Here is a 57,671-nt window from a genome sequence, read left to right as displayed (position 1 = left end):
GATCGGAGATCTGCTGACTGGCGATCACCGCCAGCAACTGGCCCTTTTTCACCGATTGCCCGAGGTTGACCGCCACCGACTCGACCACCCCTGGCACTCGCGGCACGACATGCGCCGTGCGATCCTCGTCGAAGCGCACTTCGCCGGGGAACGACAGGCCGAGACTGATGCTCTGCGCCCGCGCCTCGGCCAGTTGAATGCCTGCGGCAGTGATCTGCTCGGTGCTTAGTTCGATGTGCCCTTCTTCGTCATGTTCGCCATCGGCCGCAGCGCCTTCCTCGGCGTGATCCGCGTGTTCAGAAGCCTCGTCGGCGTGCGCTTCGATATTGCTCGAGGCCGGCCACATCGCGCCGATGCCGATGCCCAATGCCAACGTCGCCACCGCGACAACCATCAGTCTTTTGTCCATGGAAACTCCTCTGCGCCGTGCCATCGCGCAGTTGTCTGAAAGTGAAATTCAAGGGCGGACGCTGAGGTCGCCGAAGATCCGTTCGATGCGCACGCGAGCGTCGGTCGCCTCGCTGACGGCCTGGATGTATTGGCTGCGGGCGGCGATCAGCGTGCGCTGGGCGTCGAGCACGTCGAGGAAACCGAACTTGCCCATTTCGAAGCCGCGCGTGGCGCTGTCCACCGCACTTTGCGCGGCGGGCAGGATGGTCTGGTTGAACGCTTTGACTTCGCCGTTGGCGGTCTGCCATTGCTCGAGGCTGGTCTGGATTTCGGTGCGCAAGCGCAGCTCGGTGGCGTTGCGCAGATCGCGCGCCTGATCGGTTCTGCGTGCAGCCGCGAGGACGTTGCCCTGATTGCGGTTGAACAGCGGAATCGGCATCGACAGCCCGACCACGTTGACCCGCTCGCGCTCGGTCTCGCTGTACTGGCTGCCAATGCTCACGGTCAGGTCGGGAATGCGCTGGGACTTTTCCAGGCCCAGCGACGCTTCGCGCTGGTCGATCTGCAACTTCGCCAGACGCAGTTCGGCAGTCTCGTTCAAACGCTCGAGCAAACGGATCGGCGGCGGCACACTGGTGAGGTTTTGTGTGGCGGCCTGCACGTTGGTCGACGTTGGCAACGGTGCGCCCATGACCTGCGCCAGTTGCTGATAGGCGTTGGCCTGATCGCGCTCGGCGCGACTCAGTTCCAGGCGCACTTCAGAAAGCTGCACCTGTGCTCGCGTGCCTTCGACCGGCGACGATTTGCCGGCCTCGATGCGCCCTTGGGCCACACGCAAACCGTGTTCGGCCAGTTGCAATGACTGGCGCGACAGCTGCAGACGTTGCTGCGCAGTTTGCGCGCTGTTGAAGGCTTGAATCACATCGGCACGCAAGGCGTTGCGCTTGCGCTCCAGCTCGATGCCGGCAGCATCCTGCGCGCGGCTGGCGACGTCGATGCGGGCGCCGCGTTTGCCGCCCAGCTCAATCGGCTGGCTGAGCATCACTGTGGTGGTGCGCGAGTTGCGCCGGGTGTCTTCGGCTTCCCAGGAAACTTCGGGGTTGGGGATCAGGCCCGCCTGCTTGCGGTCGCCCTCGGCAATGCCGATTTCCCATTGCGCGGCGGCCAGATCCGGGTTGCCGGCGAAGGCGCTTTGCAGGGCTTGATCCAGGGTCAGGGTCGATGCGCTGGCCAGGCTGCTGCCGACCAGCAACAAGAGCCCGCTGGCGGTTTTTTTCAGGCGTGATCGCGCCGTCAGTTCTATTAAACCGGACAATGGAAGACTTCCTTTAGTTCAGGATTTTTCGATGCCGCCACGGTAGGGTTTTGAACTTATCGACAAGGTGACTGAAAGATTACAAATCCGTTATCCACGGTTTACGGAAGTTGTTTTGTTCTAGGATGCGAAGTGCAAAAGGCTTTGCCGCAACACATGGAAACAAATACACAGTAGTTATCTGCCGAACAGCACTTGCCTGAATGCAATACATGTTTTTAGCGCACTCAGGCTGCGACAGGCTGTCGCGGATGGCCGTTTTAAAGGCCTCCTGGGTTGACCCTGTAGCCGCTACAGCCTTTACCGTACATGCCATTCACTTATTGAAATCCGTCCGGAAGCCCTACAAAAACAATAACTTTCCCGACCACCTTAATTAAATATCCATTAAATAAAAGTGGTGATAGATCATGCGAATCCTTGTCGTCGAGGACGAGCTTAAAGCTGCCGAATACTTGCATCAGGGTTTGACCGAAAGTGGTTATGTCGTTGACCACGCCATCAATGGCGCCGACGGTTTGCATCTTGCGCAACAACAGGCGTATGACCTGATCATTCTCGACGTGAACTTGCCGGAACTCGACGGCTGGGGCGTGCTGGAACAACTGCGCCGCACGCACTCAACGCGGGTGATGATGCTCACCGCGCGCGGGCGCCTGGCCGACAAGATTCGTGGTCTGGATCTGGGTGCCGACGACTATCTGGTCAAGCCGTTCGAATTTCCCGAACTGCTGGCGCGGGTGCGTACATTGATGCGCCGCAGCGAAAACATTCCGGTGCCGCAGGTGCTGAAAGTCGCTGATCTGGAACTCGATCCGGGCCGACATCGGGCGTTTCGTGGCGAGCAGCGCATCGACCTGACCACCAAGGAATTCGCCCTGCTGCATCTGTTGATGCGCCAGTCTGGCGAGGTGCTGACACGTACGCAGATCATCTCGCTGGTGTGGGACATGAATTTCGACTGCGACACCAACGTGGTCGAAGTGTCGATCCGCCGCTTGCGGGCAAAGATCGACGACCCGTTCGACCACAAGCTGATCCACACCCTGCGCGGTGTCGGCTACGTGCTGGAGGCGCGGGAATGAAGCCCGCCAGCCTGTCGATGCGCCTTGGTCTGACGGTGAGTACGCTGGGCGCAATGTTGGTGGTGTTTCTGGCGATCCTGGCGTATTTCGCCCTGACCCATGAGCTAAATGCGCTGTCCCGCGACAGCCTGCAAAAGAAGATGGCGCAGGTTGAACACAGCCTGTCGCTGTACGTCGATGCCAATGAAGTCAGCGGCAAGCCGCACATTCTGCTTGATCAGGTGATGGGCCACGACAACCTGACACTGACGATTTATGACCGTTTGAACCTGCGCTCGCCGCTGCTCAAGTCTGGCTCGGGGCTGACCGATCCACGGGTGGAACTCAGAGCGGTTCGCGGGACCACCGATCAACTGGCCTACAGCGACAGTACCGATGCCGAAGGCGCCAGATTCCTCACTGCCTCGAAGCTGATTCGCCTCAAGGATGGCAGCAGCGTGCCGGTGCTGTTGTCGATGGACAATGCCCATGATCAGGCGCTGCTCAGTGCCTATTTGCGTTCGACGCTGGTTGCCTTGCCGTTGCTGCTGGTGTTCATCGGCCTGACCGCCTGGGGCGCAGTGCAACGCGGATTGGCACCGCTGCGCGAGTTCCGCAAGGTGGCGGCGATGGTCTCGACCCAGGATCTGGAGCATCGACTGTCGGTGGTGAACATGCCGCAGGAGTTGAGCGCACTGGCACAAGGCATCAATTTCATGCTGGATCGGCTGGACGCCGGCGTGCAGCAGTTGTCGCAGTTTTCCGATGATCTGGCCCACGAATTGCGCACGCCTATCAATAACCTGATGGGCAAGGCGCAGGTAACCTTGTCCCGCGAGCGCACGACCGAAGAGTACAAGGACGTGCTGGTGTCCTGCACCGAGGAGCTGGAGCGCGTCGCGCGGATTGTCTCGGACATGCTGTTTCTGGCGCAGGTCAGCCATCCGTCGGCGCTGGCGCCGTTTGAGCCGGTGGCGCTGGAGGATGAAGCAGCGAAGGTCGCGGAGATGTTTTCGCTGTCGGCGCAGGACAAGGACATTCACCTGAGCGTGGTGGGCTGCGCGACGGTGGCGGGCGATCGGCTGATGATTCAGCGGGCGATTTCAAATCTGCTGTCGAATGCGCTGCGACACTGCCCGAACGGTAAAACCGTGACATTGCTGATCGAGCAAGGTGCAACGCAAAGCTCGCTGCTGGTGAGCAATCCTGGACCCGGCATCGAGGCCCGGCATCTGTCGCACCTGTTCGACCGTTTCTACCGCGTCGACAGCGCCCGCTCGCGCTCGCAAGGCAGCACCGGGCTGGGCCTGGCCATCGTGCGCTCGATCATGAGCCTGCATCAGGGGGTGGCCGAGGTGAAAAGCCTGCCAGGGGTGATGACGGTGTTCAGGCTTGGTTTTCCTGCGGTGACAGGAACGCCCCCATCGCTTGCAGGCAAGCTCCCACAATGATCTGCGGTGAGCCCTGCAGTTGTGAACACCTCAAAACCTGTGGGAGCTTGCCTGCAAGCGAAGGCGTCGGGTCAGGCACCTTTTTGTTATCTGACACACCGCCTTCGCGAGCAAGCCCGCTCCCACTGTGATCGCGGTCATCCGCAAAATGTGTGGACGCCGCCGAAACCTGTGGGAGCGGGCTTGCTCGCGAAAGCGTTGGGTCAGGCGATATCCAGGTTGAATACCAGACTGAAAATCGGCAGTTCTGTACGATTTTTTACCGATGCGCTTTCGTCTCCGCGCACACTCCGAAAGCTCCCGCCATAACCTCCGCTTCGTCCTACAGTCAGCCTTGAGTGGATAGCACTAAGGTGAGTGTCTTGGCAGGTTGAATATCGAGGCGAGACAAATGATGAAACGAGATATCTTTTGTGAGTTGACTGAGGGCATCGATGCTTTGACAGCCCAGCAACACAGCAGTATCGCGCAGCAGTCCTATCAACGCAGGTGGACGGTTCGGCCTCTTGGTTGCTCAGAGCACTGGCGCGATTTTACAGCCTTGGGAAATTCTGGCTATATTTGTCCAGAATTTAGGGGTGAACTGATGATCATCGTTCCGCTGGCGGAAGCCAAAAACAATCTGTCCAAGCTTGTCGACGATGCTGCGGCCGGGCAAATCATCACGATCGCCAAACATGGTCGGGCGATGGCACGTCTCGTTCCTGTAGGAAAAACCAGCGCACAGCGCATTGGCGCCATGAAAGGCAAGCTGATCCTGCCCGACGATTTCGACTCACCAATGCCCGATGACATGCTGGACGCATTTGAGGGCACTCAGGCATGAGACTTCTGCTCGACACGCACATCCTGCTCTGGACACTTAGTGATGATGCGAGACTGTCCGGCAAAGCCAGAAAGCTGATTGAAAACGCTGCCGATATCTACATCAGTGCCGCCTCCTTCTGGGAAATGGCAATCAAGGTCGGGCTCGGAAAGCTAAACGTTGATCTGGATGAAATCCGCCAATATTGCCTCGACAGCGGTTTCATCGAACTGCCGGTGACCTCCGAACACGCCATTGCCGTGAAGGATCTTGAGCATCATCACCGAGATCCGTTTGACCGGCTTATAGTCGCCGCCGCAATGACCGAACCGATGAAACTGCTTACCGCAGACCCTTTGGTTGTTCAATACACTGATCTGGCTGTTCTGGTTTGACCCAAAGCGTGAATGACTCACCATTACGCCTTGCCAGTAGATCCCCATGTTGAATGTCAGACCGCCATCGCTTGCAGGCAAGCTCCCACAATGATCGGCGGTGAGCCCAGCAGTTGTGAACACCGCGAAACCTGTGGGAGCTTGCCTGCAAGCGAAGGCGTTGGGTCAGTCACCTCTTTGTTATCTGACACACCGCTTTCGCGAGCAAGCCCGCTCCCACAGTGATCGGCGGTGAGCCCTGCAGTTGTGAACACCGCGAAACCTGTGGGAGCTTGCCTGCAAGCGAAGGCGTCGGGTCAGGCACCTTTTTGTTATCTGACACACCGCCTTCGCGAGCAAGCCCGCTCCCACAGTGATCGCGGTCATCCGCAAAATGTGTGGACGCCGCCGAAACCTGTGGGAGCGGGCTTGCTCGCGAAGGCGGCCGATCAGGCACACATGAAAACGGCACCTTTCGGTGCCGTTCGCCTTTCACAGTGCCGCTATCACTTGCGCGCATCCGCCCACGATTTCAGCAGTTCGTTGTAGCTCACGGTCTCGCCTTTCGGCTTCTCGTTCGCCAGTTTCGGTTTTGGTGCGCCCGGCTGATCGAACCAATACTGCGCGTCGCGTTCCGGATTCATCTTCGGTGCGCAAACAGCCTGGGCCTTGGAGCGTTCCAAGCGCGTCATGATCGCGTCCTGATCCTTGGCCAGGCCATCCAGCGCCTGTTGCGGGGTCTTCTCGCCGCTGGCAGCTTCCGCGATGTGGCTCCACCACAGTTGCGCCAGACGTGGATAGTCCGGCACGTTGGTCCCGGTCGGGGTCCATTGCACGCGGGCCGGGCTGCGGTAGAACTCAACCAGGCCACCGAGTTTCGGCGCCAGATCGGTCATCGCCTGCGAGTTGATGTCCGACTCACGAATCGGCGTCAGGCCGACGATGGTTTTCTTCAGCGAGACAGTTTTCGACGTCACGAACTGCGCATACAGCCACGCAGCGAGCTTCTGTTTCTCAGGCGTGGACTTCATAAACGTCCACGACCCCACGTCCTGATACCCGAGCTTCATGCCCTCCTCCCAATACGGGCCACGCGGCGACGGCGCCATCCGCCATTTCGGCGTGCCATCGGCGTTGACCACCGGCAGGCCGGGTTTGGTCATGTCGGCGGTGAACGCGGTGTACCAGAAAATCTGTTGCGCGATGTTGCCCTGCGACGGCACCGGCCCCGACTCGGAGAAGGTCATGCCCGCCGCTTCCGGTGGTGCGTAGGCCTTGAGCCAGTCGACGTATTTCTGCGTGGCAAACACCGCGGCCGGGCCGTTGGTGTCGCCGCCGCGGGTCACGCTGGAACCGACCGGGTGGCAATCCTCGACGCGAATCCCCCACTCGTCCACGGGCAAGCCGTTGGGCAGGCCCTTGTCGCCGCCGCCGGCCATGGAAAACCAGGCATCGGTGAAGCGCCAGCCGAGCGACGGGTCTTTCTTGCCGTAGTCCATGTGCCCGTAGACGCGTTTGCCGTCGATTTCCTTGACGTCTTCGCTGAAGAATTTGGCGATGTCTTCATAGGCTGACCAGTTCACCGGCACGCCGAGTTCGTAGCCGTACTTTTCCTTGAACTTGGCTTTGAGATCGGCGCGTTCAAACCAGTCGGCGCGGAACCAGTAGAGGTTGGCGAATTGCTGGTCGGGCAGTTGATAGATCTTGCCGTCCGGCGCGGTGGTGAACGAGATGCCGATGAAGTCCTTGATGTCGAGGGTCGGCGAGGTGAAGTTCTTGCCTTCGTTGGCCATCAGGTCGGTGATCGATTCGGTCTTGCCGTAGCGAAAGTGCGTACCGATCAGGTCCGAGTCGTTGACCCAGCCGTCGTAGATGTTCTTGTCCGACTGCATCACCGTCTGCATTTTTTCCACCACGTCGCCTTCTTGCAGCAGGTCGTGGGTGAGCTTGATCCCGGTGATTTCGGTGAAGGCCTTGGCCAGTACCTTGGACTCGTATTCGTGGGTGGTCAGGGTCTCGGAAACCACCTTGATTTCCATGCCGCGAAACGGCTCGGCAGCCTTGATGAACCACTTCAATTCTTCGAGTTGCTGATCGGCCGTCAGGGTCGACGGTTTGAATTCGCTGCCGATCCATTTTTTCGCAGCGTCCTCGTAGGCATCGGCCCAGGCAGATGCGCTCAAACCGCTGAGTGCCAGCATGGCTGCCAATGAAATGCTATGTCGCAGCTTATTGTTTTTATCGAACATAGAGACCTCCAGTTAGAGTTTCGGAGCACGATTGCCGAGCGACTCGACTAGCCCCAGCGCATCACAACCAACAGCCACACCAGAGACAGCGCGGACGCTACCCAGATGCTCCAGTCGGTGGCGCCGATGACCAGCAAATGCAGGTAGGCGCTGCCGAGAAGACCGATGAACAAGCGATCGCCACGGGTGGTGGCAATCGGTAGAAAACCTCGTCGCAGGATGCTCGGCGAGCGCAATTCCCACGTGGTCATGCCCACCAGCAGCAGACCAATGGCGATGAAGAAGCCCGCTGTCGGGGTGGTCCAGCTCATCCATTCCATCATGCGTTCCTCAGACCCGACCCAAGGCAAAGCCCTTGGCCACGTGATTGCGAACAAACCAGATCACCAGCATGCCCGGCAGGATGGTCAGCACCCCCGCCGCTGCCAGCACGCCCCAGTCAATGCCTGACGCCGAGACCGTGCGCGTCATCACCGCAGCAATCGGCTTGGCGTTGACCGAGGTCAGCGTGCGCGCCAACAACAGTTCGACCCAGGAAAACATGAAGCAGAAAAACGCCGTGACGCCGATCCCGGAGCCGATCAGAGGGATGAAAATCTTCACGAAGAACTTGGGAAAGCTGTAGCCGTCAATGTAGGCGGTTTCGTCGATTTCCTTGGGCACGCCGGACATGAAGCCTTCAAGAATCCACACCGCCAACGGCACGTTGAACAGACAATGCGCCAGCGCCACGGCGATGTGCGTATCGAACAGCCCGATCGATGAGTACAACTGGAAGAACGGCAGCAAAAACACCGCCGGCGGCGCCATGCGATTGGTCAGCAGCCAGAAGAACAGATGCTTGTCGCCCAGGAAGCGATAGCGCGAAAACGCGTACGCCGCCGGTAATGCCACGCTCAGCGAGATCACCGTGTTCAGGCTGACGTAGTACAGCGAGTTGATGTAGCCGCTGTACCAGCTCGGGTCGGTGAAGATCACCTTGTAGTTGTGCCAGGTGAAGTCCTGCGGAAACAGGGTCAGGCCGCCGAGGATCTCGGTGTTGCTCTTGAACGACATGTTCAGCAGCCAGTAGATCGGCACCAGCAGAAACAGGATGTACACCAGCAGCGGGATAAGCTTTCTTTTGCTCATGGCCGGGCCTCAACGATTGGCGTCGGAATGGGTCATGGCGGTGTAGAACAGCCACGAGACCAACAGGATGATCAGGAAGTACACCAGCGAGAACGCCGCTGCCGGTCCCAGATCGAATTGGCCGACAGCCATCTGGGTCAACGTCTGGCTGAGGAAGGTCGTGGCATTGCCCGGCCCGCCGCCGGTGAGCACGAACGGCTCGGTGTAGATCATGAAGCTGTCCATGAAGCGCAGCATCACCGCGATCAGCAGCACGCTCTTGAGCTTCGGCAACTGAATGTGCCGGAACACTGCCCACGCTGAAGCACGATCGATGCGCGCGGCCTGGTAATACACGTCGGGAATCGCCCGCAGCCCGGAAAAACACAGCAGCGCCACCAGCGAAGTCCAGTGCCAGACGTCCATCACCAGCACCGTCACCCACGCGTCCATGGTGTTGGCCGCATAGTTGTAGCTGATGCCCAGCGCATTCAGGCTCGACCCGAGCAAACCGATATCGGCGCGACCAAAGATCTGCCAGATGGTGCCGACCACGTTCCACGGAATCAGCAGCGGAATCGCCAGAATGATCAGCACCACCGACGACCAGCGGCCCTTGGTCGGCATGGTCAGGGCGACGGCGATGCCCAGCGGGATTTCGATCAGCAGCACGCACGCCGAGTAGATGAACTGACGCAGCAACGAATCGTGCAGACGCGGATCAAGCAGCACCTGCTTGTACCAGTCGGCACCGACGAAGTAGCGGCTGGACTGGTCGAAGATGTCCTGCACCGAATAGTTGACCACGGTCATCATCGGGATCACCGCACTGAACGCCACCAGCAGGAACACCGGCAACACCAGCCACCAGGCCTTGTTGTTCTGTACCTTGTTCATGGCTGCACCTCGGCAGGGTCGGTGTCTTCCAGGAGGAACTCGTCGGCATAGACCATCAGCCACTGCGCCGGAAAACTGATGTACGCCGTGCCCTGCGGCACCGGTTTGTCTTCTGCCAGGCGCACCTTCAGCGGCGCACCATCGAGGTCGAGGGTGAGGATCTTGTAGGTGCCGAGGTCTTCGACGTGTACCACCCGGGCCTGCATCGCGTCGTCAAACGGCTCGTCCCAGACGTGAATGAATTCAGGACGGATGCCGACCTTCAGATTTTTCCACTGACCGTGTTCGATATGCCGCTGCAAGGCCTCGGACAGCGGCAGGTGCGTCGAAGCGAAACCGACCCCGCCCGGCTGCGGCTGCACTTCGATGAGATTCATCCCGGGGCTGCCGATGAAGTAGCCGACAAAAGTGTGGCTGGGCCGCTCGAACAATTCGCGGGGCGTACCGAACTGCACGATCTGGCCGCCGTACATCACCGCGATCTTGTCGGCGAAGGTCGAGGCCTCCAGTTGATCGTGGGTGACGTAGACCATGGTGATGTTGAACTGCTCGTGGATCTGCTTGAGCTTGCGCCGCAGCTTCCACTTCAGGTGCGGGTCGATCACCGTCAGCGGTTCATCGAAGAGGATCGCCGAAACGTCGTCGCGCACCAGGCCACGGCCCATAGAGACTTTCTGTTTTTCGTCGGCAGTGAGGTTACGCGCCTTCTTGCTCAACAGGTTTTGCAGGTCGAGGACTTCGGCGATTTCCTGCACCTTGCTGTGCACTTTCGCCTCGGCCATGCCCTGATTGCGCAGGGGAAAAGCCAGGTTATCGAACACGGTCATGGTGTCGTAGACCACCGGAAACTGGAACACCTGGGCGATGTTGCGCTTCTCCGGCGTCAGGTCGTTGACCGCTTTGCCGTCGAACAACACATGGCCCTGCGAGGGGCTGAGCAGGCCGGAAATGATGTTGAGCAACGTCGACTTGCCGCAGCCCGAAGGGCCGAGCAAGGCATAGGCACCGCCCTGTTCCCAGACGTGATCCATCTCGCGGATCGCATAATCATCAGGCCCGCTCGGGGTTTTGCTGTAGCTGTGGGCGAGGTGCTGCAAACGGATTTCGGCCATCAGGCAACCCTCGCGACACGCAGGCCCGGTGCCTGCACCAGACGGCCCTGCGCATCGAACACGAACAGCTTGTGGGTCGGGATGTAAATGCGGATCGGCGCATCGACGTCGTACTCGTGAACCCCGGGCAGGTGCAGCACCAGCAGGAAATGCTCGTTGCGCACATGCAGGAAAGTTTCCGAACCGCTGATCTCCGCCACTTCGACAGTGACCGCCAGTTCCAGGTCGTCATCGTTGCTCGGCACCAGCGAGATATGGCTTGGGCGCACGCCAAAGCGGAACTCGCCCTCACCCACCGGGCGCAGATCGACGTTCAACGGGAAGTGCACGAAGTTGGCGAAGCTGACTTCATTGCCGACAATGCGCCCGGGCATCAGGTTGATCGGCGGCTCGGAGAACAACTCCGCCGCCAGCACCGATTGCGGCTGGTGATACACCGAGGTCGACGGGCCGCTCTGAATCACCCGGCCCTCGTGAAGAATGGTGGTGGTGCCGCCCAGTGCCAGCGCTTCGTTGGGCTCGGTGGTGGCGTAGATCGCGATGGTGTGGCGCAGCTTGAACAACTCGCGCATTTCCTGGCGCAGTTCTTCGCGCAGCTTGTAGTCGAGGTTGACCAGCGGCTCGTCGAACAGGATCAGCTCGGCGTCCTTGACCAGCGCCCGGGCCATCGCCGTGCGCTGCTGCTGACCGCCGGAAAGCTCCAGCGGATAGCGTTGCAGGAACTTCTCGATGCGCAGCATCTTCGCGGTTTCCAGCACTTTGCCGTGAATGATGTCTTTCGAGACCCCAGCCTGACGCAGCGGCGAGGCGATGTTCTCGAACACGGTCATGGTCGGGTAATTGATGAACTGCTGATAGACCATCGACACATTGCGCAACCGCACCGGGCGCTGGGTGACGTCGACGCCGTTCATCAGGATGCGGCCGCTGTCGGGCTTGTCCAGACCTGCCATCAGGCGCATCAGGCTGGTCTTGCCGGACAGTGTGCGGCCGAGCAGAACGTTGAAGGATCCGGGTTCGAATTTCAGGCAGGCATCGTCGATCCAGATCTGGCCCTCGACGGTACGGCTGACGTGCTCCAGGGTGAGTGACATGGCTCGGCCTTTTTTATTATTGGAGTCAAGCGACCTGTGCAGCAGAGCGACATTCGTGCCAGAAATGGCAAGTGGTTGATTTGTCTTGAAAAGTGCCGAAAACGTGGGAAATGGGTATTCATCGCTGAACACATTTGAACAGTTGGGCGATTGACAATGAACAATCGTGAACAACACTCTATGAACGCTTTTTGCCCGAATTTCGTGAACAATGAACATCCAGTGTGGGAGCGGGCTTGCTCGCGAAAGCGGTGTGTCAGCCAATCTGAATCTGTCTGATATACCGCTTTCGCGAGCAACCCCGCTCCCACCGTTTTGGTCTGTGCAGCTTTTGAAAGTAGTGCCATAACAACAATAAAAATGCCCTTTAGAGGCTGACCACCATGGCCACACCTGTCCCGCCGCTGTCCCACGACGCCCTCGTCCAGACCTCCTGGCAACGTTGCCGCGCCTTCGGTCTCAGCCATCAAAGCGCTCCGGCCTTCGATCAATTGCCTGCCGCCGGCATCGCGCAGTTGCTCGACCGTCATCACTCATTGGTGCAAACCACCCATCAGGAAGTGCTGCCGTACTACGAGAACATCCTGAGCAACTCCAATTGCCTGATCATGCTCGCCGACAATCAGGGCCAGGTGCTGACGTCGTGGGGTACCCAGCGTTTTATCGAACCGAACCTGGCCCGAGGATTCAGCGCCGGGGCGAGCTGGATGGAACGCGCCAGCGGCACCAACGCGATCGGCACCGCACTGGCCTGCGAACAAGCGGTGCACATCGAGCACGATGAGCATTTCCTCAAGGCCAACCGGTTCATGACCGGTTCCGCCGCACCGATTTTCGACGCCGAGCGCAAGGTCATCGCGGTGCTCGACGTGTCCAGCGACAGCTACCTGCCGCCCTCGCACACGTTGGGCATGGTCAAGATGATGAGCCAGACCGTGGAAAACCGGCTGATCCTCAACCTGTTCCACGGTCAGCACTTTCAACTGACCTTCAATACAGGGTTGAACAACCTCGACAGTCAATGGGCCGGGTTGTTGATTTTCGATGAGAGCGGTCAGGTGCTCTCGGCCAATCGCCGGGCGGACAATCTGCTCGGTGTGCGCCTGTCGCGGGTCAGTGTCGAAAGCCTGTTCAATGTGTCGCTGCTGGAACTGATGAACCAGCCCGACGGCTTGCCCTTCGCTCTACAGACCGCTGGACGCAACCGCTTCCAGTGCTTGTTGAAGCGACCGAAACAGGCGCCGGTTCAGCCTCGAATCTTTGCCGAACCGAAATCCGCGCCAACGCCTGCCACGGTGCCGGGGGCGATCAGCCTCAACGCCCTGCACTTCGGCGACAGCCGCGTGGAAAAAGCCGTGCGCCAGGCCGAAAGGCTGCTGGAAAAAGACATCCCGTTGCTGATCCACGGCGAAACCGGGGTCGGCAAGGAAGTCTTCGTCAAAGCCCTGCATCAAGCCAGCTCGCGCAGCAAACAGGCATTCATTGCCGTCAACTGCGCGGCGATCCCCGCCGAACTGGTGGAGTCGGAGCTGTTCGGTTATGAGAAAGGCGCATTCACCGGCGCCAACCAGAAAGGCAGCATCGGCCTGATCCGCAAGGCTGATAAAGGCACGCTGTTTCTTGACGAAATCGGTGACATGCCGCTGCCGACTCAGGCACGGCTGCTGCGGGTGTTGCAGGAGCGCTGCGTGCAGCCGGTGGGCAGCAGCGACTTGTTCCCGGTAGACCTGCGGATCATTTCGGCGACCAACCGTTCGCTGCGCGAGCAAGTGCAATTGGGGCGGTTTCGCGAGGACCTGTATTACCGCATTGGCGGCCTGACCCTGGAATTGCCACCGTTACGCGAACGCAGTGACAAGCAAGCGTTGTTCAAACGCCTGTGGGAGCAGCATCGCGAACCGACGCAATGGGCCGGCCTGAGCCGCGAGGTGCTGGAGCTGTTCAGCCGGCATCCGTGGCCGGGCAATCTGCGTCAGGTCAGCAGCGTGATGCAGGTGGCACTGGCGATGGCCGAGGAACAACCGGTGCGACCGGAGCATTTGCCGGATGATTTTTTTGTCGATCTGGAGATGGAACCGGTGGAGGTGGCGCAGCCGCTGGGGGTTGATCTGAATGATGGCGAGGCGTTGAACCGTGAGTTGTTGGCGGCTGGGGGGAATATTTCGCATTTGGCGCGGCGGCTGGGGGTGAGTCGCAATACCCTCTACAAGCGCTTGCGTCAGGCTGAGTGACAGGGTGGCTGAACCGGCCTCTTCGCGAGCAAGCCCGCACCCACAGGGGAGGAGTGTCGTACACAAAAGTCAGACATGCCCAAAATCCAGTGTGGGAGCGGGCTTGCTCGCGAAGTCGCCAGCCCCGTCACCACACAACTATCAATCCGCCCCCATTGACCGAACCGACTAGACTGTGACGAAATGTTTCAGCTTTTCGCCATGCCTTTGATCCAGACACCTCCCTCCTCCTGATTCTCACAGGATAAGTGCTTTGACCAACATCTGTTCTACCGGCCTTGATATCGGCTTTGCCTCTCTGGACTACCTGCAGATCGGCATCCTCGGCATCATTCAAGGCATCACTGAGCTGCTGCCTGTTTCCTCCACCGCGCACATGCGCATCGTCCCGGCCCTGCTCGGCTGGCCGGATCCGGGCTCGGCGTTTTCCGCTGCCATGCAGCTCGCAGCGCTGGCCGCAGTGGTCAGTTATTTCTGGCGTGACGTCAGGCAGGTGGTGGGCGGCAGCGTCGAGGCAGTGCGTCAACGTGACTTCAACAATCAGTGGTTCATCCTCGCGGTGGCCATCGTGCTGGCAACCATTCCCATCGGTATCGCCGGCATAGCGTTGTCTTCGACGCTCAATGCCTGCAACTCGCCCCTGCGCGGACTGATGGTGATCGGGATCTCCTGCGTGGTCATGGCGATTCTGCTGGCTGCGGCCGAGCTCACCTGCCGGCATCGCCGCACGGTGAGCGAAATGCGCCTGCGTGATGCGCTGATCGTCGGCATTGCGCAGATCGGCGCGCTGATTCCCGGGGTGTCGCGCTCCGGGTCGACGCTGACGGCGGCACTGTTCCTCAACTTCAAACGTGAAGAAGCGGCGCGCTTCTCGTTCCTGCTGGGTTTGCCGGCGATTGCGCTCGCGGGCCTGAAAGAGCTGTGGGTGCTGTTCCATGCCGACCTTCCCGCCTCAGTCTGGGGGCATCTGATATTCGGTCTGGTGATCGCCAGCATCTCCGCGTTCTTTGCGATCTGGGGCCTGATGCGCTTTCTGGAGAAGTTCTCCACCTGGCCATTTGTCATCTACCGCGCAGTGCTGGGGATTTTCCTGATCGTTGCGGTCAGTACCGGGCTGTTGAGTTGATTTGAGCGAGAAAAACAAAACCCGCACTTGGCGGGTTTTGTTTTTAATGCCTGTGCACACAGCACATTACGGGTAAGCCGACTCAACACTCCTGGTTGAAACGGCACTCAATGTACGCAGCCCGATCAGCACTACCGACACCATCACCAATCCCGCAAAAATCGATACGCCAAACCCTGCCCGAGCGCCGCAGGCATCGATGATCAACCCCGCCAGCATGCCGCCAAGCGCCACCCCGATGCTGATGCCGGTGGTCATCCATGTCAGCCCTTCGGTGATCCTTGACGGTGGGATGATGATCGTCCCCAGCTTCATGACCACGACCATTGTGGGTGCAAACGATATGCCGGCAATAAACAGCATCGCCGAGAGGACATAAACGTCAGGAGAAAACATCGGTAATACGCCTGTGATGGCCGTGACCAGTATGCCGATAAAGAACTGTTTTTCGATTGGCAGGGAAACCCTCAAGGCACCGAACGTCAGGCCCGCCACCAGCGATCCGAACGCATAGGCGGCGAGAATGAAGGTCGCAGAAGCAGGCCAGTCTTGCGCATTGGCGAAGGCTACAACGGCGACATCGATTGAGCCGCCGATTGCGCCCATCGCCAACAGCGCCAGCACGATGGTCGGAACGCCGGGAATCCGCAGGGTTGAGCCCGTATGCCTCGCATGACCCACGACAACCTGGGGTTCAGTCTGGCGTTGCAGGAGAAACGCCGTCACTCCGACGGCCAGCAACGCGACCGCGACAAGCGGCCCGGCTTCGGCGAAAAAGCTCACGCTCAGGCCGATCGCCAGTGGCGGGCCAATGATATAAGCGAGCTCGGTCAGCACCGTATCCAGAGAGAACGCCGTGTGCAGCTGCGGTTTGCCCCGGAACAATTGTGTCCAGCGGGCCCTGATCATCGACGGCATGCTTGGCATTGTCCCGGCCAATGCCGCCAGAACGAAAAGCAATGCCGCCGGCGCCCTCATGTAGACGGCGCTGATCAGCGCCAGCAACATGCCAATGCTGAACGTCGTCACGACAGGCAGCACACGGCTTTGGCCACGCTGATCAACCAGTTTCGAGATGTACGGGCCGATCAGTGCGTTGGCGAGGGTAAACGTACCGGCGACTGCACCGGCCAGCCAGTAGACACCCGTTTGCTCCACGAGCATGGTAATGATGCCAATGCCGATCATCGCCTGCGGCAATCGCGCGATAGCGCTCGCGAGCACCAACCCCGTTGCACCAGGAGTTGTCAGGAGTTCGCGATAGTGGTTTGCCATGATGTCTCCATTCCATAAACGTCGCCGACCAGCATCCCGCTGCAAGGGCTGCAGCCCATGTTGGCCGCGTCAGACATCAAGACCTACGCGCAGAGCAAAAGCAACCACCGCCTGAACAGCAGAAAAACAAAAACCCGCACAAGGCGGGTTTTGTTTGTAGCACTCACAGCAGTCAGTCAGCCAGACGCCAGGTCGTGCCGCCCTTGCCGTCTTCCAGTACCACGCCCATGGCGGTGAGCTGGTCGCGGAGGCGGTCGGATTCGGCCCAGTCTTTACCAGCCCGAGCCGCCAGACGTGCAGCGATCAGCGCGTCGACTTCGGCTGCATCGACACGCCCTTCGGCGCCGGCCTGCAGGAAGTCGTCGGCTTCCAGTTGCAACACACCCAGCACGCTCGCCAGTTCTTTCAGACGCGCCGCCAGACCGGCCGCTGCATCGAGATCGCTCTCGCGCAGACGGTTGATCTCACGCACCATCTCGAACAGCACGGCGCAGGCTTCGGGCGTGCCGAAGTCGTCGTTCATCACCGTAGTGAAACGCTCGACGAACGCTTCACCGCCAGCCGGCGCAACGTTCGGCAGGCCTTTCAACGCGTGGTAGAAACGCTCGAGTGCGCCCTTGGCGTCCTTGAGGTTGTCTTCCGAGTAGTTGATCGCGCTGCGGTAGTGGCTCGACACCAGCAGGTAACGCACGACTTCCGGGTGGTACTTGTCGAGCACGTCGCGAATGGTGAAGAAGTTGTTCAAGGACTTGGACATCTTCTCGCCATTGATACGGATCATGCCGCAATGCATCCACGCGTTGGCGTAGGTCTTGCCGGTGGCCGCTTCGCTCTGGGCGATTTCGTTTTCGTGGTGCGGGAATTCCAGGTCGCTGCCGCCACCATGAATGTCGAAAGTCTCACCCAGGCAGCAGGTGGACATCACCGAGCACTCGATGTGCCAGCCCGGACGCCCGGCGCCCCACGGCGATTCCCAGCTCGGCTCGCCCGGCTTGACGCCTTTCCACAGCACGAAGTCCAGCGGATCTTCCTTCGCCTCGTCGACCTCGATTCGCGCACCGATGCGCAGGTCTTCGATCTTCTTGCGCGACAGCTTGCCGTAGCCCATGAACTTGCCGACGCGGTAGTACACGTCGCCATTGCCCGGGGCGTAGGCGTAACCCTTGTCGATCAGGGTCTGGATCATCGCGTGCATGCCCGGAATGTGATCCGTGGCGCGCGGCTCCATGTCCGGCTTCTTGATGTTCAGGCGCGCTTCGTCTTCGTGCATCGCCGCGATCATGCGCTCGGTCAACGCGTCGAACGACTCGCCGTTCTCGTTGGCCCGGTTGATGATCTTGTCGTCGATGTCGGTGATGTTGCGCACGTAGGTCAGGTCATAACCGCTGAACCGCAACCAGCGGGTCACCAGATCGAACGCGACCATGCTGCGGCCGTGGCCCAGGTGGCAGTAGTCGTACACGGTCATCCCGCAGACGTACATGCGCACCTTGTTGCCATCCAGCGGCTTGAAGACTTCTTTGCTCTTGGTGAGCGTGTTGTAGATCGTCAGCACTTTAAATTTCCTTGACGCAGAATCACTGGCCCCACGAATCACGCAGGGTCACGGTACGGTTGAATACCGGCTGACCTGGTTTCGAGTCCTTGATATCCGCAACGAAGTAGCCTTCGCGCTCGAACTGGAAACGGTCTTCCGGCTGTGCATTGCCGAGCGATGGCTCAGCACGACAACCGGTCAGCACTTGCAGCGAGTCAGGGTTGATGTTGTCGAGGAAACTCGCGCTGTCTTCGGCCTTCTCAGGGTTGGCCGAACGGAACAGGCGATCGTACAGACGCACTTCGCACTCGATGCTGGCAGCGGCCGGCACCCAGTGGATCACGCCCTTGACCTTGCGGCCTTCAGGGTTCTTGCCCAATGTTTCCGGATCGTACGAGCAACGCAGTTCGACGATGTTGCCGTCGGCGTCCTTGATCGCTTCGTCGGCACGGATCACGTAACTGCCGCGCAGACGCACTTCGCCGTTCGGCTCCAGGCGCTTGTAGCCCTTTGGCGGCTCTTCCATGAAGTCATCGCGGTCGATGTAGATTTCACGGGCGAACGGCAGCTTGCGCACGCCGAGTTCTTCTTTCTGCGGATGACGTGGCAGTTCGAGGTTGTCGACCTGATCTTCCGGGTAGTTGGTGATCACGACCTTCAACGGACGCAGCACGCACATGGCGCGCGGGGCGTTCGCGTCCAGGTCCTGACGGATGCTGAATTCAAGCATGCCGAAGTCGACCACACCGTCGGAGCGGTTGGTGCCGATCATGTCGCAGAAGTTGCGGATCGACGCCGGCGTGTAGCCACGGCGGCGGAAGCCCGACAGCGTCGACATGCGCGGGTCGTCCCAGCCATGGACGTGCTTTTCATCGACCAGTTGTTTGAGCTTGCGCTTGCTGGTGATGGTGTAGTTCAGGTTCAGGCGGCTGAACTCGTACTGACGCGGGTGCGCCGGCACTGGCAGTGCGTCGAGGAACCACTCGTACAGCGGACGATGGCTTTCGAATTCCAGGGTGCAGATCGAGTGGGTGATGCCTTCGATGGCGTCCGACTGACCGTGGGTGAAGTCGTAGTTCGGGTAGATGCACCACTTGTCACCGGTCTGATGGTGATGCGCGTGACGGATGCGGTACATGATCGGGTCGCGCAGGTTCATGTTCGGCGAGGCCATGTCGATCTTCGCGCGCAGCACGCGGGCGCCGTCCGGGAACTCACCGGCGCGCATGCGGGCGAACCAGTCGAGGTTCTCTTCAACCGAACGGTCGCGGAACGGGCTGTTCTTGCCCGGCTCGGTCAGGCTGCCACGGTATTCCTTGGCCTGCTCAGGGGTCAGGTCGTCGACGTAGGCCTTGCCGGCCTTGATCAGCTCCACCGCCCAGTCGTGCAACTGGTCGAAATACTGCGAGGCGTAGCGCACTTCGCCGGACCACTCGAAGCCCAGCCATTTGACGTCGCTTTCGATCGCGTCGATGTATTCCTGGTCTTCCTTGGCCGGGTTGGTGTCGTCGAAACGCAGGTGCGTGACGCCGCCGAACTCTTGGGCCAGGCCGAAGTTCACGCAGATCGACTTGGCGTGGCCGATGTGCAGGTAGCCGTTGGGCTCAGGCGGGAAACGGGTAACGATCTGGGTGTGCTTGCCCGAGTCCAGGTCTGCCTGGATGATCGGCCGCAGGAAATTGACCGGCACGGCAGGGCCGGACTTGGCATTCGAGGTAGGGTCGACAGTGGGCTTGCTCATTAGGATCCTTGACTTACATGTGCGCGGCCGCAAAGGGGGCCAGACAAAACAAAGCCGCTATCATAGCCGATGCTGTCAAGGGGCTGACAGAGCGCGGCTTATAAAGGAGCGCATTTAATCGCCGGGATTTGAAAAACAGCCTCGAAATTCGCGCCTGTCACGCTAAACTGCGCTCCTTGGCCCAAGCAGGCTGAACCGGTTGTGGGGCTGAATGTCCCAGAATCACGAATTCTTTATAAAATGCTTCATTGAAAAAGAGCACCGATCATGACTCAAGTCAAACTGACCACCAACTACGGCGACATCGTCATCGAACTGGACGCGGAAAAAGCGCCGATCACCGCTGCCAACTTCCTCGAATACGTTAAAAACGGTCACTACGAAAACGTGGTATTCCACCGCGTGATCAAGGGTTTCATGATCCAGGGCGGCGGTTTCGAGCCTGGCATGCAGGAAAAGAAAGACAAGCGCCCGAGCATCCAGAACGAAGCCGACAACGGCCTGAAGAACGAGAAGTACACCCTGGCCATGGCGCGTACCATGGACCCGCATTCGGCCTCGGCACAGTTCTTCATCAACGCCACCAACAACAGCTTCCTCAACCACACCGCCAAGACCGCTCAGGGCTGGGGCTACGCCGTGTTCGGTAAAGTCGTTGCAGGCACCGAGGTTGTCGACAAGATCGAAGGCGTTGCGACCACCTCCAAGGCTGGCCACCAGGACGTACCGAAAGACGACGTGATCATCGAGAAAGCCGAGATCATCGAAGCGTGATATTGCTGATTTCAGACTTGCATCTGGAAGAGGAGCGCCCGGACATTACCCGGGCGTTTCTGGATTTGCTCGCCGGACGCGCCCGCTCGGCGAGTGCGTTGTACATCCTCGGCGACTTTTTCGAAGCGTGGATTGGGGACGATGCCATGACGCCCTTCCAGCGCTCCATCTGCCAGGCCCTGCGCGAATTGAGCGACAGCGGCACGGCCATCTTTCTGATGCACGGCAATCGCGACTTCCTGCTCGGCAAGGCCTTCTGCAAAGCGGCCGGCTGTACGCTGTTGAAAGACCCGAGTGTCGTGCAGTTTTACGGCGAACCGGTATTGCTGATGCACGGCGACAGCCTGTGCACGCGCGACGTCGGCTACATGAAGCTGCGTCGCTACCTGCGCAACCCGATCACCCTGTTCATCCTGCGCCATTTGCCCCTGAGCACCCGCCACAAACTGGCGCGCAAGCTGCGCAGCGAAAGCCGGGCGCAGGTACGGATGAAGGCCAATGACATTGTTGATGTCACCCCGGAAGAGATTCCGCGGCTCATGCAGCAATACCGGGTGAAAACCCTGATTCACGGCCACACCCACCGCCCGGCGATTCACAAACTGCAGCTCGGCGAGCAGGCGGCGAAGCGGATTGTACTGGGGGATTGGGATCGTCAGGGATGGGCGTTGCAGGTGGATGAGAACGGGTTTGCCCTGGCGCCGTTCGATTTTGCCCCGCCTCCAGCCCTACCCGCCCCGTCAATCTAAAACCCAGGCACAAAACAAATGTGGGAGCGAGCCTGCTCGCGAAAGTGTTGTGTCAGGCACTTCAGTGCTGAATGACACACTGCATTCGCGAGCAGGCTCGCTCCCACATTTGATCGTGTTGCAGGTCAGTGCCCGGAAGCGGCCGGGCCTGCTTTTGCAGCAAACGGCGGTTTCGCCAGCCACACAATCAGAATCAGCCCCATGAACCCCCAACCCAACAACGTGAAGTAATCCACGGTGGAGAGCATGTACGCCTGGCTGGTGAGGATCTGGTCCATCTGCGCGTAAGCCGATTGGCTCGCCCCGCCTAAATGATTCAAGGTATCGCGGGTCGCCGGCTCGAAGGTGCTGATGCTTTCGCTCATGTACGCATGGTGCTGATCGGCGCGGCGAATCCAGATCCACGTGGTCAGCGATGCGGCAAAACTGCCGCCCAGGGTCCGCAGGAAGGTTGCCAGGCCGGCGCCATCGGCGATCTGGCTCGGCGGCAGGTCCGACATCAGGATGCTCAGGGTCGGCATGAAGAACAGCGCCACGCCAATCCCCATGAACAGTTGCACCAGGGCGATGTGCTGGAAGTCCACCTCGTTGGTGAACTCGGCCCGCATGAAGCAGCTCAGGCCAATCGCCAGGAACGCCAGCCCGGCCAGCAGACGCAGGTCGAACTTGTGCGCGTACTTGCCGACAAACGGCGACAGCAATACCGGCAGGATACCGATTGGCGCCACGGCGAGACCGGCCCAGGTCGCGGTGTAGCCCATCTGGGTTTGCAACCACTGCGGCAGGATCAGGTTGATGCCGAAGAACCCGGCGTAACCCAACACCAGCACCAGCGTGCCGATGCGGAAGTTGCGGTGAGCGAACAATCGCAGGTTGACCACCGGATGTTTGTCGGTCATTTCCCAGATAATGAACACCGCCAGCGCAATCACCGAAATCGCCGCACCGATGATGATGAAGTTCGATTCGAACCAGTCCAGGTCATTGCCCTTGTCGAGGATGATCTGCAACGCACCCACACCAATGATCAGCGAGATCAGGCCAACGTAATCCATCGGCTGGCGACTGGTTTCCACTGGGCGCTTGGCCAGTTGCGAGCGCACCACCATCACCGCAAAGATGCCGATCGGCACGTTGATGAAGAAGATCCACGGCCAGCTGTAGCTGTCAGTAATCCAGCCACCGAGAATGGGACCTGCAATCGGCGCCACCACCGTGACCATCGCCAACAACGCCAACGCCATCCCGCGCCTCGCCGGTGGATACACGGCGATCAACAGGGTTTGCGTCATCGGGTACAGCGGCCCGGCCACCAGGCCTTGCAGTACGCGGAAGCCGATCAGTTCCGGCATCGACGTGGAAATACCGCAGAGGAACGAGGCCAGCACAAACAGAATGGTGGCCCACAGAAACAGCTTCACTTCGCCGAAACGCCGACTGAGCCAACCGGTCAGCGGCAGCGCAATGGCGTTACTCACGGCGAACGAGGTGATCACCCAGGTGCCCTGCTCCGAACTCACCCCCAGGTTGCCGGAAATCGTCGGCAGGGCCACGTTGGCAATGGTGGTATCGAGCACTTGCATGAACGTCGCCAGCGACAGGCCGATGGTGCTGAGCAACAGGCTGGGCGGCGTGAAAGAGGCGTTATTGCTCATTGTGAATCCTATGAAACCGGGTTGGCGCTGCGCCCTTTGTGGGAGCGGGCTTGCTCGCGAAAGCGGTGCGTCAGTCAACATCCATGTTGAATGTCAGTCAGCATTCGCGAGCAAGCCCGCTCCCACTGGGTCGGAGTCGATATCAGCGTTGCGCGGTTTTGCTGACCGCAGCGCTGTTGTCGTGAATCAACTGGGCGATCATCGCGTCGGCTTCGGCCAGTTGCTGGTCGTAGACGTTGGTGCTGAACGAGGCCTTTTGCGGCGGCTGCTGCGCCAGCACCGGACCGCTCTGGTCGTGCAGATTCACTTCAACGTTGGTCGACAGACCGACCCGCAGTGGGTGTTTCGCCAGCTCTTCGGCGTTGATGTGAATCCGCACCGGCACGCGCTGCACGATCTTGATCCAGTTACCGGTGGCGTTCTGCGCCGGCAGCAGGGCAAACGCACTGCCGGTACCGGCGCCGAGGCTGTCGACGGTGCCGCTGTACTTCACGCTGCTGCCATAGATGTCGGACTCGATGTCCACCGGTTGGCCGATGCGCATGTCGCGCAGTTGGGTTTCCTTGAAGTTGGCGTCGATCCACAACTGATCCAGCGGAATCACCGCCATCAGCGCGGTGCCCGGCTGAACGCGCTGGCCCAGTTGCACGGTGCGCTTGGCGACGTAACCGGTGACCGGCGCGATCAGGGTGCTGCGCGCATTGTTCAAGTAAGCCTGACGCAGATCGGCAGCCGCCGACATCACGTCCGGATGCGAGGAGACCACCGTGTCATCGACCAGCGCGCTGGTGGTTTTCAGTTGCTGTTTGGCGTTGGCCAGGGCGTTTTGCGCCGAGGTCAGGTCGTCGCGGGCATGGGACAGTTCTTCCTGGGAAATTGCCCCGCCAGCGGCGAGGTTTCTCCGGCGGTTGAAGTTGTCCTGGGCTTTCTGCACTTCAGCCTGTTGCGCGTTGACCTGGGCTTTCATGCCATCAACGTTGCTGTACAGGCCGCGCACCTGACGCACGGTGCGCGCCAGTTTCGCCTGGGCACTTTGCAGGCCGACTTCAGCGTCGTTGGGGTCGAAGTTGATCAATACCTGGCCTTCGTGAACCAGATCACCATCGTCAGCGCCAATGCTGACCACAGTGCCGGTGACCAACGGGGTGATTTCCACCACGTTGCCGTTGACGTAGGCGTCGTCGGTGCTTTCGTTAAAGCGCCCGATGAATTCGTGATACGCCCAGACGCCGGCACCGGCGAGCAGGACCACCACGGCCAGCACCAGCAGCATCACTTTGCGCTTGCGCGGATTGCCGGTGTCCGGGGTGTTGTCTTGAGTTTGAGTGTTTTCGGCAGTGGCCATGACAAATACCTGAATTAGTTGTGCGACGTGGCTGGGGTGGTGTTGGCGGCGGTCAGGGCTTCACCCTGGAAGCCGCCCCCCAGCGCTTGCATCAGTTGAATCGACAGGTCGATCTGCTCGGCATTGAGGTTGGCCAACTGACGCTGGGCCTGCAGCAATTGCTGCTCGATGCTGAGCACGTCCAGGTAGTTGCCGATGCCGGAACCGTAACGCTGGACGACGGTGTTGTAAGAATCCTGAGCAATGTCGGTGGCGTGTTGTTGCGCGCCGATCTGCCGGCCGATATCACGCAGCTGGTTGATCGTGTCGCTGACATCGCCCAGTGCTTTCACCAGGCTTTTGTTGTACTGCGCCACCGCCAGATCGTAATCGGCGTCGCGTGCATCGAGGTTGGCGCGCAGGCGCCCACCGTCGAAGATCGGCAGCGAAATGGTCGGGGCGATGCTGAAGAAACGACTGGCCGAACCGAACATTGCGTCACCCAACAAGGATTCGGCACCGGCGGACGCCGTAAGGTTCAGATTGGGGTAGAAGCGGGTCTTCGCCGAGTCGATGTCTTTGCTCGCCGCTTCCACGCGCCAGCGCGCGGCGACCAGATCCGGGCGACGACCGAGCAGCTCTGCCGGCAGTACTGACGGCACGGCCACGGCGCTGGCTTGCAAAACTTTCGGCCGGGCAATTTCGCTGCCACGATCCGGGCCTTTGCCGAGCAACACGGCCAGGGCGATCTTGGCGCTGTTCAAGCGCTTTTGCGCATCGATCAGGCTGGCTTCGGAGCTGGCCTCAAGGCTTTGGGTTTGCTGGAACTGGTACTGGCTGTCGATCCCGGCACTCAAGCGACGCTGGCTCAGGTCGAGCATCTGTTGGGTGCGTTTCAGATCGTCGTTGGACAGGTCGTAGACGATGTGTGCCTGCCCCAGATCGCTGTAGGCCCGGGCCACATCGGCGGCGAGGGTCAGTTGCGCGGCCTGACGGTCGACTTCGGCGGCGCGGGCCTGACCGAGTGCGGCTTCCCACGCATCCCGCTGGCCGCCCCACAGGTCGAAGTTGTAATTGAAGCCGGCGCTGACGTTACGCACGGTGGCGTAGGCATCGCCCTGCCCTCGCGGGTCCTGATCCTTGGCCAGACGCGAACGGCTGATGCCGGCGCTGGCGTCGAGGGTCGGATAGCGTTCGGCATCGGCGGCATACGCCGCGGCGCTGGCCTGATGCGCACGGGCTTGGGCGATCTGCATGTCCGGGCTGTCGTGCAACGCTTCGCGAATCAGGCCGTCGAGTTGCGGGTCGCCGAGGCTGGTCCACCAGTCGCTCTTCGGCCACGCGGCCGGCGACAAGCTGACGCCGTTGAGGGACTGGCTGACGTTGAGGTTTTTCGCATCAAGGTTTTTGCCTTGAGTGTCGAGGCCGCTGTAGTTGGCACAGCCGGCGAGGATCATCGCCGACAGCACCAGGGTCAGGCTGCTGCGCAAGGTTTTACCGCTCATTGTGTTCACCTAACCGCTGGATAGTGATCGGGTCACCGGCTGCCAGCAGGATTTTCTTGAGGATGTATTCCAGGGTTTTCAACTCGTCCGTAGTGACGGCACCGGCCAGTTCATTCATTGCGTCGGCGCCGATGTGCGGCAGGCGATCGGCCAGTTGCTGGCCTTGCTCGGTGAGCTTGAGCTGCACCTGCCGGCGATCGCCTTCGCTGCGTTGGCGAGCCAGGAAACCTTTCTGCTCCAGACGATCGAGCATGCGCGTCATCGAACCGCTGTCCAGCGACAGGTGCCGGCACAACTCGGCCGGGGTATCGACGCCGTACTGGGCCATGATGATCAACACCTTGAACTGCGCGGCGGTGATGCCGTGGGGTTCCATGTGGGTGTCGATGATCCGGTCCTTGAGCAGCGCAGCACGGCCAAGCAACAGGCCGAGATGGCAATGTTTGAATTCGTCCGGGGTGAAATGCTTCATGTGCTCACCTAATAACTGCCTAGGCAGTGAATGTATGTCGAGATGTTACTGCCTAGGCAGCGAATGTCAACGTAATAGTTAGGTTGCTTTGTAATTAGTTGACCAATGGAGTTGGTTTTTGCGCTGAGCACACGGGCGCCTTCGCGAGCAGGCTCGCTCCCACAGGGTTCCACAGCGCACACAAATGTGTGTCCGCCAGAGATTCAATGTGGGAGCGAGCCTGCTCGCGAAGGCCGTAATTCGGTGGAACGCCGCTCAGTTCTCGTCGGAAGATCTGGCAGGCGCTGGCGGTTGCAGCGGATGCACCTCGCGCCCGCGCATGGCCGTCACCGCATAACCCCAGGCGCGCTTGGCCCCCGCGTACATGCTGTGCCAACCCGGCGGCGCGGGCTCGATGGCCGCGTGCAGCGCCAGTGCGTAGTCGAGCACCAGCCCGGGTGTCCAGGCCATCACCTCGGCGCGTTTACGCACTTGAGCCGCCACCCAGAACTCTGGACTGAGAAAGACCCGGGCGAAATCACGCATGCTCGAATGCCCCCGGTTCATCGCCCCTTCAAGGGCCGCTTCAAGGCTATGGGCAACGGCACTCGAACAATTGCGACTGGTGAGGTTGTACGTGCTGTTGCGCCGATACTCGGCCCAGAATGCCTGCAACCGCCGGGCGTCATAGTGGGCAAAACTGACTTGCACCGAAGACGGGCACCAGTCAGCCACCTCGCCGGCATAGTCCGGCAGAAACCGGCCGGCAACATCGTTGTTCGGCGTCGCCCGCAGCAAGCGCACGAAGTCCCCCGCCGACCGGTCGATGTCGTCCAGCGGGTAATGGCTGATGTAGATATCCGGGCCACATTCGAGGGCCGCGTGGCCGGCGGAAATCACACCGTTGATGTCGACTGCCGCGATGTAGCGGTTGAGCAAACGGTTGCGCACCAGGACGTCATCAACGGTGCCACTGGGTGTCCAGACATGGATCACCAGCGCGGTGTCGTGTGCCGGCACACTGACCGCGGAAGAGCTTGTCATCGCCGGCTGTTTTTTGAAGCGCACCGCCTGCTGCAGCAAGGCACAACCCGAGAGAAAGATGCTCATGCCAATGCAGAACGGCACCGTGCCCTTGTACAGCGTCGGGTACGGTTCGAGGATGAACAGGCCAAAGCCGATTTCGAACAAACCGGTCAGCAGCGACAGTCGCCAACCGACAAAGCGCACCACCACCGCAGCCGCCAGCCGAAAACCGCCATCAAGCAGAAACGCCACACCAAACAGCACCGCCAGAATCAGGCTGGCGGCATGTTGCCGGTCGACGATCAGCAGCCCGAGTATCAGGAAAACCAGCCCCCGCGCTTTGCGCAACGCCGCTGCGGTTCCGGTTTGCGGTGCCGGCACCAGCAGAATGATCAGCGCTTCGAGCAACAACAGGTAGCCAAAGACATGCAGCGGGAAATACAGCACGCCGTCCAGCGCATCGATGAAGATGGCCACCCCGGCCGCGCCCCAGACAATGCCGGTCAGCGCCAGCGTTGACCAGCGTTTGCGGACAAAGTCGTTACCGAGCAAAACCATACTCAAGCGGATCATATGCGCCCCTGTTCTCTTCGGGCAGCCGCCAACCGCGCAGCGCTTGAACTGCGATGAGTCTAATTCATTCTGGAAAAGCCGGATCGCGGCGGTGCGATCCGGCTATTGATTGCGCGACCTAAAAATCGCGTTTGTAGAAGATATCCAGCGAACTGGCGACGCCGCTCGCTGCTTCCAGATAAACCTTCTTGCTCAGCTTGTAACGCAGCGCGATGGTGTTGGCCGGTTCGAACACGCCGACGCCATAACGCAGACTGAGCTTCTCGGAAATGTTGCCACTGGCCACCACGCTGGTGGTGTTGCCACTGCCCTGGGTGTCGAGCTGGAAATCCTGAATGCCGAGGTCTTTGGCCAGACCGCTGGTGACCCCGGAACTGCCCATCAAGCCCAGACCCAACGCCGCTTGCGCGAGCATGTTGTTGTCTTCGCCGTTGGTGCTCAGCGGACGCCCGAGCACCAGGTACGACAACGCCTGCTCCTGGCTCATGGCCGGCTCGGAGAAGATCTGCGTGGTCGGCTGCTCGGCGCTGCCGCTCAGGCGAATGCCGGCGATGACGTCGTCGGTCTGGCGAATCGCTTCGATGTCCAGATACGGCTGATCAATGGGGCCGGCAAACAACAGCCGCGCGCGGCGCACGCTCAGGCGCTGGCCGTAGGCGCGGTACTTGCCGTCGTTGAGCCACAGCTCGCCACGGGTGTCCATGTTGTCGCCGATGTGCACGTGACCTTGCAGGTTGGCGGTCAGGCCGAACCCGGCAAAACTCAGTTTGTCTTCGCCGACTACCACGTCGATGTCCATTTTCATGGCGATCGGCGGTTTGCCCTCTTCGGTCTGCGCGCCGACAATGATCGTGTCGTCGGAGACTTTCACCGTCGATGGCGGCAGTTCACGCACGGTGATTTCGCCTCTCGGCACTTGCACCTTGCCGGCAATCTTCAGCTCATCATCGGCCATGGAAATTTTCAGGTCCGGCGCCACTTCCAGCTTGGCGTACGGCTCAACGGTGACTGGCAGCTGCGTGCCCTTGAGCGCCAGATCGACCACCAGCGTCTGACCCCAGGCGACATTGCCGTTGAGGCTGCCCTGGCCGGTCTTGCCGCTTTTCCAGCCGCCGTCCAGACGTACCGACTCACCGGCAATCACCGCTTGCAGTTGCAGGTCCTGCAGCTCCATCGGCAACTCGGCGCCGGACACTTCCCCGTCGCTGAGCTTCACCGTGCCGTTGACCAACGGTGCCAGCAGGCCGCCGGAAATCGTTCCGCTGCCGTTCAGGCGCCCGGTAAGTTTCTCGACCATCGGCACAAACGGCCGCGCCACCGACAAGTCCAGCCCGCTGAGACGGAACGAGCCGCTCAACGGTTTGTTTTTCGGCAGCGGATTGAGCTGCGCCTGCACCATCAATTCGCCGAGTTTGCCGCCAACGAAGTTGAGGTCCGTGTCGATGCGCTTCGGTGTGAGTTTGCTGGTGAGTTTCAGGGTCTGGTACGGAAAGTCCAGCCACTGATCCTTTTCCTTCATGCGCAAGGTGCCGCCGCTGGCGTCGATGCTGACCACGCCGTTCGGGCCGCTGGCCGGAAGATCCAGTTGCAGGTCGGCGTTGAGCTTGCCCTGCCAGGCGAAGTCTTTCGGCAACCATTGCGCGAGGCTTTCGATCGGGAACTGCTTGAGGTGGTAACGCAGTTTCGGCTCGGGCATCAGCCGCTGGTCTTCACCGCACAGGCTGGCATTGCCAGACATCCAGCAATGCGCGCCGAAGTTGATCTTGCCGTCAGCCAGGCGTTCGAGCTTGGCCGGATTCTGCAGTCTCCAGTCCTGGCCGCCGGCCTGAATGTCACCGCTGGCCAGACGCCCGCGCCAGTTGCCCTTGTCCAGATTGCCGTCCAGGCCGAGGGCCAGTTTCAGCTTCGGCCCAAGCAAATCGAGGTTGAGTTTCTGGCTCTTGATGTCGCCCTGAGCGCTGGCGGTCAACACGCCGAGGTTGGTATCGCCGGCCTGAATCCCGCTGCCTTTCAGATCGATCTTCGCCCGTTGCGCGCTGTCGAGGCTGGCGTCGAGGTTGAGGCTTTGCAGTCGATTGTCCTGGAACGCCAGTTGCGAACCTTGCAGACCGAGTTTGCCTTGCGGCGCCTTCAGCGTCCCGGCGACGTTGACCTGGCCGGTGACCTGCCCGCGCAGCTGCGGCCAAAGTTGGGCCAGCCGCGCCAGCTTGATGTCGATCTGGCCGGTGAGTTTCTGTTGCAGGCTGCCTTTGCCGCTGATGCTGTTGTCACCGAGGCGGATTTGCAGGGCGTTGAGGTTCCACTGCTCGCCGGCACCGTCAGCCTTGGCCTGGAGGATCGCCGGTTGGCCGCGCAGTTTGCCCTTCAGGTCGAGGTCGGCGGTGAGGCTCAGGCGCTCGTTCTTCATTTCGCCCGTGCTTTTCAGCGGTCCAGCTAAAGTGCCCGGCAACTCCGCGACCCAGTACGCCGGGTTCAGCGCCGACAGTTCGAGCCCGGTGTCCCAGGCGATGCCGTCGGCGAACTGCACGTTGACATGACCTTCGGCCTTGCCCTGCCCGGCTTCCATCTTCAGTTGCGGCAAGGCGATCTGTTTCAGGCTGCCGCTGAACGGACTGCTCAGGCTGAACGCCCCCGCCGGGCCGTCCAGTGCGGCGGCGAAATTACCGATGTATTGGCCGTCGGTGTAGGAGACTTCGCCAGTGAAGGTGCGCAATGCTACTTGCGGCTCGTCGATTTCGTTATAGAGCCGATGCCACGGGAAATCCTGCCAGTTGATGTTGGCTTGCGCGGCAAGGCCTTTGCTCCAATCGACACTGCCGGTCAGCTTGAGGCTTTGCTTGTCGCTGGCCGTCAGGTCGAGGCCGGCGATCTGCGCACCGCTGGCATCTACCTTGCCTTTGAGCAGCAACGCCACCGGGCCTTTATCGGCGGGCAGCGTGGCATTGCCGTTTAACTGGTAACCGTTTTTCAGGTCGCCGTCGGCGGTCAATACCAATTGATTGAGTTGCAGGGTATCCGGCAGGTCGGCACTGGGTTTGAACGCGTCCGCGGTGATGCGCACCTTGGCCGGCAGGTTTTCCGTCAGTGGTTGCAGCTCACCGCTCAACTGACCGTCGAGGTAACCGTGGCTGTCGGCATGCAGGTTGAGGGTTTTCAGCAGATCGCCGTCAACCTTCAGCGCCAGCGTCCAGGGGCCAACACCGGGCGATGGCAGGGTCAGGTCGCCGGCCATGTTCAACGGCCAGTTGCCAGTCGGCTGCAGCAGGCCGGAGAGGTTCAGGCTGAGGTCATCGCGCTGCAGCTTCACGCTGTCGATCTGCAGGCCTTGGGCACTCCAGTGCGCCGCCAATTGCAGGCCTTTGAGTTGCTCGCTGCCGTTGAACAGCAGACTGCCGACCTGCACGTCGCCCAGCTCGATCGCCAGCGGCAGTTGCAGGTCAGGCAGTTTGATCGGGCCGCTGTCGCCGGTGTCTGCGCTCGGCGGGAATTGCAGAATGACCTGATCAGCCTTGAGCTGTTCGATGCACAGGGTCATGCGGGTCAGGCACATTGGCGACCAGGCGAAGATCGGCTTGTTCAGCTCGACCCGGCTGCTGTCCTGCTGCCATATCAGGTGATCGGCGCTCCATTGCCCGCCGAGGCGGCCCTGGAAATTCTCTACGCTCAAACCCGGCACCAGACCCAGCACCCAACGGCTGCCAGCCTGTGTTCCGAGTACAGTGGCGATACTCAATACCACCAGCAACACCAGCGCCAACAACGCCAGTGCAGTCATTTTCAAACCACGCTTCACAGCTCAGGCCCCATGGAAAAGTGCAGCCGGATGCCGCCATCGTCGTCCAGCGCGTGGGCCAGGTCGAGGCGGATCGGCCCCACCGGCGAGACCCAGCGCACACCGATACCGACCCCGGTCTTGAGGTTCGGCAATTCGAGTTTGTTGAAGGAGTTGCCTTGGTCGACGAAGGTCGCGACTCGCCATTTCTCGGCAATCGAATATTGATACTCGACGCTGCCGGCGACCATGTAGCGTCCGCCGATGCGGTCGCCCTTGGAGTTCTCCGGAGACAGGCTCTGGTAGTCGTAACCGCGCACGCTCTGATCGCCACCGGCGAAGAAGCGCAGCGATGGCGGTACCGAGTTGTAGCCGTTGGTGGCACTGCCGCCGACCTGCACCCGACCAAGGAAGCGGTGGTTGTCGAATACGGTGGTCAGGCCTTTGATCAACGCGGTGCCGTACAACAGGTTGTTGTCCGAACCGAGGCCTTCCTTCGCCACTTTGCTTTCAAAGGTCAGGCGATAGCCGTTGTGCGGGTCGATGCGGTTGTCGCTCTTCAGGTACGAATAGCTGATGCCGGGCATCAACAAGGTGCTGAGCCCCGAGTCGTCGCCGAGCTGATATTCCTCGCGCTGCCATTTCAGCGAGATGACCCGCTGCCAGCCGCTGGGCAGCTTGCTGTGCCATTCAGGGCCGAAGGTCAGCAGCTTGCTCAGGGTGTCGGAACCGTCGATGTCTTCATATTGATAACCGCCGGCCCAACGCAGTTTGTCGGTCAGCGGCGGGTCGAGCGGGATGTCATAGAACAGTCCGACGTTTTGCCGTGGCGCCGACAGTTCGGCCTCCCAGCCATAACTGTCACCTTGTGGGTTGACCCAGTGGCGAGTCCAGTTGGCCTTGATCCGTGGGCCGACGTCGGTCGAATAACCGAGGCCCAGGCCCATGGTGCGCGGCTTGCGCGTGTCGAGTTTGACGTCCACCGGGATTACGTCGTTCTTCGCTGCGGTCGGTGCGGCATCGACCCGCACGCCTTCGAAGTAGCCGCTCGATTGCAGGTCGCGGTTGAGTTCGGCGATCAGTTCGGAGTCGTATGGGTCGCCCGCCTTGAACGGCACCATGCGCTGCAACAGGTCTTCGTCGAACGGCGTGTCGCCCTCGAAACTGACTTTGCCCAGCGCATAACGCGGGCCGCTTTCGTAGATCAATTCAATATCGGCCACCCCGGCGCGCGGGTCGACCAGCAGTTTCTGGCTGGTGAAATGGCCGCTGAAAAAACCGAAGCGCGACGCCTGGTTCTGGATCAGGCGTTTGGCGTCTTCATAACGCCCGTGGTTGAGGACGGCACCGGACTTGAGCGTGTCGCTGCTCGGCACACGAAAGGATTTGAGGGAGGCAGCAGGCCCGTCGACCCGGAGGGTGACGTTGCGCAGGCGAATCGGTTCGCCGGGATCGATGTTCAGCACCAGGCGCGGTTTTTCACCGCCCTTCACGTCACTGTCGATCTGCGGCTGATAATAGCCCAGGGCCTGCGCTGCTTTGCGCGCCTGCTCTTCGGCCCCGCGACTGAAGCGCAGCAAGGCTTCTTCGTCACGATCGCCGAGGCTACCGATATAGCCTTCTATATTGGCTTTCAGCTCGTCGTTGGACGGTTTGATCCGCACGTCCAATTCACTTTGCGCCAGCGCCGCGCAGCTGGTTAACAGCATGAGCACGCCACTGGTAAATCTTCCTGGAAACTTCATAGGCGCGGATGCTATCACGGGCTTGGGAGCGTGATAGAACAGGAAATTTCCCAAGAAGTTCGATTGTCATGCTGTTGCAGTTTGTAACACCTGCGGATTGGCGTGGAAAAATACGTGTTCGCGCACCGGGCCGACGGCAACTTCGCCAATCTCCTCATAACCCTGACGTTTATAGAATTCCAGGTAACGCGGGTTGCCGGTGTCGAGCACCACGCCTTGGGAGGTTTCGTCGACTGCGCACCAATTGTGCACCGCTGTCAGCAACTGCTCGCCGAAGTGTTTGCCTTGAAACTGCGGATGAATCCCCAGCAGCGGCAACATGTGCACCGAGTCGCTGGGCACACAAGCGGCCACCGCATCGTGATATTCCAGATAACGTCGGGTGCAGCGAAAACCGGTGCTGAGCACCATGCGCAGGCGCCACGCCCAACTCTCGGTGATGCCCAGGCGACGCTGCGGCGGAGCGATCAGGGCGATGCCGATCAGGCGATCGTTGACCAGCAGGCCGATGGCCGGCAGATCCTGCAGAAAATGCTGTTTGACCAGCTCGCGCACCGTCGCCCGCACGCGTTGCTCGTAGCCCGGGCGCTCGGCCTCGAACAGGTAGCCGAAGGTCGGTTCGTGGCGATAGGCCTGATACAGCAGCGATCGGGCTTCACGCGAGTAACCGCGGTCGAGCATATGAATGTCGGCGATGGCAGTCTGGGTTTCAGGCATGACAGTGATTCTCCCCGGGGCGCATGCAAAGGGCGGCGCTCTTGTTGGTACGAACCTTTTGCGGGTGGTGCGGTTCCCCACAGGTATAGACCACGGCTGGATCTTCATCGACTCGACTGACGCCTTCGCGAGCAAGCCCGCTCCCACATTTGGAATGCATGCCCGTGTGGGCGCGGGCTTGCTCGCGAAGAGGCCTGTCCAGGCAACGCAAATCCCACAGATGAAAATGATTTCTCCCACCCCACACTGGCCCCCACCCCACATGTCAGCTAGCATCGCCCTTTTGCCAGGACTGCCGACCATGAAGATCGTTTCCTTCAACATCAACGGACTGCGCGCCCGTCCGCATCAGCTGGCAGCGCTGATCGAAAAGCATCAGCCAGACGTGATCGGCCTGCAGGAAACCAAGGTCCACGACGACCAGTTCCCGCTGGAAGAAGTGCGCGCGCTGGGTTATCACGTTTATTTCCACGGGCAGAAAGGCCATTACGGTGTTGCCCTGCTCTCGCGCAACGAGCCGATTGCCATTCACAAGGGCTTCGCCAGCGATGAAGAAGACGCCCAGCGCCGCTTCATCTGGGGCACCTTCGCCGACGCCAACGGCGTGCCGGTGACCATCATGAACGGCTACTTCCCACAGGGCGAAAGCCGCGACCATCCGACCAAGTTCCCGGCCAAGCAACGCTTTTACAGCGACCTGCAAACCCTGCTGGAAAGCCAGTTCCACAACGAACAGCCGCTGGTGGTGATGGGCGATGTGAACATTTCCCCGGAAGACTGCGACATCGGCATCGGCCCGGACAACATGAAGCGCTGGCTGAAAACCGGCAAATGCAGCTTCCTGCCGGAAGAGCGCGAGTGGATGGCCCGCCTGAAAAACTGGGGCCTGACGGATAGCTATCGTCACCTCAATCCAGACGTGACCGACATGTTCAGCTGGTTCGATTACCGCAGCCGCGGGTTTGAGGATGAGCCCAAGCGTGGCCTGCGCATCGACGTGATCCTCGCCTCCCATGGCTTGCTGCCTCGGGTGAAGGATGCGGGTGTGGACTACGAACTGCGCGGCATGGAAAAACCGTCGGATCATGCGCCGATCTGGCTTGAGTTGGCCTGACCTGCAAATCGCTTGAAATCCCCTGTGGGAGCGGGCCTGCTCGCGAACGCGGTTTATCAGAAACACATTTGTCGACTGACACTGCGCATTCGCGAGCAAACCCGTTCCCGCAGGGCCTGACTGTCATGTTTTGGTCATGCGCCTGACTTAATCTCCCCGGCAATCCCCTTGGCTTGATTCGGTGCCGGCATGACCCTGCGTGTTCTGTTCGTCTGTGTGTTGAGTGCATGGCTGTCGCTGTCCGCCGCCGCCCTGCCCATCCCCGAAAACGGTCCGGCACTGCGCATTCAGGGCTCCAACACCATTGGTGCCGACCTCGGCCCCGCGCTGGTCGAAGGTTTCCTGCAGGAACAGGGCCTGCTGAAGATTCACCGCGAAAACCCCGACACCGCCAATGAACAACACATCGTCGGCCAGACCGCACAAGGTCAACGGGTCGTGATTGAGGTCGCCGCCCACGGTTCCAGCACCGGTTTCACCGCGCTGAAAACCGCCAGTGCCGATCTCGCTGCATCCTCCCGTCCGATCAAGGACAGCGAACTGCTCGGCCTGCAAGCACTCGGCGATCTGAAAGGCCCCGCCGCCGAACAGGTCATCGCCATCGACGGCCTGGCGATCATCCTGCATCCCGACAACCCGCTGCAGCAGCTGGACACCGAGCAACTGGCGCGGATCTTCGCCGGCGAGGTGAAAACCTGGGAAGACCTTGGCGGTCGCGGCGGTGCGATTCATTTATATGCGCGCGATGATCAGTCCGGCACCTACGACACGTTCAAGGAACTGGTACTGGGTCGTCGTGGGAAAAATCTGAGTGCCACGGCGAAACGCTTCGAGTCCAGTGAGCAATTGTCCGATGCGGTAAGCAGTGATCCGCAAGGCATCGGTTTCATCGGCCTGCCGTATGTGCGCCAGGCCAAAGCCGTGGCAATCGCTGACGGTGCGTCGCAATCGATGTTGCCGCTCAACAGCCTGATTGCCACCGAAGACTATCCACTGTCACGTCGCCTGTTCTTTTACCTGCCCCCAATCAGCAAAAATCCCTGGGCATCGGCGCTGGTGGCGTTTGCGCAAAGTCCGCAGGGCCAGAAGATTGTCGCGGGCAACGGTTTTATCAGCCAGACCGTGCACGCGATGACCGTCACGCCGAATGCGCTGATGCCCGAGGGTTATCAATCGCTCAGCCGACATGCCCAGCGTCTGACAGTGAACTTCCGTTTTGAAGAAGGCAGCGCGAGCCTCGATAACAAGGCGCGACAGGATCTGGCGCGGGTGCTCGACTATATAAAGCGCCACGACATGACCGAACGTGCAGTGACGCTGGTGGGCTTTGGTGACGAGAAAGACGACCCGGCGCGGGCCGACTTGCTGTCGAAGCTGCGGGCGATGGCAGTACGGCGCGAGTTGGTGAAGAACGGCGTGGTGTTACGCGAGGTGCGCGGGTTTGGTGCGTTGATGCCCGTGGCGGCGAACAGCGCGGATGAGGGGCGGATCAAGAATCGGCGGGTTGAGGTTTGGGTGTACTGAGCCTTATGGTGATGTGTTGGCTGCATCGGCCCCTTCGCGAGCAAGCCCGCGCCCACTTTTGATCGCATTGTTCCAACAGGAATGCGGTCGAATGTGAGAGCGAGCCTGCTCGCGAAGCAGGCGACGCGGTCTTAATGACCGCTGCGCAGCAGTTCCTTCGGCACATACTTGCCGATCTCGAACTTGCCGATCGCCGCGCGGTGCACTTCGTCGGGGCCGTCGGCCAGGCGCAGGGTGCGCTGCATGGCATACATGTAGGCCAGCGGGAAATCGTTCGACACCCCGGCCCCGCCATGCATCTGGATCGCCCGATCTATCACGCGCAACGCGACATTCGGCGCGACGACCTTGATTTGCGCAATCTCGCTCTTCGCCACTTTGTTGCCCACGGTGTCCATCATGTACGCCGCTTTCAGGGTCAGCAGGCGGGCCATGTCGATTTCCATCCGCGAGTCGGCGATCTTGTCGACGTTGCCGCCCAGCCGCGCCAGCGGCTTGCCGAATGCGGTGCGGCTGACCGAGCGTTTGCACATCAATTCCAGCGCACGCTCAGCCATGCCGACCGAACGCATGCAATGGTGAATCCGCCCCGGGCCAAGGCGACCCTGAGCGATTTCAAAACCGCGGCCTTCACCGAGCAGGACGTTTTCGTACGGCACCCGCACGTTGTCGAACAGCACTTCGGCGTGACCGTGCGGTGCATCGTCGTAACCGAACACTGGCAGCGGACGGACGATTTTCACCCCGGGAGTGTCGACCGGCACGAGGATCATCGAGTGCTGCGCGTGGCGCGGAGCATCAGGGTTGCTCAGGCCCATGAAGATCAGGATCTTGCAGCGTGGATCGCAGGCGCCTGAAGTCCACCACTTCTTGCCGTTGATCACCCACTCGTCACCATCACGCACGGCGCGGGCGGCCATGTTGGTGGCGTCGGACGAAGCCACGTCCGGTTCGGTCATGGCGAACGCCGAGCGGATTTCGCCGCGCAGCAACGGTTCGAGCCAGCGCTGTTTCTGTTCTTCGTTGGCGTAGCGCACCAGCACTTCCATGTTGCCGGTGTCCGGCGCCGAGCAATTGAATGGCTCTGGCCCGAGTAACGAGCGGCCCATGATTTCCGCCAGCGGCGCATATTCCAGGTTGGTCAAGCCTGCGCCGAGTTCCGATTCCGGCAAGAACAGGTTCCACAGGCCTTCGGCCTTGGCCTTGGCCTTCAGCTCTTCCATGATCGCGGTCGGCTGCCAGCGATCGCCCTCGGCAACCTGGCGTTCGAATACGGCTTCGGCCGGGTAAACGTAAGCATCCATGAACGCGGTCACGCGCTCACGCAGTTCTTGCACCTTGGGCGAATAAGCGAAATCCATGAGCAATTACCTTCTATGGGCAGAGGTTGTTCAGATCATGCAATCGATGCTAGAACAGCGCTGATAATTTACCTAGCCTATTCTCGGCGTGTATAAACATTCATCACCGATATATGATTCGCTGATCGCCAGCCCCTAAAACACCCGCCCTTAAAACAAGAGAAGCCGCGTTATGAATCTGAGTAAGGTCGACCTCAACCTTTTCATCGTCTTCGACGCGATCTACACCGAAGCCAACCTGACCCGCGCCGGGCAGATTGTCGGCATCACCCAGCCGGCGGTGTCCAACGCGTTGGCGCGGCTGCGCGAGACCTTCAACGATCCGCTGTTCGTACGTACCGCCCAGGGCATGGTGCCGACGCCGATGGCGCAGAACATCATCGGTCCGGTGCGCAACGCGCTGTCATTGCTGCGGGTGTCGGTGCAGGAGAGCCGGATCTTCAACCCGGCCCAGGCGGTGAAGACTTACCGCATCAGCATGACCGACCTCACCGAGGCCGTCATTCTGCCGCCGCTGTTCCAGCGTTTGCGCCGTCTGGCACCGACAGTGATCATCGAAAGTTTCCTGTCCAAACGCCGCGAGACCACCAAGGAACTGGCGGCCGGGCGTCTGGATTTCGCCGTGGATGCACCGCTCAATACCGACCCGCAGGTACGCCACGTCAAGCTGATGGAAGACCGTTACGTCTGCGCAATGCGCAAGGGCCATCCGCTGGCGGGCAAGGAAAAACTCAGCCTCGACGATTACCTGTCAATGACCCACATCCACATCTCCAGCCGCCGCAGCGGTCTGGGTTATGTCGATCTGGCGCTGGGTAAAATGGGCATTCAGCGCAAGATCGCCCTGCGCTCGCAGCATTACCTGATGGCGTCTCAGGTGATGCAGCAGACCGATATGGTGATGACCGTGCCCGAGCGCTTTGCCCGGCGTAACGACTTGCACGCCGTCAACCTGCCGGTCAACGACGTGCCGCCGGTGGAGACCCACCTGTACTGGCATGAAAGCACTGATCAGGACCCGGCCAACCGCTGGATGCGCGAGCAGATCATCGAGTTGTGCCAGCAGGTGGCGGCGCAGGAGAAGAAGCTGGATAAGGTGTAGGGCTTTTTACCGCGTCATCGTTCTTCGCGAGCAGGCTCGCTCCCACATTGGAATACGGTGCCCTTGTGGGAGCGGGCTTGTTCGCGAAGAGGCCAGCACTCACACCACACACCTTGAACCTTGACGTAAACGTCAACCACCCATTAGCTTAGCGCCAAGACCTTTTTTCGAGCGCTTTCATGAGCAGCCAGACCTACAGCATTTCCGACCTCGCCCGCGAGCTGGACATCACCACCCGGGCGATCCGCTTTTATGAAGAGCAAGGCCTGCTCAGCCCTGAGCGCCGTGGCCAGGAACGCATCTATTCACCACGCGACAAGGTCAGCCTGAAGTTGATCCTGCGCGGCAAACGCATCGGCTTCTCGCTGGCCGAGTGTCGCGAATTGATCGAACTCTACGACCCGTCCAGCGGTAACACCAAACAGCTGAACAGCATGCTGGCGAAAATCAGCGAACGCCGCGAACAGCTGGAGCAGCAGTTGCTCGACATCGAACAGATGAAACTGGAACTCGATACCGCTGAGGAGCGCTGTGTGCAGGCGTTGGAGCAGACGCTCAAGAGTCAGCAGATAGCGCAGTAATTGAACCCAACACCTCCCACTGTGGGAGCGGGCTTGCTCGCGAATGCACTGTGACAGTCGACACATTGGTATCTGACACTCCGCATTCGCGAGCAAGCCCGCTTCCACAGGGGAACTCATGTCATTCCGAAAATGAGCAGGTCAACCGCCATGTCCCTCCCCTCCCAAGTACGCCTGATCGAAGTCGGCCCGCGTGATGGCCTGCAGAACGAAGCCCAGCCGATCAGCGTGGCTGACAAGGTGCAACTGGTCGACGCCCTGAGCGCCGCTGGTCTGGGCTACATCGAAGTCGGCAGTTTTGTCTCACCGAAATGGGTGCCGCAGATGGCCGGTTCGGCCGAGGTGTTCGCGCAAATCCAGCGCAAACCCGGCGTAACCTATGGCGCGCTGGCGCCAAACCTGCGCGGTTTTGAGGACGCGCTGGCCGCCGGGGTGAAAGAAGTCGCCGTGTTCGCCGCCGCGTCCGAAGCGTTCTCGCAGCGCAACATCAATTGCTCGATCAGCGAAAGCCTGGCGCGATTTGCGCCAATCATGGAAGCGGCGAAACAGCACGGCGTTACCGTGCGCGGTTATGTGTCCTGCGTGCTCGGCTGTCCGTATGAAGGCTCGGTCGCCCCGGAGCAAGTGGCGATGGTCGCCCGTGAGCTGTATGCGATGGGCTGCTATGAAGTCTCTCTCGGCGACACCATCGGCACCGGCACCGCTGGCGCGACCCGCAGATTGTTCGAAGTGGTTTCGGCACAAGTGCCACGGGAAAAGCTCGCCGGCCATTTCCACGACACTTACGGCCAGGCCATGGCCAACATCTATGCCAGCCTGCTCGAAGGCATCGCGGTGTTCGACAGCTCTATCGCCGGCCTCGGCGGCTGCCCGTATGCCAAAGGCGCGAGCGGTAACGTCGCCACCGAAGACGTGGTGTACCTGCTCAACGGCCTGGGGATCGAGACCGGTATCGACCTCGACGCCTTGATTGCTGCGGGTCAGCAGATCAGCGCAGTACTCGGTCGCCCAAGCGGTTCGCGCGTGGCCAAGGCCCGCAGCGCACAGTGAGGGCGAAGGTGTTACCGCTGTGTCCGAAACGTGGGCATAGACGAGTAACACGGAAACAAATTGTCTGGTTTGCGCTGAAGGAAAATTCCTTCAAAAAACTCAACTCATTGATTTACAAGGATTTTTAAAAGTTGGCACGGCTTCTGCTATCTCTATGGCATAACAAGAATAAAAAGCAGCAAACCAATAAAAATAAGACGTACCGACTCTGACATAACAAAAACAACACGGCAGAGACGCAGCTAACAGATTTTTTTGGAGAAGGTGTGCTTTTCAGGGTGCTCTCAGGAGTGACCCGCAACCGGGCAGAGAACAATAAAACTACCTTCAGGTAGCTCCCGAATCGGTTGGATCGCTTGGCGAGAAAGCAGATCAGCGCTCAAAAAAATACGTTTGCTCTTGACCCCGGATGGGGGTCGCCAAAAAACAGCGGTAAAGGGCCACGGTTGCCAAAAACAACAACAGACCGCCCCTCAATAATAAAAAAGAGCACGCGACGACAAAATTAAAGGGGAGCTTCGGCTCCCCTTTGTGCTTTCTGTGATTCCTGTTTTCACCGCCGCCCCCTTGTGGGAGCGGGCTTGCTCGCGAATGCGTCAGGTCAGTCAACATGCTTGGTGAATGGCACACGGCATTCGCGAGCAAGCCCGCTCCCACATTTGATCTTTGTCAGGCGTGCTTTTCGCGTAATTCTTCGATACTGATCTCGCGCATCCGGAATTTCTGGATCTTGCCCGTCACCGTCATCGGAAACTCTTCGACAAACTTGAAGTAACGCGGCGTCTTGAAGTGCGCGATGCGTTCCTTGCACCAGGTTTGCAGCTCAAGCTCAGAGGCATTGTGCCCGGGGTGGAATTTGATCCAGGCGACAATCTCTTCACCGTAACGCGAGCACGGAATGCCGATCACCTGCACGTCGGCCACCGCCGGATGGGTGAAGAAGAACTCTTCCAGTTCACGCGGGTAAACATTCTCGCCACCGCGGATGATCATGTCCTTGTTACGCCCGGCGATGTTCACGTAGCCCTCATCATTCATGCTCGCCAGGTCGCCGGTGTGCATCCAGCCGGCCTCATCGATGGCGTCGGCGGTGGCCTGCGGGTTGTTCCAGTAACCGAGCATTACGCTGTAACCGCGGGTGCACAGTTCGCCAATGGTGCCGCGCGGCACCAGGTTGCCGGCCTCGTCGATGATCTTGCTTTCCAATTGCGGCTGCGTGCGACCGACGGTGGTCACGCGCAGTTCCAGCTCATCCGCCGGACCGGTTTGCAGTGACACCGGGCTGGTTTCGGTCATGCCGTAGGCAATCTGCACTTCGCTCATGTGCATCTCGCTGATGACCCGGCGCATCACCTCGATCGGGCAAGTGGCCCCGGCCATGATCCCGGTGCGCAGGCTCGACAGATCGAACTCGGCGCGCAGCGGCTGATCGAGCATGGCGATGAACATGGTTGGCACGCCGTACAGACTGGTGGCCTGTTCTTCGGCGACGGTTTGCAATGTCAGCAACGGATCGAACGCATCATTGGGGTAAATCATGGTGCTGGCGTGGGTGATGCAGCCGAGATTGCCCATGACCATGCCGAAGCAGTGATACAGCGGTACCGGAATCACCAGTCGATCGCTCGGGGTCAGGCCGATGCTTTCGCCGACCATGTAACCGTTGTTGAGGATGTTGTAGTGACTGAGGGTCGCGCCTTTGGGAAAACCGGTGGTGCCGGAGGTGTACTGGATATTCACGGGTTGATCGAAGTGCAGGCTGTCGCTGCGTTCGCTCAGTTGTTCTGGGGTAACGCCGCACGCCATGTCGGCCAATTGTGACCACGGCAGGAAACCTGAAGGGGGTTGTGCGTCGAGGCTGATCACCCCGCGCAAATCCGGCAGACGCTCGCTGCGCAGTTCGCCGATGGATTGCTCAGCCAGTTCCGGCACCAGGCCTTGCAACATGCTGTGGTAGTTCGAAGACTTGAATGCCCCGGCACACACCAGCCACTGACAGCCTGACTGCTTGAGCACGTATTCCAGCTCGGAGCTGCGGTAGGCCGGGTTGATGTTGACCAGAATCACGCCGATTTTCGCCGTGGCAATTTGCGTGATGCACCACTGCGCGCAGTTCGGTGCCCAGATGCCGAGCCGATCCCCTGCTTGCAAACCCAGCGCCAGCAAGGCTCTGGCGTGTACGTTCACCGCCCCGGCCAATTGCCGCCAGGTGTAACGCTGCTGCTGATGACGCACCACCAGCGCTTCGCCATCCGGGTACTGCGCGACGGTTTCGTCGAACTTCTTTCCGATGGTCACCGCCAGCAAGGCTTTGTCCTGGGAACCACGGGTATAGCTGCGCTGCGGGTTTGCACTGGGTTGATCCATGACGACCCCTATTGTCTTTATAAGCGGGTGTTGGACCGGAGCCATATCAGCTCCGACCATTCAGAACTGTCCCTACTCTCGCTCAAGTTGACGTTAACGTAAAGGGTGATTGACAGCCATTCACCACAGGCTTACGTTAACGTAAAGGTGAGAGCCGAACCGCCGCTCTCCCCGCCCTACAAAAAAGCCAAAAGGTGACCCATGAGCTATCCATCCCTGAACTTCGCCCTCGGTGAAACCATCGACATGCTGCGCGATCAGGTTCAGTCCTTTGTCGCCAAAGAGGTCGCTCCGCGCGCCGCGCAGATCGACAGCGACAACCTGTTCCCGGCCGACATGTGGCGCAAGTTTGGCGACATGGGCCTGCTCGGCATCACCGTCCCGGAAGAGTACGGCGGCGCGGGCCTGGGTTACCTGGCGCACGTGGTGGCGATGGAAGAAATCAGCCGTGGATCGGCCTCGGTGGCACTGTCCTACGGCGCGCATTCCAACCTCTGCGTCAACCAGATCAACCGCAACGGCAACCACGAACAAAAAACCAGATACCTGCCGAAACTGATCAGCGGCGAACACGTCGGCGCACTGGCGATGAGCGAGCCGAACGCCGGTTCCGACGTGGTTTCGATGAAACTGCGCGCCGACAAACGCGGTGACCGTTTCGTGCTCAACGGCAGCAAGACCTGGATCACCAACGGCCCTGACGCCAACACCTACGTGATCTACGCCAAGACTGATCTGGAAAAGGGTCCGCACGGCATCACCGCGTTCATCGTCGAGCGCGACTGGAAAGGCTTCAGCCGCAGCAACAAGTTCGACAAGCTCGGCATGCGCGGCTCCAATACCTGCGAGCTGTTCTTCGATGACGTCGAAGTGCCGGAAGAAAACATTCTGGGCGTGCTCAACGGCGGCGTGAAAGTGCTGATGAGTGGCCTCGATTACGAACGCGTGGTGCTGTCCGGCGGACCGACCGGGATCATGCAGTCGTGCATGGACCTGATCGTGCCGTACATCCACGACCGCAAACAGTTCGGCCAGAGCATCGGCGAATTCCAGCTGATCCAGGGCAAAGTCGCCGACATGTACACCCAGCTCAACGCCAGCCGCGCCTACCTGTACGCGGTGGCCCAGGCTTGCGAACGCGGCGAAACCACCCGCAAAGACGCCGCCGGGGTGATCCTCTACACCGCCGAGCGCGCCACACAAATGGCCCTCGACGCGATCCAGATTCTGGGCGGCAACGGTTACATCAACGAATTCCCGGCTGGCCGATTGCTGCGTGACGCCAAGCTGTACGAAATCGGCGCTGGCACCAGCGAGATCCGACGCATGCTGATCGGCCGCGAACTGTTCAACGAAACGAAATGAATTTCGTCAGCTGCGAGCTGCAAGTTTCAAGCTGCAAGGGAACAGCTTCAGCTTGCCGCTCCAAGCTTGCCGCTCGTAGCTGCTTACGGAGTAAGCCATGATCCTGCATACCCAGCTCAACCCCCGTTCAGCGGAGTTCGCCGCCAACAGCGCGGCGATGCTCGAACAGGTCGACGCCCTGCACACCCTGCTCGCCCAAGTGGCTCAGGGTGGTGGCGCGAAAGCCCAGGAGCGTCACACCTCGCGGGGCAAACTGCTGCCGCGTGAACGCATCAATCGCCTGCTCGATCCTGGCTCGCCCTTTCTGGAAATCAGCCAGCTCGCCGCACACGCCGTGTATGGCGAAGACGTACCCGCCGCAGGCGTGATCGCCGGGATCGGCCGGGTCGAAGGCGTCGAGTGCATGATCGTCGCCAACGATGCGACGGTGAAGGGCGGCTCGTACTACCCGCTGACCGTGAAAAAACACCTGCGCGCGCAGACTATCGCCCAACAGAACCGCCTGCCGTGCATCTATCTGGTGGACTCGGGCGGCGCCAACCTGCCACGTCAGGACGAGGTGTTCCCGGATCGTGAACACTTTGGCCGGATTTTCTTCAACCAGGCCAACATGAGTGCCATGGGCATTCCGCAGATCGCCGTGGTCATGGGCTCGTGCACCGCCGGAGGCGCGTATGTGCCGGCGATGGCGGACGAAGCGATCATGGTGCGCAATCAGGCGACAATCTTCCTCGCCGGCCCGCCGCTGGTGAAAGCGGCGACCGGCGAAGTGGTCAGCGCTGAAGACCTCGGCGGTGCCGATGTGCACTGCAAGATTTCCGGGGTGGCCGACCATTACGCCGAGAGCGACGAACACGCCCTCGCCCTCGCCCGCCGCAGCGTCGCCAACCTCAACTGGCGCAAGCTCGGCGAGGTGCAGCAACGTGCGCCGGTTGCGCCGCTGTACGCCAGCGATGAGTTGTATGGCGTGGTCTCGGCCGACGCCAAGCAACCGTTCGATGTCCGTGAAGTGATTGCGCGGCTGGTCGACGGCTCGGTGTTCGATGAGTTCAAAGCGCTGTTCGGCACCACGCTGGTGTGTGGTTTTGCGCACCTGCACGGCTACCCGATCGCGATTCTGGCGAACAATGGCATTCTCTTCGCCGAAGCCGCGCAGAAAGGCGCGCACTTCATCGAGCTGGCCTGCCAGCGCGGCATCCCGCTGCTGTTCTTGCAGAACATCACCGGCTTCATGGTCGGGCAGAAATACGAGGCCGGCGGCATCGCCAAACACGGCGCGAAACTGGTGACGGCGGTGGCCTGCGCCAAGGTGCCGAAGTTCACCGTGATCATCGGTGGCAGCTTCGGCGCCGGTAACTACGGCATGTGCGGGCGCGCTTACGACCCGCGCTTCCTGTGGATGTGGCCAAACGCACGCATCGGCGTGATGGGCGCCGAGCAGGCGGCCGGCGTGCTGGTGCAGGTCAAGCGCGAGCAGGCTGAACGCAGCGGCCAGGCCTTCAGTGCCGAGCAGGAAGCGGAGATCAAGCAACCGATCCTCGACCAGTACGAGGAACAGGGTCACCCTTACTACTCCAGCGCACGGCTGTGGGACGACGGGGTCATCGACCCGGCGCAGACCCGCGATGTGCTGGCCCTGGCCTTGTCCGCGTCGTTGAACGCGCCTATCGAACCGAGCCGCTTCGGCGTGTTCCGGATGTGATGCTTTTTTGTGGGAGCGAGCCTGCTCGCGAAGGCTTCCGCGCGGTTTGTCGGCCTGACCGCGTCATCGTTCTTCGCGAGCCGGTTCGCTCCCACAGAAACCGTGGAGACGGATGAATATGAGCGATTTCAACACCCTTGAGCTGCAGAACGACCCACGCGGTTTCGCGACCCTGTGGCTCAACCGCGCAGAAAAGAACAACGCGTTCAACGCCGAGATGATCCGCGAGCTGATTCTGGCGCTGGACAAGGTCGCCAGCGACGCCAGCCTGCGTTTCCTGTTGGTGCGCGGGCGTGGCAAACACTTCAGCGCCGGCGCCGATCTGGCGTGGATGCAGCAGTCGGCCGAACTCGATTACCACACCAACCTGGACGATGCGCGCGAGTTGGCGGAGCTGATGTACAACCTCGCCAAGCTGAAAATCCCGACGCTGGCCGTGGTGCAAGGTGCGGCGTTCGGCGGCACGCTGGGCCTGATCAGTTGCTGCGACATGGCGATTGGCACCGATGACGCGCAGTTCTGCCTGTCGGAAGTGCGCATCGGCCTGGCACCCGCGGTGATCAGCCCGTTCGTGGTGCAGGCCATCGGCGAACGCGCCGCACGTCGTTACGCGCTGACCGCTGAGCGTTTTGGCGGCCAGCGTGCGCGGGAAATCGGCTTGTTATCCGAGAGCTATCCGGCTGCAGAACTGGATCAACAGGTTGAACAATGGATCAACAACCTGCTGCTCAACAGCCCCGCCGCGATGCGCGCCAGTAAAGATCTGCTGCGTGAAGTCGGCAACGGCGCGCTGACTCCGGCCCTGCGCCGCTACACCGAAAACGCCATCGCCCGCATCCGTGTCAGCCCTGAGGGCCAGGAAGGCTTGCGCGCCTTCCTGCAAAAACGTGCGCCGAGCTGGCAGGCCGCAACCACCACCAAGGAGCCGCGTTGATGAGCGCACCTGTTCTCACCACCCTGCTGGTGGCCAACCGTGGCGAAATCGCGTGCCGGGTCATGCGTACCGCCAAGGCACTGGGCCTGACCACCGTCGCCGTGCACAGCGCCACCGACCGCGAAGCGCGGCACAGCCGGGAAGCGGATATCCGCATCGACCTGGGCGGCAGCAAAGCGGCGGACAGCTATCTGCAAATCGACAAACTGATCGCGGCGGCCAAGGCCAGCGGCGCGCAGGCGATTCATCCGGGCTACGGCTTTCTCTCCGAGAACGCCGGATTCGCCCGCGCCATTGAGCAGGCCGGACTGATTTTCCTCGGCCCGCCCGCCTCGGCCATCGACGCCATGGGCAGCAAGTCTGCCGCCAAAGCCTTGATGGAAACCGCTGGCGTGCCGCTGGTGCCGGGCTATCACGGCGAGGCGCAGGATCTGGAAACCTTCCGCGATGCCTGTGAGCGCATTGGCTATCCGGTACTGCTCAAGGCCACTGCCGGTGGCGGCGGCAAGGGCATGAAAGTGGTCGAGGACGTCAGCCAACTGGCTGAAGCCCTGGCCTCGGCCCAGCGTGAGGCGCAATCATCGTTCGGTGACTCGCGGATGCTGGTGGAGAAATACCTGCTCAAACCACGTCACGTGGAAATCCAGGTGTTCGCCGATCAGCACGGCAACTGCCTGTACCTCAACGAGCGTGATTGCTCGATCCAGCGCCGCCATCAGAAAGTCGTCGAAGAGGCACCGGCGCCGGGCCTGACCCCAGCGCTGCGCCGTGCCATGGGCGAAGCGGCGGTGCGTTCGGCGCAGGCGATCGGTTATGTCGGTGCCGGTACCGTGGAGTTTCTGCTCGACGCCCGTGGCGAATTCTTCTTCATGGAAATGAACACCCGGTTGCAGGTCGAGCACCCGGTGACCGAAGCGATTACCGGCCTCGATCTGGTGGCGTGGCAGATTCGCGTGGCACGCGGTGAAGCGTTGCCGATCACTCAGGATCAAGTGCCGCTCAACGGTCACGCGATTGAAGTGCGGCTGTATGCTGAAGACCCGTCGAATGATTTCCTGCCAGCCACCGGGCGCCTGGCGTTGTACCGCGAATCGGCTGCCGGCCCGGGGCGACGGGTTGATAGCGGGGTTGAAGAAGGTGACGAGATTTCGCCGTTCTACGACCCGATGCTTGGCAAGCTGATCGCCTGGGGCGAGGATCGCGAGCAGGCGCGGCTGCGGCTGTTGAGCATGCTCGACGAGTTCGCGATTGGCGGTTTGAAGACCAACATCAACTTCCTGCGGCGAATCATCGCGCACCCGGCCTTTGCAGCGGCGGAGCTGGATACCGGCTTTATTCCGCGTTATCAGGAGCAGCTGTTGCCGGCACCACGCGCGCTCAGCGACGACTTCTGGAATGCCGCAGCCCAGGCTTTCGCGCAGAGTCTGCCGGGCGCGGTGCGAGCGGACGACCTGGGCTCGCCATGGGCATTGAACAATGGTTTGCGCGCGGGGCTGCCGGCGGAAATCACCTTGCACTTGAGCTGTGAAGGTCAAGATCGAGCGCTGACCTTGGGCAGCGCCGGCAACGCCAAACTGTCGGATGAAGCACTGGTGGTCGAGCACGATGGCGTGCGCCGTACTTTGCGCACCCTTCGCCAAGGCGATTCACTGTATCTGCAATGGGACGGCGAGTTGCGCCGCATTGAGGTCTACGACCCGATCAGCGCCGTAGACGCGAGCCATAGCCATCAGGGCGGGCTGACTGCACCGATGAACGGCAGCATCGTGCGGGTGTTGGTGGAGGCCGGGCAAGCGGTCGAGGCCGGCGCGCAACTGGTGGTACTGGAGGCGATGAAGATGGAGCACAGCATCCGTGCGCCCCATGCGGGAGTGATCAAGGCGCTGTATTGCCAGGAAGGCGAAATGGTTGGCGAAGGCAGCGCCTTGGTTGAACTGGAAGTCGTGTAAATGGGCAGATCGATCCTACGCCGGGCGAGGATCGATCTGACTAGAAACGCGCCGTTGCCTGAACCACTACGCCGATAATTCGACACTCGTCGGTGAACAGGGCTTTCGGCCAGGTCGGATTGAGCGGTACCAGGTAACGCTGGCCGCCCTCTTCGTCCAGTTTGCGGAAGATCGCTTCTTCACTGTCCTGCCACTGGGCAATCACCAGTTTGCCAGGCACCGCCTCCACTTCCGGGTCCACCAGGATCAGCATGCCTTCGGCAATGCTCTGGCCGGTGGGTGCGGTCATCGAATCCCCCGCCACTGTCAGCCAGAACGCCGCACCACGGGCGTGATAATCCGTCAATTCGAAGCGTTGCTTGTCCTGCGCCGGGGCATAAGCCGTGGCTGCACTTTCGCGTGTTTCGCACGAGGTGCGCCAATCGCTGACCGGGTAGCGAAAGTACGGGTTGTACTTCTGCGCCAGTGGCATTTCGTCATCCGCCGCTTCCTGCGGTTCACGGATCACCAGCACCACTTCGAGGAACTCCATCCCCAGCGCCTGCAACACTCGGTTCATTTGGGTGATGCCCGGTTCGCGACGCTTGTTCAGCCAATGGCCGATGCCGCCCTGGGACATGCCGACGCGCTCTCCGAGCTCTGTTTGAGTGATTTTGAGCTCACTCATCTTGGCCTTGACCAACTCAATCCATTTATCCATGTGGGGCACCTTACGTGGACGCCTTCGGCCAGCAAAACACATATTGTAGTATTTAAATTCTGGTCACAACTACGTACCGTACTATTCTGAAAGCACGGATTTTCAATCGAACAAGGAGTGACCTTTCATCATGAATATCAGCAGCAAAGACTTGCCCGATCTGCAGATGGACACCACGTTCACCTCCCCTCAAGGCAACGCGGCAGCACAGCGGGCGCTGGATTATTACTTGAAACCGGCTGTGTCAGAACCCGAGGTCGAGGAGCGTTTTTTCGATGTAAAACGTCATCTCAGTGGCGAAGAGGCTCTGGTGCATGCCTCCGACCTGTTGCGTTGTGCAGCCGCCACCGCCTTCAAGGCAGCAGAAAACCTGCAGGGCGCGAGTCGTGACCTGGCATTTTCGGTGGTGCACATGGTGGATATGGCACGAGCGATGGTCGACCATTCAATTGATGGCGAACAGCTCTGAAGAACACGGAAACAGACGGACAGGAAAGAATTTCCCCATCGCACAGATAAAAACATTTGACTTGCAAATGATAATGATTATTATTGCAAGCAGCTGGTCGCGAGATCAGTCGATGGACCAGAGACCTTAGGTCGGTCTTCTGGACTATCTCCTCATCAGGCTAATCACGGTTTTTGACCCGGCTTTTTGCCGGGTCTTTTTTTTGCCCGTTTTCGGGCTTATGGCTTCAGGCTAATGAAGTCTTTAGGTGCTGCAAATTCGATGGCGCGGATAATATCAAAAGAATATCGCTTGGCAAGCGAAGCCCGGCCAGATTGGGGCAAACTAATGACAATTAGCACTTGAGAATCAATCGCACAGTCTCTAAGCTGCTTGCGCGTCATGGAAGACGCCCCCCACCGCAACCCCGCAATTTCCCTCGGTTTCCCCCCAGTCTTGCGTGTAAAGTAGCCGCCATAAAAATCATATTCAGGAACCGATTATGACCGTGGCCAAATCTTCGTTCGACATCAGCGCCAACTTCGACAGCGGCAACATTCAAGTCATCGACATCTCCAATCCGCTCAACCCGGTTCTGGCCATCCGTCCGGATACCCGCAGCGCGCATTTTCAGTGGTTTCACTTCAAGGCCAGCGGCCTGCATGTTCATCAAGAGCACTGGTTTCGCTTGGTCAACGCCAGCCAATCCTCCTATAACAAAGCCTGGACCGGCTATCAGGCCGTTGCTTCCTACGACCACGTCAACTGGTTCCGCATTCCTACCAGTTTCGAAGGCGATAGCCTGCGCTTTTGCCTCGAAGCCGAGCAGACCCACGCCTGGTTCGCCTACTTCGAACCCTACAGCCGTGGCCGTCATGACTGGCTGATCGAACAGGCGCTGACCAAGGCCGGCACTGAACTGCTGGCCACCGGCAAAAGCGTCGAAGGTCGTGACATTCAGTTGCTGCGCAAGGGCAGCGGCGCCGAGGGCCAGCGTAAAGTCTGGATCATCGCGCAACAGCACCCGGGCGAGCACATGGCCGAATGGTTCATGGAAGGCGTAATCGAGCGTCTGGAACGCCACGAAGACCCGGTGCTGAACAAACTGCTGGCCAGTGCCGACCTGTATCTGGTGCCGAACATGAACCCGGACGGTGCCTTCCACGGCCACCTGCGTACCAACGCCATGGGTCAGGACTTGAACCGCGCCTGGCAAAGCGCCAGTCAGGACATCAGCCCTGAAGTCCTTTTCGTACAGCAGCAGATGGAAAAGTACGGCGTCGATCTGTTCCTCGACGTACACGGAGACGAGGAAATCCCCCACGTGTTCACTGCCGGTTGCGAAGGCAACCCGGGGTACACGCCGCGTATCGAGAAGCTCGAAGAGCATTTCCGCACGCACCTCAAGCACACCACCAAAGACTTCCAGACCAAATACGGCTACACCCGCGACGAACCGGGCCAGGCCAACATGACCCTGGCGTGCAACAGCGTTGGCGAGAAATACGACTGCCTGTCGCTGACTCTGGAAATGCCGTTCAAGGACCACGATGACGCGCCGAATCCGCTCACTGGCTGGTCGGGCAAGCGCTCTAAACAATTGGGCAAAGACGTACTGACCACCATCGCCGACATGGTCGATACCCTGCGCTGATCCCTCCCCCGCCACACCCAAAAGATCGCAGCTGTGTCTGCGATCTTTTTTTTGCGCAATCAAACGCCACGACCAACAAGGTTGCAAATTAAAACAAGAATACTTACCGTGATTCTGGTTTTATTTTGAAACCGAAAAGGAATCAGGACATGCAACCTCAATCGCTCAAAAGCAGCGTGGTGCTGCTGTTCGCCGTTGCCTGCGGTCTGGCCGTGGGCAACGTGTATTACGCGCAGCCGCTGCTGGACGCCATGGCCGAGGCATTTGCCATGTCGCCGGCAACCATCGGCATCGTCATCACCCTGACGCAGATCGGCTATGGCATCGGTCTGGTGTTGTTGGTGCCGCTCGGCGACCTGCTCAACCGACGACGGCTGATCGTCACCCAGACCCTGCTCTCGGCAGCCGCCCTGCTGCTGATCGCGCTGGCCCCCAGCAGCGTGTGGCTACTGCTCGGCATGACCCTGACCGGCCTGCTCGCGGTGGTAACGCAGGTTTTGGTCGCCTACGCCGCGACATTGGCCCTCCCGGCGCAACGTGGCCGGGTCGTCGGGGTCGTCACCAGCGGCATCGTCGTCGGTATCCTGCTCGCGCGTACTGTGGCCGGGGCCATGGCTGACCTGGCCGGGTGGCGGGCGATCTACATGCTGTCGGCAGGGCTGACGCTGCTGATGGCGCTGTTGCTGTTGCGCGTCTTGCCTAAGGATGAGTCCGCGCAGCCGGCCAGCGGCTACGGCGCGCTGATCACTTCGGTGTTCAGCCTGTTCAGGCAAGAGCCGGTGCTGCGACAACGGGCGATACTCGCCTTGCTGACCTTCGCCAGCGCCATGGTCTTATGGACGCCGATGGTGCTGCCGCTGGCCGCGCCGCCGCTGTCGTTGTCCCACAGTGAAATCGGTTTGTTCGGCTTGGCCGGTGCCGCTGGAGCACTGGCTGCGGCACGCGCCGGACATCTGGCCGACCGGGGACTTGGCCAATGGGTCAGTGGACTTTCGTTATTGCTGATGCTGGCTTCGTGGCTGCCGATCGCCCTCACTCAGTCGTCGCTGTGGGCACTGTTGCTCGGCGTGATCACGCTCGATCTGGGCTTGCAGGCCGTGCACGTCACCAGCCAGAGCATGATCTACAGCGTGCGCCCCGAAGCACAAAGTCGCCTCACCGCCGGCTACATGCTGTTTTATTCGATCGGCAGCGCAGTGGGTTCGCTCATTTCGACGGCGCTGTACGCGTGGGCCGGCTGGACCGGCGTGTGCCTGCTGGGTGCCGGTATCAATGCAATAGCGCTGGGTTACTGGTGGCTGACCCTGAACAGTGGCGCACCGCAGCGGTGCGCCAACCAGGCAGGCTAGTCGCGATCCCGACCGCGCAGCATGCTGTCGAGCACCTCGTCGCGGCGCACCCAACCATGGAACAGCGCCGCCGCCAGGTGCAACAGCACGGTCAGAAACAGCAGATACGCCAGGTAGCCATGCGCCTTGCGCAGCACGGCAAACAGCTGCGCATCGGCCGGCAGGATCGACGGCAACTGCAACGTACTGCTGAGCATCACCGGCTCGCCTGACGCACTGATCATCGCCCAGCCGAGCACCGGCAGCACCAGCATCAACGCGTACAACAACACATGCGACGCCTTGGCCGCCATCACCTGCCAGCCGGGCAGATCCGCAGGTAACGGCGGCTGTCGGGTGGAAAACCGCACAAACAGGCGCACGACCACCAGCAGCAGAATCGCGATGCCCAGCGGTTTGTGCAGGTGAATCAGCCATTCATGCCGCTGCGAAACGGAGGTGACCATGCCGGCGCCAATGAACAACATGGCGATAATCATCAGCGCCATCAGCCAGTGCAGCAGCCGCGCCAGCAGTGCAAAATGAGTCGGTTGCGTGCTCATGGGCGAGCCTCCTGCTTGGCGGCGGGCAATTGGCTGACTTCACTGGTACGCCGCAGGTAAGAATCGGCGTAACCGGCAGAACGCGCGGCGAGCAATGGGTCGTCGGAGCCTTCGATACCGGCCGGCAGCACCAGCGGATCGTAGTTGATGTCACGGCATTCGCCGCTGAGTTGCGGCTGAGTCTTCTCCAGCACCAGCGTGCCGGCGTTCAACACCTTGCGCCCCTCGGGCCAGGTCTTGCTGGCGTCGTTCACCGGATCACCGGGATTGGCCAGGGTGATGTTCAACTGCCAGCGCAACGGCCCTTCCGCCAGACGCTGCACCAGATCCTTCTCGAGAAAATCCGCACCCTCCGGCGCCGTGGCTCCGGCGGCATCACGCGCCAGTGGCGTGACGCTCCAGCGCACAGCCTGCTTCTGGCCACTGGCGTTGACCAGATAGAACGCATTCACGCTGTTGTAGGTTTCGGTGGCATAGCTGGCCGACGGTTTGGCAGTCTTCACCCAAGTCAGGAATGGCACGGCCTCCGGGTGTGCGGCAAAGAACGCTGGCACCTTCGACGGGTCCGGTTTGCCAGTGGCCGGATCCGGCGATTGGGCCTGCTGCAACTGATAGAACGCCTCGGGCGTGCCGACCGGAAACACCGGCATACTGTTCATCCCGGTGCGCCATTGCTGACCGTTGGCCTGGGTGAAACGCAATGCCAGGCTGCGGATCGGCACGCTATTGTCCGGTGCGTAAGGATTACCCGCCGGCAGTGCGAAACGACCGACCACCGGGGTCTGCGGCTCGTTGAACACCTGCGCGGAGGAAAACGCCCGCGCTTCGCCGCTGCTCTCGAAATGCCCGATCACGCACACGCCCTTGGCATGGTTGCGACGAAACCCGGGATGCACGCCGTTGTTTTTCTCCAGCACATCGACCAGTGCCTTGGGCGTCAGACGTTGTGGGTCAAGGTTACCGTGCACGTAGGCAAACGCCCCGGCCACTGCGGCAACCACCACGGCAATGGCCGTCAGGCGCAACACTGCGCTTGCGGCACTCAAGGGCGGACGCGGCGGCCTGCCCGGCGGTGAAGTGCGATCAACCATGAACAACTCCAGGGCCATCGGCCACAAGTAGGAAGAATCAGCAAGACGCACCCCGGCAGGATTTATTCCATGACCCGGTATTTATTTTTCCGAACGTGGAATAACCTCGAACGGTAGACGTCTCCCTAGTCCACAGCGTAGTGACTAGCAGAATTTCATGAGCGAATTCGACGAACAGTTGAGAGAAATCATTCCCAGATTGCGCCGCTTTGCCGTGTCACTGACCCGCAACAGCAGCAGCGCCGACGATCTGGTGCAGGCCAGCCTTGAGCGGGCCCTGTCCGGCTGGGGTGGCAAACGTGCCGACGGCGACGTACGCGCCTGGCTGTTCTCGATCCTCTACCGGCAGTTTCTCGATGCCCATCGCCGTTCCCGCCGTTATGCGCGGATGCTGGAGTTCTTCACCGGCCGCGACGATGCCGAGCCGTCGACCGAGCGCACGGTGATCGCCCAAGCGACCCTGCAAGCCTTCGATCGCCTGCCCACCGAGCAGCGTGCCCTGCTATTGATGGTCTCGGTGGAAGGCCTGACGTACAAGGAAGTCGCCGACATCCTCGACGTCCCCACCGGCACCGTGATGTCACGCCTGTCCCGTGCGCGTCAGGCGTTACGCCAGCTCAGCGACGGCGAAATCAGCAGCCCTTCTTTGCGGATTCTCAAATGATCAGCATGCCCCCCAGCGAGCGCGACCTGCACGCTTACGTCGACCACCAACTCAGCGAAGCCGATCGGCGCGTACTCGACGCCTGGCTGGCCAATCACCCGGACGCAGCCGCGCAGGTTCATGCCTGGCAGCAGGATGCCCAACAATTGCGTGCGGCGCTGGGCGGCGCATTGCAGCAACCAGCCAATCCAGATCTGGATCCGGCGTTGATTCGCCAGCGCCTCAAGCGACAGGCGCGGCGTCACCTGGCCAGCGCGGCGGTGTTGCTGATTGCAGTGGGCATCGGCGGCTTCAGTGGCTGGCAGGCGCGGGAGATGACCTTGGCGCGCTCCTCCCTGCTACCGATGACCGACGCCCTGCAGGCCTATCGATTGATTGCTCAGCAAGGGATTTTGCCGGCGGACTACAAGGTCGACTCCGACGGCGACATGCAGCGCTGGCTCGACCGTTATTTCACTCGGGCCAGTCGCCTGCCGGACCTGAAATCCGCTGGATTCGAACCGGTCAGCGGCCGTCTGCTCAGCACCGACGAAGGCCCGGCGGCGATGGTGATGTACGAGGATCGCAGCGGCCACAAGGTCAGTTTCTACGTACGCCCACCGGGGCCGAAGAACACCTTCCTGCCGCGCGGCAGCCGCAGCGATGGTGATCTGCAGGCCGATTACTGGTCCGGCGGCGGGTACAACTATGCGATGGTCAGCCCGACAGATTCGCCAGCGGCAAAACAACTCAAGCAATCAATGCAATTCTGAAAGCGCCTCAAATCCCCTCCAGGAGTGAGCCTGCTCGCGATAGCGGTGTACCCGTCAGATCAGATGTCACTGACAGAAAGCTATCGCAAGCAGGCTCACTCCAACAGGGATTGTGTGAATTCAGAACCCCACATCGAGCACCACATTGTCCAGATACGTTCCAGCCGGTGGCGTGGTCTGGTCGGTGTAGATTTTCGCGTTGTAATTGAAGATCTGGCTCCCGGTGCCCAGACCGTTCCCCGGATTGACCTCGGCGTCGGTGCTGTTGCGACGTGCACTGCCAACACTGCCCCAACGGGTGGTGCCGGCACTTTTGAAGATGTCGTAGGCCAGATAATTGCTCCCGGAAATCATCCGCCGTCGGCCGCCAACGCTGACCGGGTTTTGCCCGTCGCTCAAACCGACGGTGTAGGCGCTGCCCTTGGTGCAGGCCAGATTGATCGTCTGCCCGGTCACCGGGGTGAAAGCGCTGATCACCGGCGCGCTGCCGAAGGCGATGTTCGGCGCGCTAATCGTGCAATCGTTGGACACGGTCAGGTTCACCGTCAACGTAGCAGTGCCGTTGGCGATATCACGCCCGAGACAGATGGCACCGATACCAATGCCCGAGCAGTAATTCCAGTTCCAGAAAATACTCAGGGTTTCCGTATAGACCCCGGCGGCGACGTTGCTGCCAATAGTCGTGCCCAGGTACAGCGGCACGGTTTTCGGCGTGGTGCCGTTGAGCAGCCCCAAGGCGTCGATGATGCCGTTGCGGGCAAAATCGTAGGCGGTGCCACGGGTCACCGGGTAGCTGGTGCTGTTGTTGGCGTAGATCGTGTAGCCGATGACATCGCCCGTGGGTCCGAGCAGACCGCTCTGGGTGGAAGTGATGGTGGCGTAGAAATGGTCGTTGCTGGTCAGCAGTGACAGCAGCGAGCCGGTGCAACTCAACCCGGCATTGAGCGTGGAACTGGGCTGGGTCGTGGTGCGCACGGCAATCGAACTGATCGAGCCGAACGCCGCCGGCGTGGTGCTGGTCACCGAACACAGGGCCTGCGCTGCCCCCGGCAGCAGCAACACCAGGCACAGACAGATCCGGGCAGCGATCACTGGCACACCAATGGGCCGATCAGCGGCACCTGGCTCTGCTGCATGTCCACGCTGAACTGCGCCTTGCAGGTCTTGCCGTCCGCCAGTGTCACCTGCAACGAGTTCTGCTCCTGCAGGTTTTCCAGATAGACCAGGCCATCCCAGCCGACTACCGTGCGCGTGCCGCTCTGCTCATGCAGCACGCCCGCGCCAAGCGGCAGTTCTCGTTGCTGCGCGTCCACCAGCACGAGGCTCGCGGCGATCACTCGGGTCAGTGGAAACTCCAGCA

Annotated in this window: 49 protein-coding genes (2 of these 49 cut by a window edge); 22 read left to right on the top strand and 27 right to left on the bottom strand. The window is 60.6% G+C overall.

What is annotated here, in order from left to right; translation table 11 throughout:
- Both U862_RS0102695 and U862_RS0102690 read right to left on the bottom strand, forming a co-directional pair.
- On the bottom strand, window positions 1-409 hold the 5' end (the start) of the coding sequence (locus U862_RS0102695) for an efflux RND transporter periplasmic adaptor subunit (RefSeq protein WP_025108983.1). The gene continues 785 nt to the left of window position 1, outside the view; the window shows 409 of its 1,194 coding nt (coding positions 1-409); it begins with the start codon at window positions 407-409; the stop codon falls past the left edge of the window.
- 48 nt (window positions 410-457) lie between these two features.
- Window positions 458-1,705 carry a TolC family protein gene (locus U862_RS0102690; protein ID WP_025108982.1) on the bottom strand — a complete coding sequence of 416 codons (1,248 nt, stop codon included), beginning with the start codon at window positions 1,703-1,705 and terminating at the stop codon, window positions 458-460.
- A 410-nt stretch (window positions 1,706-2,115) separates the two neighbouring features.
- On the opposite strand from U862_RS0102690, the gene U862_RS0102685 reads away from it, so the two are divergent.
- From U862_RS0102685 to U862_RS0102670, 4 genes are all read left to right on the top strand, one after another.
- On the top strand, window positions 2,116-2,790 hold the full coding sequence (locus U862_RS0102685) for a heavy metal response regulator transcription factor (RefSeq protein WP_025108981.1): 675 nt from the start codon (window positions 2,116-2,118) through the stop codon (window positions 2,788-2,790).
- A complete protein-coding gene (locus U862_RS0102680) occupies window positions 2,787-4,220 on the top strand; it encodes a heavy metal sensor histidine kinase (RefSeq protein ID WP_025108980.1) in 1,434 nt (477 codons plus the stop codon). Before U862_RS0102685 ends, U862_RS0102680 begins: the two co-directional genes overlap by 4 nt.
- A 391-nt stretch (window positions 4,221-4,611) precedes the next feature.
- Entirely contained in the window at window positions 4,612-5,046 is a 435-nt protein-coding gene (locus U862_RS31030; RefSeq protein WP_371262550.1) for a type II toxin-antitoxin system Phd/YefM family antitoxin, read from the top strand.
- A complete protein-coding gene (locus U862_RS0102670) occupies window positions 5,043-5,420 on the top strand; it encodes a type II toxin-antitoxin system VapC family toxin (RefSeq protein WP_025108978.1) in 378 nt (125 codons plus the stop codon). Before U862_RS31030 ends, U862_RS0102670 begins: the two co-directional genes overlap by 4 nt.
- A gap of 485 nt (window positions 5,421-5,905) precedes the next feature.
- Here the strand turns inward: U862_RS0102670 and U862_RS0102665 are convergent, their stop codons facing one another.
- From U862_RS0102665 to U862_RS0102640, 6 genes are read right to left on the bottom strand one after another with little or no spacing between them, the layout of a single operon-like run.
- Complete coding sequence (locus U862_RS0102665; protein ID WP_025108977.1) at window positions 5,906-7,648, bottom strand: ABC transporter substrate-binding protein; 1,743 nt, start codon at window positions 7,646-7,648, stop codon at window positions 5,906-5,908.
- Window positions 7,649-7,695: 47 nt separating this feature from the next.
- Window positions 7,696-7,968 (bottom strand): DUF2160 domain-containing protein, encoded by a 273-nt coding sequence (locus U862_RS0102660; protein WP_025108976.1) that lies wholly within the window; start codon window positions 7,966-7,968, stop codon window positions 7,696-7,698.
- A 10-nt stretch (window positions 7,969-7,978) separates the two neighbouring features.
- A complete protein-coding gene (locus tag U862_RS0102655) occupies window positions 7,979-8,779 on the bottom strand; it encodes a carbohydrate ABC transporter permease (protein WP_025108975.1) in 801 nt (266 codons plus the stop codon).
- 9 nt (window positions 8,780-8,788) lie between these two features.
- Window positions 8,789-9,655 carry a carbohydrate ABC transporter permease gene (locus U862_RS0102650; protein WP_007961995.1) on the bottom strand — a complete coding sequence of 289 codons (867 nt, stop codon included), beginning with the start codon at window positions 9,653-9,655 and terminating at the stop codon, window positions 8,789-8,791.
- Window positions 9,652-10,767: an ABC transporter ATP-binding protein gene (locus U862_RS0102645; protein WP_025108974.1), complete on the bottom strand. Its 1,116-nt coding sequence runs from the start codon at window positions 10,765-10,767 to the stop codon at window positions 9,652-9,654. Before U862_RS0102645 ends, U862_RS0102650 begins: the two co-directional genes overlap by 4 nt.
- Window positions 10,767-11,861 carry an ABC transporter ATP-binding protein gene (locus U862_RS0102640; protein ID WP_025108973.1) on the bottom strand — a complete coding sequence of 365 codons (1,095 nt, stop codon included), beginning with the start codon at window positions 11,859-11,861 and terminating at the stop codon, window positions 10,767-10,769. Before U862_RS0102640 ends, U862_RS0102645 begins: the two co-directional genes overlap by 1 nt.
- 383 nt (window positions 11,862-12,244) lie before the next feature.
- On the opposite strand from U862_RS0102640, the gene U862_RS0102635 reads away from it, so the two are divergent.
- Window positions 12,245-14,092, top strand: coding sequence for a sigma-54-dependent Fis family transcriptional regulator (locus U862_RS0102635; RefSeq protein ID WP_025108972.1), 1,848 nt, complete (start codon window positions 12,245-12,247; stop codon window positions 14,090-14,092).
- 253 nt (window positions 14,093-14,345) lie between these two features.
- On the top strand, window positions 14,346-15,218 hold the full coding sequence (locus U862_RS0102630) for an undecaprenyl-diphosphate phosphatase (RefSeq protein WP_025108971.1): 873 nt from the start codon (window positions 14,346-14,348) through the stop codon (window positions 15,216-15,218).
- 66 nt (window positions 15,219-15,284) lie between these two features.
- Here U862_RS0102630 and U862_RS0102625 read toward each other — a convergent pair whose 3' ends face one another.
- From U862_RS0102625 to U862_RS0102615, 3 genes are all read right to left on the bottom strand, one after another.
- On the bottom strand, window positions 15,285-16,493 hold the full coding sequence (locus U862_RS0102625) for an MFS transporter (protein WP_025108970.1): 1,209 nt from the start codon (window positions 16,491-16,493) through the stop codon (window positions 15,285-15,287).
- 172 nt (window positions 16,494-16,665) lie between these two features.
- Entirely contained in the window at window positions 16,666-18,048 is a 1,383-nt protein-coding gene (gene cysS, locus U862_RS0102620; protein ID WP_025108969.1) for a cysteine--tRNA ligase, read from the bottom strand.
- A gap of 22 nt (window positions 18,049-18,070) precedes the next feature.
- Window positions 18,071-19,771, bottom strand: coding sequence for a glutamine--tRNA ligase/YqeY domain fusion protein (locus U862_RS0102615; protein WP_025108968.1), 1,701 nt, complete (start codon window positions 19,769-19,771; stop codon window positions 18,071-18,073).
- Window positions 19,772-20,038: 267 nt separating this feature from the next.
- Here U862_RS0102615 and U862_RS0102610 point away from each other — a divergent pair, with 267 nt between their 5' ends.
- A complete protein-coding gene (locus U862_RS0102610; RefSeq protein ID WP_025108967.1) occupies window positions 20,039-20,545 on the top strand; it encodes a peptidylprolyl isomerase in 507 nt (168 codons plus the stop codon).
- Window positions 20,542-21,294 (top strand): UDP-2,3-diacylglucosamine diphosphatase, encoded by a 753-nt coding sequence (gene lpxH / locus U862_RS0102605; protein ID WP_025108966.1) that lies wholly within the window; start codon window positions 20,542-20,544, stop codon window positions 21,292-21,294. The genes U862_RS0102610 and lpxH overlap by 4 nt, the downstream gene beginning before the upstream one ends.
- Before the next feature lie 125 nt (window positions 21,295-21,419).
- Here lpxH and U862_RS0102600 read toward each other — a convergent pair whose 3' ends face one another.
- The 8 genes from U862_RS0102600 to U862_RS0102565 form a co-directional block, all read right to left on the bottom strand.
- The gene (locus U862_RS0102600; RefSeq protein WP_025108965.1) at window positions 21,420-22,949 is read right to left on the bottom strand and encodes a DHA2 family efflux MFS transporter permease subunit; all 1,530 of its coding nucleotides are present in this window, start codon (window positions 22,947-22,949) and stop codon (window positions 21,420-21,422) included.
- A gap of 142 nt (window positions 22,950-23,091) precedes the next feature.
- Complete coding sequence (locus U862_RS0102595) at window positions 23,092-24,294, bottom strand: efflux RND transporter periplasmic adaptor subunit (RefSeq protein WP_025108964.1); 1,203 nt, start codon at window positions 24,292-24,294, stop codon at window positions 23,092-23,094.
- A 14-nt stretch (window positions 24,295-24,308) separates the two neighbouring features.
- Entirely contained in the window at window positions 24,309-25,778 is a 1,470-nt protein-coding gene (locus tag U862_RS0102590) for an efflux transporter outer membrane subunit (RefSeq protein ID WP_025108963.1), read from the bottom strand.
- Window positions 25,768-26,250 (bottom strand): MarR family winged helix-turn-helix transcriptional regulator, encoded by a 483-nt coding sequence (locus tag U862_RS0102585; RefSeq protein WP_025108962.1) that lies wholly within the window; start codon window positions 26,248-26,250, stop codon window positions 25,768-25,770. The genes U862_RS0102590 and U862_RS0102585 overlap by 11 nt, the downstream gene beginning before the upstream one ends.
- A 255-nt stretch (window positions 26,251-26,505) precedes the next feature.
- Window positions 26,506-27,828, bottom strand: a complete 1,323-nt coding sequence (locus U862_RS0102580; RefSeq protein WP_025108961.1) for an HdeD family acid-resistance protein — start codon at window positions 27,826-27,828, stop codon at window positions 26,506-26,508.
- Window positions 27,829-27,946: 118 nt separating this feature from the next.
- Window positions 27,947-31,621 (bottom strand): translocation/assembly module TamB domain-containing protein, encoded by a 3,675-nt coding sequence (locus U862_RS0102575; protein ID WP_025108960.1) that lies wholly within the window; start codon window positions 31,619-31,621, stop codon window positions 27,947-27,949.
- Complete coding sequence (locus U862_RS0102570) at window positions 31,618-33,345, bottom strand: autotransporter assembly complex family protein (protein ID WP_025108959.1); 1,728 nt, start codon at window positions 33,343-33,345, stop codon at window positions 31,618-31,620. The genes U862_RS0102575 and U862_RS0102570 overlap by 4 nt, the downstream gene beginning before the upstream one ends.
- 66 nt (window positions 33,346-33,411) lie before the next feature.
- Window positions 33,412-34,062: an N-acetyltransferase gene (locus tag U862_RS0102565; RefSeq protein ID WP_007912451.1), complete on the bottom strand. Its 651-nt coding sequence runs from the start codon at window positions 34,060-34,062 to the stop codon at window positions 33,412-33,414.
- 301 nt (window positions 34,063-34,363) lie between these two features.
- Here U862_RS0102565 and xthA point away from each other — a divergent pair, with 301 nt between their 5' ends.
- Window positions 34,364-35,176, top strand: coding sequence for an exodeoxyribonuclease III (xthA, locus tag U862_RS0102560; RefSeq protein WP_007961102.1), 813 nt, complete (start codon window positions 34,364-34,366; stop codon window positions 35,174-35,176).
- Between the two features lie 189 nt (window positions 35,177-35,365).
- A complete protein-coding gene (locus U862_RS0102555; protein ID WP_025108958.1) occupies window positions 35,366-36,700 on the top strand; it encodes a substrate-binding domain-containing protein in 1,335 nt (444 codons plus the stop codon).
- Between the two features lie 131 nt (window positions 36,701-36,831).
- Here U862_RS0102555 and U862_RS0102550 read toward each other — a convergent pair whose 3' ends face one another.
- Window positions 36,832-38,061, bottom strand: a complete 1,230-nt coding sequence (locus U862_RS0102550; protein ID WP_025108957.1) for an acyl-CoA dehydrogenase — start codon at window positions 38,059-38,061, stop codon at window positions 36,832-36,834.
- A 172-nt stretch (window positions 38,062-38,233) separates the two neighbouring features.
- On the opposite strand from U862_RS0102550, the gene U862_RS0102545 reads away from it, so the two are divergent.
- The 3 genes from U862_RS0102545 (at window position 38,234) to U862_RS0102535 (ending at window position 40,794) form a co-directional block, all read left to right on the top strand.
- Entirely contained in the window at window positions 38,234-39,163 is a 930-nt protein-coding gene (locus U862_RS0102545; protein ID WP_025108956.1) for a LysR family transcriptional regulator, read from the top strand.
- A gap of 179 nt (window positions 39,164-39,342) precedes the next feature.
- Window positions 39,343-39,744, top strand: coding sequence for a MerR family DNA-binding transcriptional regulator (locus tag U862_RS0102540; RefSeq protein ID WP_003223708.1), 402 nt, complete (start codon window positions 39,343-39,345; stop codon window positions 39,742-39,744).
- Between the two features lie 150 nt (window positions 39,745-39,894).
- Complete coding sequence (locus U862_RS0102535; RefSeq protein ID WP_025108955.1) at window positions 39,895-40,794, top strand: hydroxymethylglutaryl-CoA lyase; 900 nt, start codon at window positions 39,895-39,897, stop codon at window positions 40,792-40,794.
- 669 nt (window positions 40,795-41,463) lie between these two features.
- Here the strand turns inward: U862_RS0102535 and U862_RS0102530 are convergent.
- Window positions 41,464-43,161, bottom strand: a complete 1,698-nt coding sequence (locus U862_RS0102530) for an AMP-binding protein (protein ID WP_025108954.1) — start codon at window positions 43,159-43,161, stop codon at window positions 41,464-41,466.
- A 201-nt stretch (window positions 43,162-43,362) separates the two neighbouring features.
- Here U862_RS0102530 and U862_RS0102525 point away from each other — a divergent pair, with 201 nt between their 5' ends.
- The 4 genes from U862_RS0102525 (at window position 43,363) to U862_RS0102510 (ending at window position 49,111) form a co-directional block, all read left to right on the top strand.
- Entirely contained in the window at window positions 43,363-44,526 is a 1,164-nt protein-coding gene (locus U862_RS0102525) for an isovaleryl-CoA dehydrogenase (RefSeq protein WP_025108953.1), read from the top strand.
- Between the two features lie 97 nt (window positions 44,527-44,623).
- Entirely contained in the window at window positions 44,624-46,228 is a 1,605-nt protein-coding gene (locus U862_RS0102520; protein ID WP_025108952.1) for a carboxyl transferase domain-containing protein, read from the top strand.
- A gap of 118 nt (window positions 46,229-46,346) precedes the next feature.
- Window positions 46,347-47,162, top strand: coding sequence for a gamma-carboxygeranoyl-CoA hydratase (locus tag U862_RS0102515; RefSeq protein WP_025108951.1), 816 nt, complete (start codon window positions 46,347-46,349; stop codon window positions 47,160-47,162).
- Window positions 47,162-49,111, top strand: a complete 1,950-nt coding sequence (locus U862_RS0102510; RefSeq protein WP_025108950.1) for an acetyl/propionyl/methylcrotonyl-CoA carboxylase subunit alpha — start codon at window positions 47,162-47,164, stop codon at window positions 49,109-49,111. The genes U862_RS0102515 and U862_RS0102510 overlap by 1 nt, the downstream gene beginning before the upstream one ends.
- A 40-nt stretch (window positions 49,112-49,151) precedes the next feature.
- Here U862_RS0102510 and U862_RS0102505 read toward each other — a convergent pair whose 3' ends face one another.
- Complete coding sequence (locus tag U862_RS0102505) at window positions 49,152-49,811, bottom strand: LexA family transcriptional regulator (protein ID WP_025108949.1); 660 nt, start codon at window positions 49,809-49,811, stop codon at window positions 49,152-49,154.
- Between the two features lie 130 nt (window positions 49,812-49,941).
- Here U862_RS0102505 and U862_RS0102500 point away from each other — a divergent pair, with 130 nt between their 5' ends.
- Complete coding sequence (locus U862_RS0102500; RefSeq protein ID WP_025108948.1) at window positions 49,942-50,280, top strand: DUF6124 family protein; 339 nt, start codon at window positions 49,942-49,944, stop codon at window positions 50,278-50,280.
- 218 nt (window positions 50,281-50,498) lie between these two features.
- On the opposite strand, the gene U862_RS30735 is transcribed toward U862_RS0102500, so the two are convergent.
- The gene (locus U862_RS30735; protein WP_157836049.1) at window positions 50,499-50,663 is read right to left on the bottom strand and encodes a hypothetical protein; all 165 of its coding nucleotides are present in this window, start codon (window positions 50,661-50,663) and stop codon (window positions 50,499-50,501) included.
- A 98-nt stretch (window positions 50,664-50,761) separates the two neighbouring features.
- On the opposite strand from U862_RS30735, the gene U862_RS0102495 reads away from it, so the two are divergent.
- Together U862_RS0102495 and U862_RS0102490 are read left to right on the top strand one after the other, a co-directional pair.
- Window positions 50,762-51,913, top strand: coding sequence for a M14-type cytosolic carboxypeptidase (locus U862_RS0102495; RefSeq protein WP_025108947.1), 1,152 nt, complete (start codon window positions 50,762-50,764; stop codon window positions 51,911-51,913).
- Between the two features lie 149 nt (window positions 51,914-52,062).
- The gene (locus U862_RS0102490; protein WP_025108946.1) at window positions 52,063-53,262 is read left to right on the top strand and encodes an MFS transporter; all 1,200 of its coding nucleotides are present in this window, start codon (window positions 52,063-52,065) and stop codon (window positions 53,260-53,262) included.
- On the opposite strand, the gene U862_RS0102485 is transcribed toward U862_RS0102490, so the two are convergent.
- Together U862_RS0102485 and U862_RS0102480 are read right to left on the bottom strand one after the other, a co-directional pair.
- Window positions 53,259-53,804, bottom strand: coding sequence for a cytochrome b (locus U862_RS0102485; protein ID WP_025108945.1), 546 nt, complete (start codon window positions 53,802-53,804; stop codon window positions 53,259-53,261). The genes U862_RS0102490 and U862_RS0102485 overlap by 4 nt on opposite strands.
- Window positions 53,801-54,895 (bottom strand): catalase family peroxidase, encoded by a 1,095-nt coding sequence (locus U862_RS0102480; RefSeq protein WP_025108944.1) that lies wholly within the window; start codon window positions 54,893-54,895, stop codon window positions 53,801-53,803. Before U862_RS0102480 ends, U862_RS0102485 begins: the two co-directional genes overlap by 4 nt.
- Before the next feature lie 157 nt (window positions 54,896-55,052).
- On the opposite strand from U862_RS0102480, the gene U862_RS0102475 reads away from it, so the two are divergent.
- Together U862_RS0102475 and U862_RS0102470 are read left to right on the top strand one after the other, a co-directional pair.
- Window positions 55,053-55,559, top strand: coding sequence for an RNA polymerase sigma factor (locus tag U862_RS0102475; RefSeq protein WP_025108943.1), 507 nt, complete (start codon window positions 55,053-55,055; stop codon window positions 55,557-55,559).
- A complete protein-coding gene (locus tag U862_RS0102470; protein ID WP_025108942.1) occupies window positions 55,556-56,311 on the top strand; it encodes an anti-sigma factor in 756 nt (251 codons plus the stop codon). Before U862_RS0102475 ends, U862_RS0102470 begins: the two co-directional genes overlap by 4 nt.
- A 120-nt stretch (window positions 56,312-56,431) precedes the next feature.
- On the opposite strand, the gene U862_RS0102465 is transcribed toward U862_RS0102470, so the two are convergent.
- On the bottom strand, window positions 56,432-57,403 hold the full coding sequence (locus U862_RS0102465) for a spore coat U domain-containing protein (RefSeq protein ID WP_025108941.1): 972 nt from the start codon (window positions 57,401-57,403) through the stop codon (window positions 56,432-56,434).
- Window positions 57,400-57,671 carry the 3' end of a fimbria/pilus outer membrane usher protein gene (locus U862_RS0102460; RefSeq protein WP_025108940.1) on the bottom strand. 2,086 nt of this gene lie beyond the right edge of the window, so the window shows 272 of its 2,358 coding nt (coding positions 2,087-2,358); the start codon falls outside the window, past its right edge; the stop codon is at window positions 57,400-57,402. Before U862_RS0102460 ends, U862_RS0102465 begins: the two co-directional genes overlap by 4 nt.

The organism is Pseudomonas sp. H1h (assembly GCF_000633255.1).
GTDB lineage: Bacteria > Pseudomonadota > Gammaproteobacteria > Pseudomonadales > Pseudomonadaceae > Aquipseudomonas.
Note: the sequence above shows the minus strand (reverse complement) of the source record. Positions and strands in the feature narration are given on the sequence as shown.

Excerpts from the sequence above, each read along its gene's own strand:
- U862_RS0102685 (WP_025108981.1), top strand. The coding sequence starts at position 2,116 with ATGCGAATCCTTGTCGTCGAGGACGAGCTTAAAGCTGCCGAATACTTG.
- U862_RS0102680 (WP_025108980.1), top strand. The coding sequence starts at position 2,787 with ATGAAGCCCGCCAGCCTGTCGATGCGCCTTGGTCTGACGGTGAGTACG.
- U862_RS31030 (WP_371262550.1), top strand. The coding sequence starts at position 4,612 with ATGATGAAACGAGATATCTTTTGTGAGTTGACTGAGGGCATCGATGCT.
- U862_RS0102670 (WP_025108978.1), top strand. The coding sequence starts at position 5,043 with ATGAGACTTCTGCTCGACACGCACATCCTGCTCTGGACACTTAGTGAT.
- U862_RS0102665 (WP_025108977.1), bottom strand. The coding sequence starts at position 7,648 with ATGTTCGATAAAAACAATAAGCTGCGACATAGCATTTCATTGGCAGCC.
- U862_RS0102660 (WP_025108976.1), bottom strand. The coding sequence starts at position 7,968 with ATGGAATGGATGAGCTGGACCACCCCGACAGCGGGCTTCTTCATCGCC.
- U862_RS0102655 (WP_025108975.1), bottom strand. The coding sequence starts at position 8,779 with ATGAGCAAAAGAAAGCTTATCCCGCTGCTGGTGTACATCCTGTTTCTG.
- U862_RS0102650 (WP_007961995.1), bottom strand. The coding sequence starts at position 9,655 with ATGAACAAGGTACAGAACAACAAGGCCTGGTGGCTGGTGTTGCCGGTG.
- U862_RS0102645 (WP_025108974.1), bottom strand. The coding sequence starts at position 10,767 with ATGGCCGAAATCCGTTTGCAGCACCTCGCCCACAGCTACAGCAAAACC.
- U862_RS0102640 (WP_025108973.1), bottom strand. The coding sequence starts at position 11,861 with ATGTCACTCACCCTGGAGCACGTCAGCCGTACCGTCGAGGGCCAGATC.
- U862_RS0102635 (WP_025108972.1), top strand. The coding sequence starts at position 12,245 with ATGGCCACACCTGTCCCGCCGCTGTCCCACGACGCCCTCGTCCAGACC.
- U862_RS0102625 (WP_025108970.1), bottom strand. The coding sequence starts at position 16,493 with ATGGCAAACCACTATCGCGAACTCCTGACAACTCCTGGTGCAACGGGG.
- U862_RS0102615 (WP_025108968.1), bottom strand. The coding sequence starts at position 19,771 with ATGAGCAAGCCCACTGTCGACCCTACCTCGAATGCCAAGTCCGGCCCT.
- U862_RS0102610 (WP_025108967.1), top strand. The coding sequence starts at position 20,039 with ATGACTCAAGTCAAACTGACCACCAACTACGGCGACATCGTCATCGAA.
- U862_RS0102600 (WP_025108965.1), bottom strand. The coding sequence starts at position 22,949 with ATGAGCAATAACGCCTCTTTCACGCCGCCCAGCCTGTTGCTCAGCACC.
- U862_RS0102595 (WP_025108964.1), bottom strand. The coding sequence starts at position 24,294 with ATGGCCACTGCCGAAAACACTCAAACTCAAGACAACACCCCGGACACC.
- U862_RS0102590 (WP_025108963.1), bottom strand. The coding sequence starts at position 25,778 with ATGAGCGGTAAAACCTTGCGCAGCAGCCTGACCCTGGTGCTGTCGGCG.
- U862_RS0102585 (WP_025108962.1), bottom strand. The coding sequence starts at position 26,250 with ATGAAGCATTTCACCCCGGACGAATTCAAACATTGCCATCTCGGCCTG.
- U862_RS0102580 (WP_025108961.1), bottom strand. The coding sequence starts at position 27,828 with ATGATCCGCTTGAGTATGGTTTTGCTCGGTAACGACTTTGTCCGCAAA.
- U862_RS0102570 (WP_025108959.1), bottom strand. The coding sequence starts at position 33,345 with ATGAAGTTTCCAGGAAGATTTACCAGTGGCGTGCTCATGCTGTTAACC.
- U862_RS0102565 (WP_007912451.1), bottom strand. The coding sequence starts at position 34,062 with ATGCCTGAAACCCAGACTGCCATCGCCGACATTCATATGCTCGACCGC.
- xthA (WP_007961102.1), top strand. The coding sequence starts at position 34,364 with ATGAAGATCGTTTCCTTCAACATCAACGGACTGCGCGCCCGTCCGCAT.
- U862_RS0102555 (WP_025108958.1), top strand. The coding sequence starts at position 35,366 with ATGACCCTGCGTGTTCTGTTCGTCTGTGTGTTGAGTGCATGGCTGTCG.
- U862_RS0102550 (WP_025108957.1), bottom strand. The coding sequence starts at position 38,061 with ATGGATTTCGCTTATTCGCCCAAGGTGCAAGAACTGCGTGAGCGCGTG.
- U862_RS0102545 (WP_025108956.1), top strand. The coding sequence starts at position 38,234 with ATGAATCTGAGTAAGGTCGACCTCAACCTTTTCATCGTCTTCGACGCG.
- U862_RS0102540 (WP_003223708.1), top strand. The coding sequence starts at position 39,343 with ATGAGCAGCCAGACCTACAGCATTTCCGACCTCGCCCGCGAGCTGGAC.
- U862_RS0102535 (WP_025108955.1), top strand. The coding sequence starts at position 39,895 with ATGTCCCTCCCCTCCCAAGTACGCCTGATCGAAGTCGGCCCGCGTGAT.
- U862_RS0102530 (WP_025108954.1), bottom strand. The coding sequence starts at position 43,161 with ATGGATCAACCCAGTGCAAACCCGCAGCGCAGCTATACCCGTGGTTCC.
- U862_RS0102525 (WP_025108953.1), top strand. The coding sequence starts at position 43,363 with ATGAGCTATCCATCCCTGAACTTCGCCCTCGGTGAAACCATCGACATG.
- U862_RS0102520 (WP_025108952.1), top strand. The coding sequence starts at position 44,624 with ATGATCCTGCATACCCAGCTCAACCCCCGTTCAGCGGAGTTCGCCGCC.
- U862_RS0102515 (WP_025108951.1), top strand. The coding sequence starts at position 46,347 with ATGAGCGATTTCAACACCCTTGAGCTGCAGAACGACCCACGCGGTTTC.
- U862_RS0102510 (WP_025108950.1), top strand. The coding sequence starts at position 47,162 with ATGAGCGCACCTGTTCTCACCACCCTGCTGGTGGCCAACCGTGGCGAA.
- U862_RS0102505 (WP_025108949.1), bottom strand. The coding sequence starts at position 49,811 with ATGGATAAATGGATTGAGTTGGTCAAGGCCAAGATGAGTGAGCTCAAA.
- U862_RS0102500 (WP_025108948.1), top strand. The coding sequence starts at position 49,942 with ATGAATATCAGCAGCAAAGACTTGCCCGATCTGCAGATGGACACCACG.
- U862_RS30735 (WP_157836049.1), bottom strand. The coding sequence starts at position 50,663 with ATGACGCGCAAGCAGCTTAGAGACTGTGCGATTGATTCTCAAGTGCTA.
- U862_RS0102495 (WP_025108947.1), top strand. The coding sequence starts at position 50,762 with ATGACCGTGGCCAAATCTTCGTTCGACATCAGCGCCAACTTCGACAGC.
- U862_RS0102490 (WP_025108946.1), top strand. The coding sequence starts at position 52,063 with ATGCAACCTCAATCGCTCAAAAGCAGCGTGGTGCTGCTGTTCGCCGTT.
- U862_RS0102485 (WP_025108945.1), bottom strand. The coding sequence starts at position 53,804 with ATGAGCACGCAACCGACTCATTTTGCACTGCTGGCGCGGCTGCTGCAC.
- U862_RS0102480 (WP_025108944.1), bottom strand. The coding sequence starts at position 54,895 with ATGGTTGATCGCACTTCACCGCCGGGCAGGCCGCCGCGTCCGCCCTTG.
- U862_RS0102475 (WP_025108943.1), top strand. The coding sequence starts at position 55,053 with ATGAGCGAATTCGACGAACAGTTGAGAGAAATCATTCCCAGATTGCGC.
- U862_RS0102470 (WP_025108942.1), top strand. The coding sequence starts at position 55,556 with ATGATCAGCATGCCCCCCAGCGAGCGCGACCTGCACGCTTACGTCGAC.